This is a genomic window from Paraburkholderia sp. BR13444, assembly GCF_040948755.1.
Taxonomy (GTDB): Bacteria; Pseudomonadota; Gammaproteobacteria; order Burkholderiales; family Burkholderiaceae; genus Paraburkholderia; species Paraburkholderia youngii.
Window position 1 is genome coordinate 55817 of sequence record NZ_JBFPKM010000015.1, and the last position, 55540, is coordinate 111356.

Annotated in this window: 57 protein-coding genes and 1 riboswitch (2 of these 58 cut by a window edge); of the genes, 10 read left to right on the forward strand and 47 right to left on the reverse strand. The window is 64.9% G+C overall.

What is annotated here, in order from left to right; genetic code table 11:
* The 4 genes from AB3X95_RS30840 to AB3X95_RS30855 all read right to left on the reverse strand — a co-directional run.
* Positions 1–35: the 5' portion of a cytochrome c1 gene (locus tag AB3X95_RS30840; protein ID WP_176367445.1), read on the reverse strand. The gene continues 721 nt to the left of window position 1, outside the view; only the first 35 of its 756 coding nucleotides appear in the window; the start codon lies at positions 33–35; the stop codon falls past the left edge of the window.
* A 23-nt stretch (positions 36–58) separates the two neighbouring features.
* A complete protein-coding gene (locus AB3X95_RS30845) occupies positions 59–1438 on the reverse strand; it encodes a cytochrome bc complex cytochrome b subunit (RefSeq protein WP_176124287.1) in 1380 nt (459 codons plus the stop codon).
* Positions 1438–2058 carry a ubiquinol-cytochrome c reductase iron-sulfur subunit gene (petA, locus tag AB3X95_RS30850; protein WP_026228357.1) on the reverse strand — a complete coding sequence of 207 codons (621 nt, stop codon included), beginning with the start codon at positions 2056–2058 and terminating at the stop codon, positions 1438–1440. Before petA ends, AB3X95_RS30845 begins: the two co-directional genes overlap by 1 nt.
* Positions 2059–2278: 220 nt before the next feature.
* Complete coding sequence (locus AB3X95_RS30855) at positions 2279–3025, reverse strand: Nif3-like dinuclear metal center hexameric protein (RefSeq protein WP_176124286.1); 747 nt, start codon at positions 3023–3025, stop codon at positions 2279–2281.
* A 19-nt stretch (positions 3026–3044) separates the two neighbouring features.
* Between AB3X95_RS30855 and AB3X95_RS30860 the strand changes: the two genes are divergently transcribed.
* Positions 3045–4265 (forward strand): Do family serine endopeptidase, encoded by a 1221-nt coding sequence (locus tag AB3X95_RS30860; protein ID WP_176110151.1) that lies wholly within the window; start codon positions 3045–3047, stop codon positions 4263–4265.
* 88 nt (positions 4266–4353) lie between these two features.
* On the opposite strand, the gene tatC is transcribed toward AB3X95_RS30860, so the two are convergent.
* The 28 genes from tatC to AB3X95_RS31000 form a co-directional block, all read right to left on the reverse strand.
* Positions 4354–5139, reverse strand: coding sequence for a twin-arginine translocase subunit TatC (tatC, locus tag AB3X95_RS30865; protein ID WP_176124285.1), 786 nt, complete (start codon positions 5137–5139; stop codon positions 4354–4356).
* A 34-nt stretch (positions 5140–5173) separates the two neighbouring features.
* Positions 5174–5716 carry a Sec-independent protein translocase protein TatB gene (gene tatB, locus AB3X95_RS30870; protein ID WP_176124284.1) on the reverse strand — a complete coding sequence of 181 codons (543 nt, stop codon included), beginning with the start codon at positions 5714–5716 and terminating at the stop codon, positions 5174–5176.
* A 48-nt stretch (positions 5717–5764) separates the two neighbouring features.
* Entirely contained in the window at positions 5765–6010 is a 246-nt protein-coding gene (gene tatA, locus AB3X95_RS30875; RefSeq protein ID WP_176110148.1) for a Sec-independent protein translocase subunit TatA, read from the reverse strand.
* Between the two features lie 272 nt (positions 6011–6282).
* On the reverse strand, positions 6283–6648 hold the full coding sequence (locus AB3X95_RS30880) for a histidine triad nucleotide-binding protein (protein ID WP_013090689.1): 366 nt from the start codon (positions 6646–6648) through the stop codon (positions 6283–6285).
* Positions 6649–6741: 93 nt separating this feature from the next.
* The gene (locus AB3X95_RS30885) at positions 6742–7137 is read right to left on the reverse strand and encodes a hypothetical protein (RefSeq protein ID WP_152853628.1); all 396 of its coding nucleotides are present in this window, start codon (positions 7135–7137) and stop codon (positions 6742–6744) included.
* 90 nt (positions 7138–7227) lie between these two features.
* Complete coding sequence (locus AB3X95_RS30890) at positions 7228–7623, reverse strand: phosphoribosyl-ATP diphosphatase (RefSeq protein WP_368623321.1); 396 nt, start codon at positions 7621–7623, stop codon at positions 7228–7230.
* Positions 7620–8030: a phosphoribosyl-AMP cyclohydrolase gene (gene hisI / locus AB3X95_RS30895; RefSeq protein WP_090802086.1), complete on the reverse strand. Its 411-nt coding sequence runs from the start codon at positions 8028–8030 to the stop codon at positions 7620–7622. The genes AB3X95_RS30890 and hisI overlap by 4 nt, the downstream gene beginning before the upstream one ends.
* A gap of 1 nt (position 8031) precedes the next feature.
* Entirely contained in the window at positions 8032–8805 is a 774-nt protein-coding gene (gene hisF, locus AB3X95_RS30900; protein WP_176124283.1) for an imidazole glycerol phosphate synthase subunit HisF, read from the reverse strand.
* A 247-nt stretch (positions 8806–9052) separates the two neighbouring features.
* Entirely contained in the window at positions 9053–9805 is a 753-nt protein-coding gene (hisA, locus tag AB3X95_RS30905) for a 1-(5-phosphoribosyl)-5-[(5-phosphoribosylamino)methylideneamino]imidazole-4-carboxamide isomerase (RefSeq protein ID WP_169500003.1), read from the reverse strand.
* A 181-nt stretch (positions 9806–9986) separates the two neighbouring features.
* On the reverse strand, positions 9987–10628 hold the full coding sequence (hisH, locus tag AB3X95_RS30910; RefSeq protein ID WP_368623322.1) for an imidazole glycerol phosphate synthase subunit HisH: 642 nt from the start codon (positions 10626–10628) through the stop codon (positions 9987–9989).
* 161 nt (positions 10629–10789) lie between these two features.
* The gene (gene hisB, locus AB3X95_RS30915) at positions 10790–11377 is read right to left on the reverse strand and encodes an imidazoleglycerol-phosphate dehydratase HisB (protein ID WP_176110143.1); all 588 of its coding nucleotides are present in this window, start codon (positions 11375–11377) and stop codon (positions 10790–10792) included.
* A 114-nt stretch (positions 11378–11491) separates the two neighbouring features.
* Positions 11492–12562, reverse strand: a complete 1071-nt coding sequence (gene hisC, locus AB3X95_RS30920; RefSeq protein ID WP_368623323.1) for a histidinol-phosphate transaminase — start codon at positions 12560–12562, stop codon at positions 11492–11494.
* Positions 12563–12707: 145 nt separating this feature from the next.
* On the reverse strand, positions 12708–14042 hold the full coding sequence (gene hisD, locus AB3X95_RS30925; RefSeq protein WP_368623324.1) for a histidinol dehydrogenase: 1335 nt from the start codon (positions 14040–14042) through the stop codon (positions 12708–12710).
* Positions 14043–14101: 59 nt separating this feature from the next.
* Positions 14102–14803, reverse strand: coding sequence for an ATP phosphoribosyltransferase (gene hisG, locus AB3X95_RS30930; RefSeq protein WP_176124279.1), 702 nt, complete (start codon positions 14801–14803; stop codon positions 14102–14104).
* Positions 14800–16062 (reverse strand): UDP-N-acetylglucosamine 1-carboxyvinyltransferase, encoded by a 1263-nt coding sequence (gene murA / locus AB3X95_RS30935; RefSeq protein WP_368623325.1) that lies wholly within the window; start codon positions 16060–16062, stop codon positions 14800–14802. Before murA ends, hisG begins: the two co-directional genes overlap by 4 nt.
* Positions 16063–16173: 111 nt before the next feature.
* Entirely contained in the window at positions 16174–16413 is a 240-nt protein-coding gene (locus AB3X95_RS30940; protein WP_013090701.1) for a BolA family protein, read from the reverse strand.
* Between the two features lie 15 nt (positions 16414–16428).
* Positions 16429–17193: an ABC transporter permease gene (locus AB3X95_RS30945; RefSeq protein ID WP_368623326.1), complete on the reverse strand. Its 765-nt coding sequence runs from the start codon at positions 17191–17193 to the stop codon at positions 16429–16431.
* Entirely contained in the window at positions 17190–18122 is a 933-nt protein-coding gene (locus tag AB3X95_RS30950; RefSeq protein ID WP_013090703.1) for an ABC transporter ATP-binding protein, read from the reverse strand. Before AB3X95_RS30950 ends, AB3X95_RS30945 begins: the two co-directional genes overlap by 4 nt.
* Before the next feature lie 190 nt (positions 18123–18312).
* Positions 18313–18633, reverse strand: a complete 321-nt coding sequence (locus AB3X95_RS30955; protein ID WP_176124275.1) for an STAS domain-containing protein — start codon at positions 18631–18633, stop codon at positions 18313–18315.
* Positions 18630–19262, reverse strand: a complete 633-nt coding sequence (locus AB3X95_RS30960; protein WP_368623327.1) for a phospholipid-binding protein MlaC — start codon at positions 19260–19262, stop codon at positions 18630–18632. The genes AB3X95_RS30955 and AB3X95_RS30960 overlap by 4 nt, the downstream gene beginning before the upstream one ends.
* 113 nt (positions 19263–19375) lie before the next feature.
* Entirely contained in the window at positions 19376–20458 is a 1083-nt protein-coding gene (locus AB3X95_RS30965; RefSeq protein WP_368623328.1) for a VacJ family lipoprotein, read from the reverse strand.
* An 11-nt stretch (positions 20459–20469) separates the two neighbouring features.
* Positions 20470–21009, reverse strand: a complete 540-nt coding sequence (gene mlaD / locus AB3X95_RS30970; protein ID WP_176110134.1) for an outer membrane lipid asymmetry maintenance protein MlaD — start codon at positions 21007–21009, stop codon at positions 20470–20472.
* Between the two features lie 91 nt (positions 21010–21100).
* Complete coding sequence (mlaE, locus tag AB3X95_RS30975; RefSeq protein ID WP_176124271.1) at positions 21101–21868, reverse strand: lipid asymmetry maintenance ABC transporter permease subunit MlaE; 768 nt, start codon at positions 21866–21868, stop codon at positions 21101–21103.
* On the reverse strand, positions 21865–22686 hold the full coding sequence (locus tag AB3X95_RS30980; RefSeq protein ID WP_176110133.1) for an ABC transporter ATP-binding protein: 822 nt from the start codon (positions 22684–22686) through the stop codon (positions 21865–21867). The genes mlaE and AB3X95_RS30980 overlap by 4 nt, the downstream gene beginning before the upstream one ends.
* A 94-nt stretch (positions 22687–22780) precedes the next feature.
* Positions 22781–23884 (reverse strand): thiamine phosphate synthase, encoded by a 1104-nt coding sequence (gene thiE / locus AB3X95_RS30985; RefSeq protein WP_368623329.1) that lies wholly within the window; start codon positions 23882–23884, stop codon positions 22781–22783.
* Positions 23881–24696, reverse strand: a complete 816-nt coding sequence (locus AB3X95_RS30990; protein WP_176124269.1) for a thiazole synthase — start codon at positions 24694–24696, stop codon at positions 23881–23883. Before AB3X95_RS30990 ends, thiE begins: the two co-directional genes overlap by 4 nt.
* 107 nt (positions 24697–24803) lie before the next feature.
* Positions 24804–25001, reverse strand: coding sequence for a sulfur carrier protein ThiS (thiS, locus tag AB3X95_RS30995; protein ID WP_026225709.1), 198 nt, complete (start codon positions 24999–25001; stop codon positions 24804–24806).
* A 65-nt stretch (positions 25002–25066) separates the two neighbouring features.
* Positions 25067–26197 carry an FAD-dependent oxidoreductase gene (locus AB3X95_RS31000; protein ID WP_368623330.1) on the reverse strand — a complete coding sequence of 377 codons (1131 nt, stop codon included), beginning with the start codon at positions 26195–26197 and terminating at the stop codon, positions 25067–25069.
* A 221-nt stretch (positions 26198–26418) separates the two neighbouring features.
* Positions 26419–26542: riboswitch (TPP riboswitch) on the reverse strand.
* Between the two features lie 433 nt (positions 26543–26975).
* On the opposite strand from AB3X95_RS31000, the gene AB3X95_RS31005 reads away from it, so the two are divergent.
* The 4 genes from AB3X95_RS31005 (at position 26976) to AB3X95_RS31020 (ending at position 31013) form a co-directional block, all read left to right on the forward strand.
* On the forward strand, positions 26976–28727 hold the full coding sequence (locus AB3X95_RS31005; protein ID WP_176124267.1) for an ABC transporter ATP-binding protein/permease: 1752 nt from the start codon (positions 26976–26978) through the stop codon (positions 28725–28727).
* Between the two features lie 234 nt (positions 28728–28961).
* Positions 28962–29435 carry a hypothetical protein gene (locus tag AB3X95_RS31010; protein WP_368623331.1) on the forward strand — a complete coding sequence of 158 codons (474 nt, stop codon included), beginning with the start codon at positions 28962–28964 and terminating at the stop codon, positions 29433–29435.
* Positions 29436–29499: 64 nt separating this feature from the next.
* On the forward strand, positions 29500–30168 hold the full coding sequence (locus tag AB3X95_RS31015) for a hypothetical protein (protein ID WP_176381117.1): 669 nt from the start codon (positions 29500–29502) through the stop codon (positions 30166–30168).
* Between the two features lie 101 nt (positions 30169–30269).
* The gene (locus AB3X95_RS31020) at positions 30270–31013 is read left to right on the forward strand and encodes a response regulator (RefSeq protein ID WP_176124264.1); all 744 of its coding nucleotides are present in this window, start codon (positions 30270–30272) and stop codon (positions 31011–31013) included.
* A gap of 89 nt (positions 31014–31102) precedes the next feature.
* Here the strand turns inward: AB3X95_RS31020 and AB3X95_RS31025 are convergent, their stop codons facing one another.
* The 4 genes from AB3X95_RS31025 to AB3X95_RS31040 all read right to left on the reverse strand — a co-directional run bounded on the left by AB3X95_RS31025 (position 31103) and on the right by AB3X95_RS31040 (position 33009).
* Positions 31103–31774 carry a flagellar basal body L-ring protein FlgH gene (locus AB3X95_RS31025; RefSeq protein ID WP_176124263.1) on the reverse strand — a complete coding sequence of 224 codons (672 nt, stop codon included), beginning with the start codon at positions 31772–31774 and terminating at the stop codon, positions 31103–31105.
* 113 nt (positions 31775–31887) lie between these two features.
* Complete coding sequence (locus AB3X95_RS31030; protein ID WP_368623332.1) at positions 31888–32601, reverse strand: hypothetical protein; 714 nt, start codon at positions 32599–32601, stop codon at positions 31888–31890.
* A gap of 3 nt (positions 32602–32604) precedes the next feature.
* Positions 32605–32763, reverse strand: coding sequence for a DUF6726 family protein (locus tag AB3X95_RS31035; protein WP_041734448.1), 159 nt, complete (start codon positions 32761–32763; stop codon positions 32605–32607).
* A gap of 54 nt (positions 32764–32817) precedes the next feature.
* Positions 32818–33009 carry a hypothetical protein gene (locus tag AB3X95_RS31040; RefSeq protein ID WP_176367455.1) on the reverse strand — a complete coding sequence of 64 codons (192 nt, stop codon included), beginning with the start codon at positions 33007–33009 and terminating at the stop codon, positions 32818–32820.
* 391 nt (positions 33010–33400) lie between these two features.
* On the opposite strand from AB3X95_RS31040, the gene AB3X95_RS31045 reads away from it, so the two are divergent.
* On the forward strand, positions 33401–34141 hold the full coding sequence (locus AB3X95_RS31045) for a response regulator (protein WP_176124259.1): 741 nt from the start codon (positions 33401–33403) through the stop codon (positions 34139–34141).
* The gene (locus AB3X95_RS31050; protein ID WP_368623333.1) at positions 34138–35445 is read left to right on the forward strand and encodes an ATP-binding protein; all 1308 of its coding nucleotides are present in this window, start codon (positions 34138–34140) and stop codon (positions 35443–35445) included. Before AB3X95_RS31045 ends, AB3X95_RS31050 begins: the two co-directional genes overlap by 4 nt.
* Before the next feature lie 173 nt (positions 35446–35618).
* Here the strand turns inward: AB3X95_RS31050 and AB3X95_RS31055 are convergent, their stop codons facing one another.
* From AB3X95_RS31055 to AB3X95_RS31070, 4 genes are all read right to left on the reverse strand, one after another.
* Entirely contained in the window at positions 35619–36494 is an 876-nt protein-coding gene (locus AB3X95_RS31055) for a tyrosine-protein phosphatase (protein WP_368623334.1), read from the reverse strand.
* A 388-nt stretch (positions 36495–36882) separates the two neighbouring features.
* Positions 36883–38352: a glutamate synthase subunit beta gene (locus AB3X95_RS31060; protein ID WP_176110119.1), complete on the reverse strand. Its 1470-nt coding sequence runs from the start codon at positions 38350–38352 to the stop codon at positions 36883–36885.
* 104 nt (positions 38353–38456) lie between these two features.
* A complete protein-coding gene (locus tag AB3X95_RS31065) occupies positions 38457–43160 on the reverse strand; it encodes a glutamate synthase-related protein (protein WP_176124256.1) in 4704 nt (1567 codons plus the stop codon).
* A 351-nt stretch (positions 43161–43511) separates the two neighbouring features.
* Entirely contained in the window at positions 43512–44219 is a 708-nt protein-coding gene (locus AB3X95_RS31070) for a transposase (RefSeq protein ID WP_013090727.1), read from the reverse strand.
* Between the two features lie 187 nt (positions 44220–44406).
* On the opposite strand from AB3X95_RS31070, the gene AB3X95_RS31075 reads away from it, so the two are divergent.
* Together AB3X95_RS31075 and AB3X95_RS31080 are read left to right on the forward strand one after the other, a co-directional pair.
* Positions 44407–45132: an OmpW family protein gene (locus AB3X95_RS31075; protein WP_176124255.1), complete on the forward strand. Its 726-nt coding sequence runs from the start codon at positions 44407–44409 to the stop codon at positions 45130–45132.
* Positions 45133–45496: 364 nt separating this feature from the next.
* Entirely contained in the window at positions 45497–45877 is a 381-nt protein-coding gene (locus AB3X95_RS31080; RefSeq protein WP_013090729.1) for a YqjD family protein, read from the forward strand.
* A gap of 102 nt (positions 45878–45979) precedes the next feature.
* Here the strand turns inward: AB3X95_RS31080 and AB3X95_RS31085 are convergent, their stop codons facing one another.
* The 7 genes from AB3X95_RS31085 to pilM all read right to left on the reverse strand — a co-directional run bounded on the left by AB3X95_RS31085 (position 45980) and on the right by pilM (position 53406).
* Positions 45980–47167: a deoxyguanosinetriphosphate triphosphohydrolase gene (locus AB3X95_RS31085; protein ID WP_309235075.1), complete on the reverse strand. Its 1188-nt coding sequence runs from the start codon at positions 47165–47167 to the stop codon at positions 45980–45982.
* A gap of 159 nt (positions 47168–47326) precedes the next feature.
* Entirely contained in the window at positions 47327–48412 is a 1086-nt protein-coding gene (gene aroB, locus AB3X95_RS31090) for a 3-dehydroquinate synthase (protein ID WP_176124254.1), read from the reverse strand.
* Positions 48412–48963, reverse strand: coding sequence for a shikimate kinase (locus AB3X95_RS31095; protein WP_026228368.1), 552 nt, complete (start codon positions 48961–48963; stop codon positions 48412–48414). Before AB3X95_RS31095 ends, aroB begins: the two co-directional genes overlap by 1 nt.
* A gap of 114 nt (positions 48964–49077) precedes the next feature.
* Positions 49078–50796, reverse strand: a complete 1719-nt coding sequence (locus AB3X95_RS31100; RefSeq protein WP_368623335.1) for a type IV pilus secretin PilQ — start codon at positions 50794–50796, stop codon at positions 49078–49080.
* Positions 50793–51728: a hypothetical protein gene (locus tag AB3X95_RS31105; RefSeq protein ID WP_368623336.1), complete on the reverse strand. Its 936-nt coding sequence runs from the start codon at positions 51726–51728 to the stop codon at positions 50793–50795. The genes AB3X95_RS31100 and AB3X95_RS31105 overlap by 4 nt, the downstream gene beginning before the upstream one ends.
* Complete coding sequence (locus AB3X95_RS31110; RefSeq protein WP_368623337.1) at positions 51725–52420, reverse strand: fimbrial assembly protein; 696 nt, start codon at positions 52418–52420, stop codon at positions 51725–51727. The genes AB3X95_RS31105 and AB3X95_RS31110 overlap by 4 nt, the downstream gene beginning before the upstream one ends.
* On the reverse strand, positions 52417–53406 hold the full coding sequence (gene pilM / locus AB3X95_RS31115) for a pilus assembly protein PilM (protein ID WP_176124250.1): 990 nt from the start codon (positions 53404–53406) through the stop codon (positions 52417–52419). The genes AB3X95_RS31110 and pilM overlap by 4 nt, the downstream gene beginning before the upstream one ends.
* A gap of 249 nt (positions 53407–53655) precedes the next feature.
* Between pilM and AB3X95_RS31120 the strand changes: the two genes are divergently transcribed.
* Positions 53656–55540, forward strand: the 5' portion of a protein-coding gene (locus tag AB3X95_RS31120; protein WP_368623338.1) for a penicillin-binding protein 1A. 512 nt of this gene lie beyond the right edge of the window; 1885 of the gene's 2397 nt are visible here — the first part of the coding sequence; it begins with the start codon at positions 53656–53658; the stop codon falls past the right edge of the window.

Here is a 55540-nt window from a genome sequence, read left to right on the forward strand (position 1 = left end):
CCGACCAGCACGCACATCGAAAGGAGTTTTTTCATCTTCGTGTTCTCCTGGCTCGCGATTAGTGGGGCTTGAACCGCACCCGTTCCGGCGGCTGCTTGAACTTGCCAAGCCGCGTCCAGAAGGGCATGCCGAGGAAAAACGCGAAGTACACCAGCGCGCAGATCTGGGCGATCAGCGTTGCGGCGGGCGATGGCGGCCGCGTGCCGAGGAAGCCGAGCGTCAGGAACGCGATCACGAAGATCCCGAAGAAAACCTTGTGGAAAAACGGCCGGTAGCGAATCGACCTGACCGGCGAGCGGTCCAGCCACGGCAGGAAGAACAGCGAAATAACCGCGCTGCCCATCACGACGACGCCCCAGAATTTCGATTCGGTGAACACCATCGCGACGATCACCAGCACCGCGAGCACTGGCAACCCGATCTTCCACTTGCCGCGCGCGCGCACGAGCGCGAGCAGCCCCAGTAGCGCAATGACGATCATCAGGACGATTTTGAATGGATCGGTGGTGGCGCGCAGCATCGCATAAAAAGCGGTAAAGTACCAAACTGGCGCAATTTCCGGCGGCGTCTGCAGCGGATTCGCCGGAACGAAGTTGTTGGCTTCAAGGAAGTACCCGCCCATTTCCGGCCCGAAGAAGATGATGGCCGCGAAAATCAGCAGGAAGATCGCCACGCCCATGAAGTCGTGCACCGAGTAGTACGGGTGGAACGGAATGCCGTCGAGCGGCACGCCATCCGGCCCCTTCTTCGCCTTGATTTCGATGCCGTCCGGGTTGTTCGAGCCGACTTCGTGCAGCGCGACGAGGTGCGCGATCACGAGGCCGACCAGGACCAGCGGAATCGCGATCACGTGGAACGCGAAAAAGCGGTTCAGCGTGACGTCGGAAACGACATAGTCGCCGCGAATCCACAGCGACAGATCCGGCCCGATGAACGGAATCGCCGAGAACAGGTTCACGATCACCTGCGCGCCCCAGAACGACATCTGGCCCCACGGCAGCAGATAGCCGAAGAACGCTTCGGCCATCAGGCTCAGGAAAATCAGGCAGCCGAAAATCCATACGAGCTCGCGCGGCTTGCGGTACGAGCCGTACAAAAGCCCGCGAAACATGTGCAGATACACAACGACGAAGAACATCGACGCCCCCGTCGAGTGCATGTAGCGGATCAGCCAACCCCACGGCACCTCGCGCATGATGTACTCGACCGACGCGAACGCCAGCGTCGCATCGGGCTTGTAGTTCATCGTCAGCCAAATGCCGGTGACGATCTGGTTGACGAGCACCAGCAATGCAAGCGAACCGAAGAAGTACCAGAAGTTGAAGTTCTTCGGCGCGTAGTACTCGGAAACGTGCTTCTTCCACGTGGCAGTCATCGGGAAGCGCTGGTCGATCCAACCAGCCAGCCCGGTCGTCTCTACTTCGTGTTCGCTCGCCATTACGCTTCTCCTTTTTCGTCCTTCCCGATCACAAGGGCCGTCGCCGACGTGAACATGAAGCGCGGGATGTCAAGGTTCTGCGGGGCGGGTTTGTTCTTGAAGACGCGGCCGGCCATGTCGTAGGTCGAGCCGTGGCACGGGCACAGGAAGCCGCCGGGCCAGTCGTCGGGCAGATTGGGCTGCGGGCCTTCCTGGAAGCGCGGCGTCGGCGTGCAGCCCAGATGCGTGCAAACGGCGACGGCAACCAGCAGATGCTTGTTCTCGGCGCGTGAACGGAATTCGTTGTTGCAGTAGTCCGGCAGCGGCATCGAGAAGGGATTCTGCGTGTGGGGGTCCGCTACCTGGCTATCGGCTTTTTGAACATCGGCGAGCATGCGGTCCGTGCGGTTGATGATCCACACCGGCTTGCCACGCCAGGCGACCGTCATCATGTCGCCGGGTTTCAGACCACTGATATCGACTTCGACCGGGGCACCTGCAGCCTTGGCCTTTTCGGATGGTGCAAACGAACTAACAAAGGGTACGACAACGGCAACACCTCCTATGCCGCCTGCTACGGTCGTCGCTACCAGCCAGTTACGGCGGCTGCCATCGACGCGTTCCTCTTCTTTGTCTCGCATCACACGCCCCACTTCTGAGTTGGATTTTTCCTTCACGTCGCTTCTACCGCCGCTAGTTTGCTCGAATGGAGTCGCCATTTACAAGGGCCGATTGCCAAAAACCGTGCGAAGCCCTTGATAAATCAGGGTTTATCCGTACCGATCGCAAACTTTTTTGCACCTCCTTTTAAGCGCCTTCTACGGTATTCGCGCCTTTTTCTTCGTTAATGCAATTCGCAATTCAAACGGGATTCGGAATGTCGATAAACAGGTGTTCGATATCGAACGATTCGGACAAATGCTTGCCCACCGCCTGCACGCCGAAACGTTCTGTCGCGTGGTGGCCGGCCGCAAGAAAGGCGACGCCGCTTTCGGCCGCCGTATGCATCACCGACTCCGATACTTCGCCGGTCACGTAGACGTCGACGCCCGCGTTGATCGCCGCGTCGAACATCCCTTGCGCGGCGCCCGTGCACCAGCCGACGCGGCGCAGCTGCATATCGGGATCGCCGAACACGAGCGGCGTGCGGCCCAGCGTTTGCTCGATTTCCGCGCTCAGGTGCGAAAGCGAGATCGGCATTGGCAACGTGGCGAGCCAGCCGAGGTCGTTGTCGCCGAAACGCGCGTCGCTGATCCAGCCCATCTTCTCGCCGATCTGCGCGTTGTTACCGAATTCGGGATGATCGTCGAGCGGCAGGTGGTAGGCAAACAGGTTCAGGTCGTTGGCGAGCAGCAGCTTCAGTCGAGCATGCTTGCGGCCGGTGATCTGCGGCGCCTCGTTGCGCCAGAAGTAGCCGTGATGGACCAGCACGGCGTCCGCGCCCCAGTCGAGCGCGGCCTCCAGGAAGGCCACCGACGCGGTCACACCGGTCGCGAGTTTGTTGATCCGGCGGCGCCCTTCGACCTGCAGTCCGTTCGGGCAATAGTCCTTGAAGCGCGCGGTTTCAAGGAGATTGTTCAAGTACAATTCAAGTTCAATCCGATCCATATAGACCTCTTGTCTTCAGATGCTTAGACGCTTTTGGCTGTTATTTGCCCAAGCGGTGACGGTGCTGTTGGCGCTGATGTTCATCATTGCGACCCTCAAACCGCAGTGGCTGCAGCGTCAAGGACAATTCGGCAGACAACTCGCCGAACCAATCGTGGCGCTGCGGGAAGTGGCGCCGGGCATCAGCAAAGGGCATGCCGAAACGTCCTATGCCGAAGCGGCGCAAAAGGCCATGCCCGCGGTCGTCAACGTGTTCTCCAGCAAGGATGGCTCGCTGCCGCCCGACCCGCGCGCCAAAGATCCGCTGTTCCGCTACTTCTTCGGCGACAGGAACAATCGCAAGCAGCAGGAGCAGCCTGCCTCGAATCTCGGCTCAGGCGTGATAGTGAGTTCGGAAGGTTACATTCTAACGAACCAGCACGTCGTCGACGGCGCCGATCAGATCGAAGTCGCGCTCGCCGACGGCCGCACCGCCAGCGCGAAGGTCATCGGCATCGACCCCGAGACCGATCTGGCGGTGCTCAAGGTCAACATGAGCAATCTGCCCACCATCACGCTCGGCCGGATGGACCAGACCCGCGTCGGCGACGTCGTGCTCGCGATCGGCAATCCGTTCGGCGTCGGGCAGACCGTGACGATGGGCATCGTCAGCGCACTGGGCCGCAACCACCTTGGCATCAATACGTTCGAAAACTTCATCCAGACCGACGCCCCGATCAACCCCGGCAACTCGGGCGGTGCGCTCGTCGACGTGAACGGCAATCTGCTCGGCATCAACACCGCGATCTACTCGCGCTCGGGCGGCTCGCTCGGCATCGGCTTCGCGATTCCGGTGTCGACCGCGCGCAGCGTGCTCGAGAGCATCATCACGACCGGTACAGTCACGCGCGGTTGGATCGGTGTCGAACCGCAGGACGTGACGCCGGAAATCGCCGAGTCGTTCGGGCTCGATCAGAAGTCAGGCGCGATCGTCGCCGGCGTGCTGAAGAGCGGACCGGCCGACCGCGCGGGCATCAAGCCCGGCGACATCCTGACGAGCGTGAACGGCCAGGTGATCACCGATACGACGCGCCTGTTGAACGTGATCGCGCAGATCAAGCCGGGCACGGCGGCAAAAGTGCATCTGGTACGCAAAGGCCATCAGATCGATCTCGACGTGATGATCGGCAAACGCCCGCCGCCGCCCAAACAGCCGGAAGACGAAAACGGCGGCGATCAGCCGGACGACGAAGGTGGTTGACGTCAAGGCCGCGACTAACGCAACGAAAAAGGGCAGTCCGTGATGGACTGCCCTTTTCATGTGACGCCGGGCACCGACTCCCGGCACCTCAATTAGACGGCGGCGGACTCGCATCCTCGACGACCACCGGCTGCTTGCCGACGATCAACCGCGCCGCGACGATGCCGGCTTCGTACAGCAGAATCAGCGGAACCGCGAGGATCAGCTGCGAAAACACGTCCGGCGGCGTCACGACGGCCGACACCACGAAAGCGCCGACGATCACATACGGCCGGATCTCCTTCAGCTTCTTCAGGGTCACCACGTTCATCCGCACCAACAGGACGACGACGATCGGCACCTCGAACGTGACACCGAACGCGATGAACATCGTGAGCACGAAGCTCAGGTAATTGTCGATATCGGTTGTCATTTCCGCACCGAGCGGCGCGTTGTAGTGCGCCATCACGCGGAAGATGGTCGGGAACACGACGAAATACGCGAACGCCATGCCGCACAGGAACAGCGTATAGCTGCTCGCCACCAGCGGTGCGACGAGCTTCTTCTCGTGCTGATAGAGTCCCGGCGCGACGAACGCCCAGATCTGGTAAAGAACGACCGGCAGCGCGATCACGAAAGCGACCAGCATCGTCACCTTCATCGGCACGAAGAACGAGCCGGTGACGTCGGTGACGATCATCTTGCCGTCCTTAGGCAGATTCATCATCAGCGGACGCGCGAGCAGTTTGAAGATGTCCGGCGCCCAGTACACGAGCCCGATAAACACGACGATGACGGCGAGCCCCGCACGGATGATGCGGTCACGCAGTTCGACGAGGTGGGAAATGAAGGTCTCTTCGGCGCCTTCGTTCTGGGATTGCTGGGGGTCGCTCACACCGGCCCTCGGTTAGGGATTGTCGCTCTGAACATCAGAAAAACCGCGTCGGACGACGCAGGTTGGCAGGTGTGTGCCGCGCAACGCGCGCGGCGCCCGACTGCACGCGCGTGCGGCGCAGGCTCGCTCGCTTGTACCAGGTGGGGGTGGCGCTTTGCTGGACGCGCCAGTTCTTGCGTTTGGGCGCGGCGGCCGGTGTACTGACCGGCCACGAGGTGGCACCGGTGCTGCCGCTGACGCCGCTGCCGGCGTCTTCGAGCGCGCCGCCGGCGATACTCGGCGACACCGACGTACCGCTCTTCCATGCCTCGTTCAGTTCATTCTCGTGCTTGCGCAGATTGTCCTGAACCGCCGTTTCGACGTTGCTCGCGGCCTTCTCGAACTCGGTCTTCATGCGCCGCAATTCGTCGAGCTCGATTTCGCGCGTGACTTCGGCCTTCACGTCGTTGACGTACCGCTGTGCGCGGCCGAACAGCGCGCCGGCCGTGCGGGCGACACGCGGCAGGCGCTCAGGCCCGAGGACGACCAGCGCGACGACGCCGATCAGCGCCATCTTGGTTAGACCGAGGTCCAGCATGAGGTGAAATGTCCGTCAGAAACGCGGGAACGGCGCAAACGCCGCGGCTTAGCGGTAATCGCCCGATTGCTGCGTCTTTTCTTTCGCTTCGACGTCCACCGCACCGTTGCGCGGCAACTCGCGCTGCTGCTGTTGCGCGTCGGCCGACGGCGATTCGGCTTCCTTCATGCCTTCCTTGAAGCCCTTCACCGCGCCGCCCAGATCGCTGCCGATGTTGCGCAGCTTCTTCGTGCCGAACACGAGCGCGACGATCAACAGAACGATCAACCAATGCCAAATACTCAACGAACCCATGACTACTCTCCTTAACCCCGACACCGCATCTCGATGCGGCAAATTTGCCTAACCTGAAGCGCGTACGCTTCGTCTGCCTCTATCTCTACGTTACCGCAGCTCGCACCACCTCGCTCGCAAAGTGCGCCGCAGTCTGAACCGCCGTCATTGTGGTCAGGCCATCGCGTCGACGGTATTACACAGCGGTAAAAATAACGGCGACGCTATTGTCCTCGACCAAAACTCGCGGCGGTGTGCTCTCGCCCCGCGGCGCGCATGACCCATGCGCCCGCTCAGCCCATGCGATGCCAGGGGCGCGGTCCCGCGAGAATGTGCGCGTGCAGGTGATACACCTCCTGACCACCGCCCGGACCGGTATTGATTACCGTGCGAAAGCCCGTTTCGCCGCCGCTGTACGCGACCCCCAATTGCTCCGCCAGTCGAGCGGCCAAGACAAGCATTCTACCAAGCAGAGGCGCATCGCTTTCCGTGCAGTTCGACAGAGTTGCAATGTGCTTGCGAGGAATCACCAGCACATGCGTTTCGGCCGCCGGACGGATGTCGCGGAAGGCGACGAACTCGTCGTCTTCGTGGACTCTGGTCGAGGGGATTTCGCCAGCGGCGATCTTGCAGAAAAGACAGTTCGGATCGTGACTCATCGTGTTCCTGACGCGGTATGACTTAGGCGAGCGAAGCCGCACGCGACGAGGTTCGACCCGAATGCCGGTCCGCGCGTGCGGGCCGGCTAGCGTTCAGACCCAGCCGGCCGGATTCGCGAATGGCTTGTTATCGTACAGATACAGCCAGCCTTTGATAATACGGTACAACATCCATATGCTGACCGCCCACAGCACCGGGATGCCGATCACGACGACCAACAGCAACGCGCCGATCGCATAACCGACGAGCCCCATCCAGAACGTGCGAATCTGCCATTCGAAGTGCGCTTCGTACGGCGTGCCGGCCACGTCGGCCCGTTTCACGTAGTTGATGATGATCGCGACCAGAATGGTGAGCCCACCGGTCAGCCAATGAACCGCATACAGCGCGTACAGCACGTGCGTGAGCGTGCGCAGGCTGCGCTCCCGCTCAGGTTCCATCGCGTGGCGGTAGACCGGCGGCGGATAGCTTCCTTGCGGCTGTTCCATGCTTGCGTCCTCACGAAGGTGCGGTTACCGCTATATAGGTGCCAGCGCGCGCGACTTCAAGCGGAAATGCCAGATTTCCGCTCCGGCTGCTCAGTCACCGTTTTCCTCACGCTCGCGGCTCTTGCGCAGCGCTTTTTCCTCGATGCCCGACAGGCCTTCGCGACGCTCGAGTTCGGCGATCACGTCGGCGGGGCTCAGATTGAAATGCGACAACATCACGAGGCAGTGGAACCACAGGTCCGCGACCTCGCCGACCAGCGCCTTCGGCACGCCGCCGTGGCGCGCGTCCTTTGCGGCCAGCACGACTTCGGTGGCTTCTTCGCCGATCTTCTTCAGAATCGCGTCGTCGCCCTTGTGGAACAGACGCGAGACGTACGAGGTGTCTGGATCGCCGCCCTTGCGGCCATCGATCACCGCCGCGAGGCGCAGCAGCGTGTCGAGCGTTGAAGCCTCGGCGGGCGACGGGTTTTGCATGGATTGCGTCATTTGTAGATGTGTTCGGGGTCTTTCAGCACGGGATCGACGGCCTGCCAGTCGCCGTCGTCCACCGAGCCTTCGAATTTCTGGAAAAAGCACGAGTGGCGGCCGGTGTGGCATGCGATGCCCGACACCTGCTCGACTTTCAGCAGCACGACGTCTTCGTCGCAATCGAGCCGCACTTCATGCACGTGCTGCACGTGGCCCGATTCCTCGCCCTTGAACCACAGGCGCTGGCGCGAACGCGAGAAATACACCGCGCGGCCGGTCTCGACGGTCTTCGCGAGGGCCTCGCGGTTCATCCACGCGAACATCAGCACGTCGTTCGTCGACGCTTCCTGCGCGATCACCGGCACGAGGCCGTTCGCGTCCCACTTGACCTTGTCGAGCCAGTTCACTGCCGAAGGATTCGTCACGTCACAACCTCACCGAAATGCCCTGGTCGGCCATGAAGCGCTTGGCCTCGCCGACCGTGTGTTCGCCATAGTGGAAGATGCTCGCGGCGAGTACCGCATCCGCGTGACCGCTTTTGATGCCGTCGGCGAGATGCTGCAGATTGCCGACGCCGCCCGAGGCGATCACCGGAACCGGCACCGCGTCCGACACCGCGCGCGTCAGCGCAAGGTCGAAGCCGCTCTTGGTGCCGTCGCGATCCATGCTGGTCAGCAGGATTTCGCCCGCGCCGAGCTCGGCCATCTTGCGCGCCCATTCGACCGCATCGAGACCGGTGGCCTTGCGCCCGCCGTGCGTGAACACTTCCCAGCGCGGCGTTTCGCCGTCGGCAGAGACGCGCTTCGCGTCGATCGCGACGACGATGCACTGCGAGCCGTATTTGTCGGTCGCGTCCTTCACGAGCTGCGGATTCGCGACCGCCGACGAATTCATGCTGATCTTGTCCGCGCCCGCGTTCAGCAGGCGCCGCACGTCTTCGACCGCGCGCACGCCGCCGCCGACCGTCAGCGGAATGAACACCTGCGAGGCGACTGCCTCGATGATCGGCAGGATCAGGTCGCGCTGATCCGAGGTCGCGGTGATGTCGAGGAACGTCAGTTCGTCGGCGCCCTGATCGTCGTAACGGCGCGCGATTTCGACCGGGTCGCCGGCGTCGCGCAGTTCGACGAAGTTGACGCCCTTGACCACGCGGCCCGCGGTGACGTCGAGACAAGGGATGATGCGTTTAGCTAGAGCCATGATCGTGCAATTCTGCCAATACCGCTGATGAGGCCGCTCGCTTGCGGGCAAGCGGCACGGTGCCGGCGCGAGCGGTTGCGTCGCGCCGCGAGTGAAGTGCTGGCCGCAGGCCGCCGAGGTTCCGGTTGCGTGATCGTGCGAAGCGCGCTACCCGGCAAGCCGTCGGTCGAGCGAGTACCGCAAGCCGAGGTGAGTGCCACGCCGGCACACGGCGCAAGCTTCCCGGCAAGCGCGGCCGACGCCGCGCTTAGGCGTCGTCCGCTTCGCGCAGCTTGTCCGCGAGCGTCTGCGCGGCCGCGAAGTCGAGGTCGCCCGAATAGATCGCGCGGCCGCAGATCACGCCTTCGATGCCCTCGCCTTCGACTTCGCACAGCGATTCGATGTCCGCTAGGTTCGACAGACCGCCGCTCGCGATCACCGGAATCTTGACCGCGCGCGCAAGGCGCACCGTCGCTTCGATGTTGATGCCCTGCAGCATGCCGTCGCGGCCGATGTCGGTGTAGATGATCGACTCGCAGCCGTAGTCCTCGAACTTGCGCGCGAGGTCGGCCACTTCGTGACCGGTCAGCTTGCTCCAGCCGTCGGTGGCGACCTTGCCGTCTTTCGCGTCGAGGCCGACGATGATGTGGCCGCCGAACGCGGTGCACGCGTCCTGCAGGAAGCCGGGGTTCTTCACCGCCGCGGTGCCGATGATTACGTACGACAAACCGTCGTCCAGATAGCGCTCGATCGTGTTCAGGTCGCGGATGCCACCGCCGAGCTGAACCGGAATTTCACCGCCCACTTCATCGATGATCGCGCGGATTGCATCGCCGTTCTTGGGCTTGCCGGCGAACGCGCCATTCAGATCGACGAGATGCAGACGACGCGCGCCGCGGTCGACCCAATGTCGGGCCATTGCCGCCGGTTCCTCGGAGAAAATCGTCGCCTGGTCCATATCGCCCTGTTTGAGGCGTACACACTGACCATCTTTCAGGTCGATGGCGGGAATCAGCAGCATAGCAATCGGGTGTTATCTGGGAGTGGATTGAAGGTCGGCGGCAGCGGCTGGCGGATCAGCCCGCCGCAATACCGTCTCGCTAGTTTAGTACAACTCTTTCGGCGCTCCAGTGGGGCGCCGGTCGGATGCGGGACCGCGGCACCGCGCGACGCACGCGCGGCAACGGGATAAAGAAAGGCGTTCACGGGTTCCAGTGCACGAAGTTGCGATACACGCGCAAACCCGCCTCGGCGCTCTTTTCGGGGTGAAACTGGGTGGCGAAAATGTTATCCCGCGCTACAGCCGAGGTAAAGGGCACGCCGTAGACCGTCTCGCCCGACGTGTGCGTCGGGTTGTCCGGCACCACGTAGTAGCTGTGCACGAAGTAGAAGAATGCGTGGTCGGCGACGCCGTCCCACAGCGGATGCGGCTGCGCCTGACGCACGCGGTTCCAGCCCATCTGCGGGACCTTGAAGCGCGAGCCGTCGTCCTGCAGGCGGCCTTCGAGCTCGAAGCGCACCACCTTGCCGGGCAACAGACCCAGCCCCGGCGTGTCGCCCTCGGCGCTCCAGTCGAACAGCATCTGCTCGCCGACGCACACGCCCATCAGCGGCTTGCTGCGCGACGCCTCGACGACCGCTTCCTGCAAACCGGACGCGCCGAGACTGCGCATGCAGTCGGGCATCGCGCCCTGGCCGGGCAGCACCACGCGGTCGGCCGCACGGATCGCTTCCGGACGATCGACGATCGCCACGTCCGCTTCCGGCGCCGCTTTGCGCAGTGCCTGGGCAACCGAGCGCAGATTGCCCATTCCGTAATCCACAATCGCTATCGAAGTTTTCATTTCAAGTTGGGCCGCTCTGTCCTCGATCCATCGATGCCGCCGCGCGGCGTCGAACGACGTGCCGGAAATGCGGTCCTGCCCGATGAGTCGCGTGAAGGTGAGTGGCCTGAAGACGTTGGGGGCGGTGAAACCCTGTGTTAAAGCCTGCTACGGCCGTTCGGTCAGAGACTGCCCTTGGTCGACGGAATCTGTCCGGCCGCACGCTCGTCGAGTTCGACGGCCATGCGCAGCGCGCGCCCGAACGCCTTGAACACCGTTTCGAGCTGGTGGTGAGCGTTGATGCCGCGCAGATTGTCGACATGCAGCGTCACGCCGGCATGGTTCACGAAGCCGCGGAAGAATTCGATCGACAGGTCGACGTCGAACGTGCCGATGCGCGCGCGCGTGAACGGCACGTGGAATTCGAGGCCCGGACGGCCGGAAAAATCGATCACGACGCGCGACAGCGCTTCGTCGAGCGGCACATAGGAATGGCCGTAGCGGCGGATGCCCTTGCGATCGCCGATCGCCTTTGCGACGGCCTGGCCGAGCGTGATACCGGTGTCCTCGACCGTGTGGTGGTCGTCGATATGCAGGTCGCCATGCGCTTCGATCTCGAGGTCGAACAGCCCGTGGCGGGCGATCTGGTCGAGCATGTGGTCCAGGAACGGCACACCGGTGGCCAGCTTCTGCTGGCCGGTGCCGTCCAGGTTGATCTTCACACGGATCTGCGTTTCGCTGGTGTTGCGAACGACTTCCGCAAGGCGCATGGCAATTCCTCGAATCTGGCTTAAAAGCGCTAGTAATGTGGAGTGGACTAATGGCGGGCTGCTCAGTGCAGCCGTTCAATGCAGCGGCTCGGTGCCGCCGCTCGATGCGGCGGATTACCGCAACACGAGTTTCAGGCCGGCTAGCAACTGGGCGTTCTCGTTCGGCGAACCGACGGTCAAACGCACGCAGTTGTCCAGCAATGGGTGCATTTTACTCACGTTTTTGATCAGAATACGCGCCGTTAGCAGGGTTTCGAACAATACCGACGCATCGGGCACCCGCACGAGCAGGAAATTGCCTGCGCTGGCGAACACTTCGGCGCCCGGCAGCGCGGCCACCGCCTGCGCGAGCTTCTCGCGTTCGTCGCGCAATTGCGCGGCCTGGGCGTCGAGCACGCCGATGTGGTCGAGCAGGAAATCGGCGGCGGCCTGCGTCAGCACGTTGGTGTTGTACGGCGGGCGCACCTTGTCGAATTCGGTGAGCCACGCGGGCTTGCCGACCAGATAACCGAGGCGGATCCCGGCGAGGCCCAGCTTCGACACCGTGCGCATCACGACGACGTTGTCGAACTGGTCGGCGCGCGGCAGCCAGCTCTTCTGCGCGAACGGCTGATACGCCTCGTCGATCACGACGAGGCTCTTGCCCGCCGCGGCGATGATGCGCTCGATTGCGGCGTCATCGAACAGCGTGCCGGTCGGGTTGTTCGGATACGCGAGATAGATCAGCGCCGGTTCGTGCTCGGCGATCGCCGCGAGCATCGCGTCGGTATCGAGCGTGAAATCGGCTTTCAGCGGCACGCCGACGAATTCGAGATGCGCCAGCTTGGCCGACATCTGATACATGACGAAGCCCGGCACCGGCGCGAGCACCTTCGCGCCCGGCTTCGCGCACGCGACCGACATAATGCTGATGATTTCATCCGAGCCATTGCCAAGCAGCACGTCGCAGCCCGCCGGCACGCCCATCACGTGACGGATGCGCTCGATCAGTTGCTCGGGACGCGGCGCCGGATACCGGTTCAGCGCGACGCCGGCCAGACGCTCGCCGAGATGGGCGGCAAGTTCCGGCGGCAGCGGGAACGGGTTTTCCATCGCGTCGAGCTTGATGAAGCCGGTGGCGTCCGGAACCGGATAGCTCGTCATTGCGAGCACGTCGCTGCGGATGATGTCTTGAAGTGTCGTCATAGCTTCGGGGCCGGGCCGGGCGAAGACTGCCATGTCGGCGTCGTCGGTGCAGGGCGTTCGGGTTGGTCTCTGTCGTCGTTATTTGACCGGGGCGGGTGCTCGATGCGTCGCTCGCGCGGCAGTCTCCGCCTTCGCCGCTTCCGTCTCAGCCGCGTTCGTTGTTGTTCTGCCGCATCCGGAATTCGGCGCTACGTGCGTGCGCTTGCAGACCTTCGCCATATGCAAGTTCGGCGGCGATCTCGCCGAGCGTCTGCGCGCCCTCCGCGCTGACCTCGATCAGGCTCGAGCGCTTGAAGAAATCATAAACGCCGAGAGGCGACGAGAACCGTGCGGTACGCGACGTCGGCAGCACGTGGTTCGGGCCCGCGCAGTAGTCGCCGAGGCTCTCGCTGGTGTAGCGGCCAAGGAAGATCGCACCCGCGTGGCGGATTTGCTGCGCCCACTGATGCGGCTCCAGCGCCGAAATTTCGAGGTGCTCCGGCGCAATGTCGTTGGCGATCGCGCAGGCCTCGGCCATGTCGCGCACCTTGATCAGCGCGCCGCGGTTTTCGAGCGACGTGCGGATTACCTCGCGGCGCGGCATCGTGGGTAGCAGTTCGTCGATCGCTTCCTGCACACGCGCGATAAACGTGTCGTCCGGGCACAGCAGGATCGACTGCGCGAGCTCGTCGTGCTCGGCCTGCGAGAACAGGTCCATCGCGACCCAGCGCGGATCGGTCGTGCCGTCGCACAGCACGAGAATTTCCGACGGCCCGGCGATCATGTCGATACCGACCGTCCCGAACACGCGACGCTTCGCCGACGCGACATACGCGTTGCCGGGGCCGCAGATCTTGTCGACCGCGGGCACGGTCTGCGTACCGTACGCGAGCGCGCCCACCGCCTGCGCGCCGCCGATCGTGAACACGCGATCGACACCGCCCAACAGTGCCGCCGCGAGCACGAGCGGATTCTTCACACCGTCCGGCGTCGGCACGACCATCACGATTTCGCGCACGCCGGCCACCCGCGCCGGAATCGCGTTCATCAGCACCGACGACGGATACGCCGCCTTGCCGCCCGGCACGTAGATGCCCGCGCGATCGAGCGGCGTGACCTTCTGGCCGAGCACGGTGCCGTCGGCTTCTGTGTACTGCCAGCTATGGCTGCCGCACTCGATCTTCTGCTTCTCGTGGTAGCCGCGCACGCGCGCCGCCGCCGCTTCCAGCGACGCACGCTGCTTCGGCTCGAGACTTTCGAGCGCCGCTTCGAGCTCCGCCATCGGCAGTTCGAGCTCGGCCACGCTTTTCGCATCGATGCGATCGAAGCGCTTCGTGTACTCGAGCACTGCGTCGTCGCCGCGCGCCTTCACGTCGTTCAGAATCTGCGCGACCGAGCGCTCGATGGCCTCGTCTTCGCTCGCCTCGAACGCGAGCACCGCATGCAGCGACTTGTTGAAGTCGCGAGCGGTGGAATCGAGTTTGCGAATCTTGGTAGACATACAGGTATCCGTTTCGGTAAGGCGCTGAGTCGCAGCGTGATCAGAGTGCCATCGTTCAGTCAGGCCGCCGGGGCGCCGGTTTTCGACGACGCATTGGCAAACGCGTCGAGAATCGGCCGCAACGCGGCGCGTTTCAACTTCAGCGCCGCCTGGTTCACCACGAGGCGCGACGAAATCTGCATGATCTCCTCCACCTCGACGAGATTGTTCGCGCGCAGCGTATTGCCCGAGCTGACCAGGTCGACGATCGCGTCGGCGAGGCCGACCAGCGGCGCCAGTTCCATTGAACCGTACAACTTGATCAGATCGACGTGAACGCCCTTGGCGGCAAAATGCTCACGTGCGGTTTCAACGTACTTGGTCGCGACACGCAGACGCGCGCCCTGGCGCACCGCGTTCGCATAATCGAAACCCGCCGCGACCGCGACCGACATCCGGCAACGCGCGATGTCCAGGTCGACCGGCTGATACAGACCGCTACCGCCATGCTCGAGCAGCACGTCCTTGCCGGCCACGCCGAAGTCGGCCGCGCCGTACTCGACGTAGGTCGGCACGTCGGTCGCGCGCACGATGATCACGCGCAGGTTCGGGTCGGTGGTCGGCAGGATCAGCTTGCGCGAACTCTCGGGATCTTCGGCGACTTCGATGCCGGCCGCCGCGAGCAGCGGCAGCGTTTCCTCGAAGATACGCCCTTTCGACAACGCGAGCGTGAGCGGCGCGCTCACCGCCGGCGACGACGACGTTTGCGGCATCGAACTCATGCCTGGCTCCCGGATACGCGGCGCACCTTCGCACCGATCGCGTTGAGCTTCGCTTCCATGCGGTCGTAGCCGCGATCGAGGTGATAGATACGGTCGATCAGCGTCTCGCCCTCGGCACGCAGCGCGGCGATCACGAGACTCGCGGACGCGCGCAGATCGGTGGCCATCACCTTCGCGCCGGACAGTTTCTCGACACCGGTCACGAGCGCGGTGTTGCCGTCGATCGTGATGCTCGCACCGAGGCGGTTCAGCTCCTGCACGTGCATGAAGCGATTTTCGAAGATCGTCTCGACGACCTGCGACGTACCGTCGGCGATCGTGTTGAGCGCCATGAACTGCGCCTGCATGTCGGTCGGGAACGCCGGGTATTCGGAGGTGCGGAACGTGACCGCGCTCGGGCGCTTGTCCATGCGCACGCGCATCCAGTCGCCGCCTTCCTCGACCGTCACGCCCGCTTCGCGCAGCTTTTCGGTGACGGCTTCGAGCAGCAGCGGACGCATCTTGCGCAGCGTGACGTCGCCTCCTGCCGCCGCGACCGCGCACAGGAAGGTGCCCGCTTCGATGCGGTCCGGAATGACCGTGTGCTTCGCACCGTGCAGCTTGTCGACGCCCTGGATCACGAGGCGATCCGTGCCGATGCCTTCGATCTTCGCGCCCATCGCGACGAGCAGATGCGCGAGGTCGACCACTTCGGGTTCACGCGCGGCGTTCTCGATGATGGTTTCGCCTTCCGCGAGCACCGCCGCCATCAACAGGTTCTCGGTACCGGTCACGGTGATCATGTCGGTGACGATGCGCGCGCCCTTCAGACGCTTCGCACGCGCTTCGATGAAGCCGTGCTCGATCGTGATCTCGGCGCCCATCGCCTGCAAACCCTTGATGTGCTGATCGACCGGACGCGCGCCGATCGCGCAGCCCCCGGGCAGCGACACGCGCGCATGACCGAAGCGCGCGACGAGCGGACCGAGCACGAGGATCGACGCGCGCATCGTCTTCACCATCTCGTACGGCGCGACGAGGTTGTCGACCTTCGACGCGTCGAGCGCGACGCGCCCTTCACCTGCCTCGATACGCACGCCCATCTGGCCGAGCAGCTTGAGCATCGTGCGCACGTCCTGCAGATCGGGCACGTTCTCCAGATGCACCGGATCGGCGGTCAACAGACCCGCGCACAGGATCGGCAATGCCGCGTTCTTCGCACCCGAGACGACAACTTCACCGGAGAGCGGGTAGCCACCTTCAATGATGAGTTTATCCATGCCTGTCGGTTCCTGATCGGCCCGGTTCGCGCCCGGACCTGCTTTGTCTGTGTTCGGCGCGCCGCTAGCTGCGTCGCGCCCTTCGTGAGTAACTCGCACTAAATTTCCAGATTACGCGTTCTGCCATTCGGCGGGCGTCAGCGTCTTCATGCTGAGCGCGTGGATTTCTTCGCGCATGCGCTCGCCGAGCGCCGCATACACGAGTTGGTGACGTTGGATCAGGCGCTTGCCTTCGAAGCTCGGCGAGACGATCGTCGCAAAGAAATGCTGACCGTCGCCTTCGACTTCGAGATGCTCGCACGCGAGTCCAGCTGCAATGTACTGTTTGACCTGTTCGGGAGTCGGCAACATGAGAGAAGCTCCTCGTCAGTGGCGCAGCTTGTAGCCGGTGGCGAGCATGCGCATCGCCACGACAGCCAGCACCACGAAGAAACCGGCGACGATCGCGAGGCTCACCAGCGGGTCGATATCCGACACGCCGAAAAAGCCATAGCGAAAGCCGTCGATCATGTAGAAAAACGGATTGAGCCGCGATACTTCGCGCCACCCGGGCGGCAGCGTGTGCGTCGAGTAGAACACGCCCGACAGAAAAGTGAGCGGCATGATCAGAAAGTTCTGGAACGCGGCGAGCTGGTCGAACTTCTCGGCCCAGATGCCGGCAATCAGCCCCAGCGTGCCGAGAATCGCCGCGCCGAACATCGCGAACACGATGATGTAGAGCGGCGCGGTGAACGCGAGCGGCACGAACCAGATTGTCACGATGAACACACCGAAACCGACGCACAGCCCGCGCGCCACGGCCGCGAGCACGTAGGCCGCGAACATCTCGTAGTGCGACAGCGGCGGCAGCAGCACGAACACGAGGTTGCCGGTGATCTTCGATTGGATCAGCGAGGAAGAACTGTTCGCGAACGCGTTCTGCAGCACGCTCATCATCACAAGACCCGGAATCAGGAAGCTCGTGTATTCGACGCCCGGATAGACCTCGACGTGGCCGCGCAGCGCGTGGCCGAAGATGGTCAGATAAAGGAGCGCGGTGATGACCGGCGCGAGCACGGTCTGGAACGATACCTTCCAGAAACGCAGCAGTTCTTTGTAAAACAGCGTGCCAAATCCACTGTAGCCGCTCATGCGAGCCCCTCGATCACTTCTGGACCGTTCATCACCTGAACGAATACGTCTTCGAGGTCGGCCTTGCGGACCTCGATTTCTTCGAATGTACAACCGGCCGCGCGGCATTGCGCGAGGATGCGCTCGACGTCGTCGTAGCTCGTCAGCCGCAGCAGGTGCTGGCGGCCATTGCCGTTGCCCGCGCCGCTTTCCGCCTCGAGCGGACGAAGATCGGCAGGCAGCACGCCGTGCGCGAAGCGCACGAACAGCTGCATGCCGGCGAAGCGCTGCAGCAGCGTGCTGGTGCGATCGAGCGCAACGACCTCGCCTCGGCGCAGCATCGCGATGCGGTCGCACAGCGATTCGGCTTCTTCCAGGTAGTGCGTGGTCAGCACGATCGTATGGCCTTCGCGATTCAGGCGCGAGATGAACTTCCACAGCGTCTGGCGCAGTTCGACGTCGACGCCCGCGGTCGGCTCGTCGAGCACGATCACCGGCGGACGGTGCACGAGCGCCTGCGCGACCAGCACGCGGCGCTTCATGCCGCCCGACAGCGCGCGCATGTTGGCATCGGCTTTTTCGGTGAGATCGAGATTGGCCATGATCTCGTCGATCCACGCGTCGTTGTTGCGCAGACCGTAGTAGCCCGACTGGATGCGCAAGGTTTCGCGCACCGTGAAGAACGGATCGAACACGAGCTCCTGCGGCACCACGCCGAGCGCGCGGCGCGCATTGCGGAAATCGTCGACGACGTCGTGACCGCGCACCGCGATGCTGCCTTCGTCGGCGCGCGCGAGACCCGCGAGTATGCTGATGAGCGTCGTCTTGCCCGCGCCGTTCGGACCAAGCAGTCCGAAGAACTCGCCTTCTTCGACCGTGAGGCTGACGCCCTTGAGCGCCTGCAAGTCCTTGTAGCGCTTCTTGACGTTACGAATTTCTATGGCTGACATGACTATGGGCCGCGCGCGTCGCGGCGCCTGAAGTAGCCCCGATGGAGCTTGGGGACGTGCAAATGCTGGAAGAAACGGAACCGGGGCCGATTAGGGGGCCAGTTCAACGCCCCAAAAAAACGTTTGATTATAGGGCAAAAACTGACACCCCCGGCCTGGCCGGAAGGGGGGAGACAACGCTAGAGGAGCGTCAATGTCGCGCTGACGCAACCATGCTGGAGGCGACAGGAGAGAGAAGCGTATCGACGCCGTAGGCCTGCGCGAGACTGGCGAGACCGGCCGGCAGATTGATGATTTCGAACTTGTCGCCGCGCGCCGCCGCGGCCCGCACCCACGCGAGCAGGACCGCGAGCGCCGACGAATCGAATTGCGTGAGCGGCGCGCAATCGACGCCGCGCGCGCCCGCCGCAATACGTTGCAGACCCGCCGCGAGCGCGGCCTTCGCGCTCTCGTGGGTCAGCGTCGCGCCGCTGTCGAAGCGGTTCGCGACCTGGTTCAGCACGTCGCTCACGACTGCTTGCCCGCGGCGAGTTGCTGATTGCGCTGCGTGAGGAACTGGATCAGTCCGTCCACGCCCTTCTGCTGGATCTGCTCGTTGAACTGCTGCTGATACGCCTGGATCAGCCACGCGCCGAGCACGTTGAGGTCATACACGCGCCAGCCTTGCGCCGTCTTGTACAGGCGATAGTCGAGTTCGATCGGCTGGCCATTGTTCATCACGACCGAGCGCACCACCGTGTCGGTGTCGTCCGGGTTCATGCGGAACGGCTTGAACTGGATCTGCTGGTCGCGCACCTGCGCGAGCGCGCCCGAGTACGTGCGGATCAGCAGCATCTTGAACTGCTCGACCACCTGGTTCTGCTGCTCGGGCGTCGCGGTGCGCCAGTTGCGGCCCATCGCGAGCTGGGTGGTGCGGCGGAAGTCCGTGTACGGCAGGATCTTTTCGTTGACGAGCGCCGTGATGTGGGTGATGTCGCCCTGCTGGATCGACTTGTCGCCGCGAATCGCGTCCATCACCTGCTGGGTGACGGTTTTGATCAGCGCCTCGGGGGAGTTGGTGTCGACGGTTTGCGCCGATGCGCCCGCGCTGACGAATGAAAACAACACGGCAAACAACGGAATCAGGAAGAATTTTTTCATATCGAGCTTTGCCTCAAAAATAGTGCAACGGTGTGAGCGACCTTATCACGCGAGTTTGACGGCAATCCATGCGCAAACTGCGAGAGTCGTATCGATCTGTTACGGCTGCACGTTCAATGCAATCTGAACGACGGGAAGTTGAAGCGCGTGGGCGGCACCAGCTGACCGGCCGGAATCTGCGTTTCAGGGCCGCCTTTCAGGTCGAGCGGCGGGGTTTCGGTGCCCGACGCGGCCTCCGGCGCCGACGCACCTTGCGGTGCCGACGCGCCCTGCGGTGCCGATGCGCCTTGCGGTGTTGCCACGGCCGCGCCGGATGCGGGAGCCGCCTTTGCCGCAGCACCCTGCGTGCCCGCTGCGGCGCCCGCCGCGCCGGTTGCAGCGCCTGCCGGCGCACCTGCCGCCCCCGCGGCCGCGCCCGTCTCGCCTTCGTCGTACTTCGGCAGCGGCGCTTCCTCCTCATAGCTCGGCAGGTCCTGCGGACGCCGGCGGTTATCCGACAGCAGATACTGGCGGCGCTGCAGATACGCATTGCGCACGAACGAGTATTTGTCGAGCGCCGCGCCTTCCAGCAGGTTGCTCGCGCCGAGCAGGTTCGCGCGCGTATTGACGATGTTCAAGCCCCACAAGCCCCAGCTCAGGCCCGGCGGATCGATGTAGCTGATCGGGTTCACGTAGTAGTTGCCGAGCGAGCCGAACGCGTCGCGCACCGTGCTCGGCCCGAACAGCGGCAGCACGAGGTAAGGGCCCGCCGGCACGCCGTAGTGGCCGAGCGTCAGGCCGAGGTCGTTGTCGTGCTTGGGCAGCTTCGCGAGCGTCGCGACGTCGAACAGGCCGCCGACGCCGAACAACGTGTTGATCACGATCCGCATGATGTCCGACACGCCGTCCGCGATCCGCAACTGCAGCAGATTGTTCGCCGCGATATAGATGTCGCCGATGTTCGAGAAGAAGTTCGTCACGCTGTCGCGCACCGGCTGCGGCGTGACAAACACGTAGCCCTGCGCGACCGGCTTGATCGCGTACTGGTCGACCTTGTCGTTGATGGTGAAGATCGTGCGGTTCAGCCCTTCGAACGGGTCGCCCTTGGTCGGCGTCTGCACGGTCGTGCAACCGGCGAGCAGCGCAGCCGCCACGGCGACCTTGCCGAACTGTAGGACGCGCGCGCCGCTGCGCGGGGTCTGCAGTTTCGTCTGCATCGTTGTTCTCCTTATTGGCCTGACTGGCCGGCAGCGCCGGAGGCCGGCGCGCCCGGCGCCGGTGCGGGGGCGGATGCAGCGGGCTTCGCCGCGCCGGAATCCGCGGCCTTGCTATACAGGAACTGGCCGATCAGGTTTTCCAGCACGATCGCCGATTGCGTCATCGCGATGGTATCGCCCGCCTTAAGCATTTCCGAGTCGCCGCCCGGCTCGAGCCCGATGTATTGTTCGCCGAGCAGACCCGAGGTCAGGATCTTCGCCGAAGTGTCTCTCGGAAACTCGAATTGCTTGTCGATATCGATCGTGACGAGCGCCTGGTAGGTGTTGCTATCGAAGCCTATCGACGCGACCCGGCCGACCGTCACGCCGGCGCTCTTTACAGGCGCGCGCGGCTTCAGCCCGCCGATGTTGTCGAACTTGAGCTTGACCGGGTAGGTTGCCTGGAACGACAGCGAGCTCATATTGCCGGCCTTCAGCGCAAGAAACAGCAACGCCACGAAACCCAGCACCACGAACAGGCCGACCCAGAAGTCGAGAACATTCTTTTTCATCGTCATCCCAAAGTGAATCCGCCGCGCCGCCGCCGCTTCCTGCCGTGCGCGGCGCATCGTACGCCGCCGGCAGCCGGCACGCTGCGCGGCCTTAGCTGAACATCAGTGCGGTCAACAGGAAGTCGAGCCCGAGCACCGCGAGCGACGCGTACACGACCGTGCGGGTCGTCGCGCGCGACACGCCTTCCGGCGTCGGCTTTGCCTCGTAGCCCTGAAACAGCGCGACGAAGGTCACCGCGAGACCGAACACCACGCTCTTGACGACCCCGGCGCCGACATCGCGCCACACGTCGACGCCACTTTGCATCTGCGACCAGAACGCGCCGGCATCGACGCCGATCAGCAGCACGCCCACCACGTAACCGCCCAGCACGCCGACCGCGCTGAAGATCGCCGCGAGGATCGGCATCGAGATGATGCCCGCCCACAGGCGCGGCGCGATCACGACTTTGACCGGATCGACGGCCATCATTTCCATCGCGGTGAGCTGCTCGCCGGCCTTCATCAGGCCAATTTCGGCGGTCAGCGACGTGCCCGCGCGCCCGGCGAACAGCAGCGCGGTCACGACCGGCCCGAGCTCGCGCACCAGCGACAGCGCGACGAGCAACCCGAGCGCTTGCTCGGAGCCATAACGGTTCAGCGTGTAATAGCCCTGCAGCCCGAGCACGAAGCCGACGAACAGCCCCGACACCGCGATGATCACGAGCGAATAATTACCGACGAAGTGGATCTGCTTCGTGACAAGACGCGGACGGCGCAGCAGCGGGAAAATTTCGAGCACGAGCCGCAGGAAGAAGCGCGTCGCGTAGCCGGCGGTGCCGAGCCCGGTGAGGACCGAGCGACCGATCGTACCGATCATGACTGGCCTCCGCCGATGCCGAAGTCCGCCGCGAGCGGCGTCTGAGCCGGATAGTGGAATCTGAACGGGCCGTCCGGCGCGCCGTCGATGAACTGCCGCACGGTCGGGTCGGTCGACGCGCGCAGCTCGTCCGGCGTGCCTTCGGCGAGCACCCCGCCGCTGGACAGGAAGTACACGTAATCGGCGATCGCGAACGATTCCGGCACATCGTGCGTGACGAGAATCGACGTCGCGCCGAGCGCCTGGTTCAGCGTGCGGATCAGATTTGCGGTGATGCCGAGCGAGATCGGGTCGAGGCCGGCGAACGGTTCGTCGTACATCATCAGTTCGGGATCGAGTGCGATCGCGCGCGCGAGCGCCACGCGCCGCGCCATGCCGCCCGAAATTTCCGACGGCAGCAAATCGCGGGCGCCGCGCAGGCCGACCGCGTTGAGCTTCATCAGCACGAGGTCGCGCAGCAGTTCTTCGGGGAGATCGGTGTGCTCGCGTAGCGAAAAGGCGACGTTCTCGAACACCGACATGTCGGTGAACAGCGCGCCGAACTGGAACAGCATGCCCATCTTGCGGCGCAGCGCGTAAAGGCCTTCGCGCGTCTGCCCGCCGATGTCCTGGCCATGGAACAGCACCTGGCCGCGTTGCGCGCGCACGAGGCCGCCGATCAACCGCAGCACCGTGGTCTTGCCGCAACCCGAGCCGCCCATGACCGCGACGACCTGACCGCGGCGAAAGCGCAGATTCAGATTCGACAGGACGAGCCGGTCGCCGTAGCCGAAGTCGACGTCGCGCAGCTCGAGTATGGTCTCGGGGGAGGAAGGCACCAAACTGACAATCCTTTTACACGGAAGGCCGAATTATAGGGCCATCATGCAAAAGCTGCGTTGAGGTGCCCCGTTCCTTGACTATGCCTGACGATTATTGCGTAAACGTGTGTTGCAGCGCAGAAACGGCGGCGGCCGGGTCGGCGGCTTCGGTGACCGCGCGCACCACCGCCGCGCAGCCGACGCCGGTCGCGAGCACCTCCGGCAGCACCTGCAGATCGATCCCGCCGATCGCGACGAGCGGCACCACACCGTCGAGCAGCCGCACATAGCATGCGAGGCGCCGCAAGCCCTGCGGCGCGGTCGGCATGATCTTGGTCGTGGTCGGGAACACCGCGCCCAATGCAATGTAACTCGGACGAAAATGCAGCGCCTTCAGCATCTCGTAGAAGCCGTGCGTGGACAGGCCCAGACGGATGCCCGCGTCGGCCAGCGCGGACAGATCCGCAGTATGAACGTCTTCCTGGCCGAGGTGCACGCCGTACGCGCCCGCCTCGAGCGCCGCCTGCCAGTGATCGTTGATGAACACCTGCGCGTCGTGCGCGCGGCCGGCCGCCACACAGCGGGCGATCTCGCGCTTCAGTTCGTCGGCGGGCTCGGCCGACTTGCGGCGCAACTGCACCGTCTTCACGCCGAACCCCACCACCCGCTCGACCCAGTCCGCGGTCGGCAGCACTGGATACAGGCCGAGCTTTTCCGGGCAGCGCGGGAACGCCCTGGCGGGTGCCGGCGGCAGCTCGGTAAGGCGCGGAAAGCGGCCGAGGTCGGACGGGAAAGCGTCGTCGGCGCGGGTCTCGTCGCCGTCGCGCCACGCGAGCGCGAGCACCAGCGCGTCGTGCGGATCGAAACCGCAGTCGAGGAACGCGGCCAGCGCGGGAATCCAGTCTTCCGCCAGATGGCCTTCGAGGCCGTATTTCTCACCGCCTAGATGCAGCGTCGCGCGGTTTTCCGCAGCGACGATCACGCCCGCGCCCCGCGTCAGCCAGCGCGCGACCTGCTCGCCGTGCTGCTGCGCGTCGGCGACCACGATCAGGTCGCCACCGTTCGGTTCGTCCGGCGCGGTGAGGCAGATGCGCCACGGCGCGTGGGTCGGCGGCCAGTCGCCAAGCCGCGCGCGGATGCGCTCGGCGGCTTCGATGAGTTCGTCGGCCGTCGGCCAGAACAGATCGCGGTCCTTCAGCGTCAACGACTGCGTCATACCGCACCTCCATCCTGATGCCAGAACGGCATGCCGACCACCGGCGTGCTCGCGTGCGCACTCTCGCGCTCGGCCATCGGGCCCGCGAGATACGCCTGCCGGCCCGCCTCGACGCCCAGCGCGAACGCGCGCGCCATCGCGTCGGGGTGCGTCGCCTGCGACACCGCCGTATTCAGCAGCACGCCGTCGAAGCCCCACTCCATCACCTGGGCCGCATGCGATGGCACGCCGAGCCCGGCATCGACGATCAGCGGCACGTCCGGCAACCGCTCGCGCAATACGCGCAGCCCGTACGGATTGACCACGCCCTTGCCGGTGCCGATCGGCGCGCCCCACGGCATCAGCGCCTCGCAGCCGGCGTCGAGCAGACGGCGGCCGATCACCAGATCTTCGGTGCAGTACGGCAGCACCTTGAAGCCATCCTTGACGAGCCGCGCGGCGGCCTCGATCAGCCCGACCGGGTCGGGCTGCAACGTGTAGTCGTCGCCGATCAGTTCGAGCTTGATCCACTCGGTCTCGAAGATTTCGCGCGCCATGTGCGCGGTCGTCACCGCTTCACCGACGCTCAGGCAGCCCGCCGTATTCGGCAGCAGCGGCACGCCGTGGCGCTTGAGCAGATCGAAGAAGCCGGCTTCCGCGTTGCCCTCGTTCATCTGACGGCGCAGCGCGACGGTGACCATGCCGGGGCGCGCGGCGTCGATCGAATCGGACAGCGATTGCAGCGACGGGTAGCGCGACGTGCCGAGCAGCACGCGGCTTGCGAAAGTTTGACCGTATAGGGTCAGCGCGTCGGCGCTCTCGTGAGAAGTCATTTGCATCATCCTGGTTTGCCGTCGCGGCTAGAACCGACCGCGTGACGGCAATGGGTTTTCGGCGACGGTTGTTGCGTTCGGTAAGCAGCAGGCCGGCGCGAGCGCGCTCAGCCGCCCGCGACCGGCTGCACGACGTCGAGCCGATCGCCCGTTTGCAGCGCGCGCGCCGCATGCTGCGCACGCGCGACGAAATCGCCGTTGAGCGCGACCGCGAACGGCGGACGCGCGCCAAAGGCGGCAAGCGCATCGGCGACAGTCGCGCCCTCGGGCAGCGACAACGGCTTCTGATTGATATGAATGTCCATGGTGTTCGAATACGATTCAATCGATGGCGCAAGCGGCATCGCGTGCGGCACGTTTGCCGCTACGCTCAGGCCGGCTCACGCGCGAAGTGCTGTTGGAACAGCTCGCTCCAGCGTGCGTCGCGCCGCCAGCCGGCGAATGCGTCGGCGTCCCGGACGCGGCCGTCGAGCAGCGCGCTCGCGAAGCGTACGGCTTCGTCGGCGACTTCCGGCGCGATCATAAAGCCGTGCCGATACAGGCCGTTCACGCGCAACGTGCGCGCGCCGTCCCACAGCAGCGCGGGACGGTGATCGGGCAAGGTCGGCCGGCACTGCGAATTCAGCTCGAGGATGCGCGCCTCGCCGAAGCCCGGATGCACCGAGAACGCCGCGCTCAGCAACTCGAGTGCCGAACGCACGCTGACGGGCGACATGTCCTCGCCCTCCACCTCGGTCGCGCCGATCACGTAGAGGCCGTTCTGCTTCGGCGCGATATACAGCGGGTAGCGCGGATGCAGCAGCCGCACCGGGCGAGTCAGCTGCAGGTGAGGTGCATGCACGCGCGCAACTTCACCGCGGATGCCGCGCAGCGTCGGCAGCACAGGCTTTGCGCCGAGCCCGCGGCAATCGATCGTGATACCGGCGTCGGGCAGCGACGCGTCGTCGATCGGCGTGTTCCAGTGCGTGTCGACGCCGCGCTCGGCAAGCCCCGCGGCGAGCGCGGACAGCACCTGGCGGTTGTCGAGCTGGCCCTCGCGCGGCAGTAGCCAGCCCTGATTGAAGCGGCCGGCCAACGCGGGTTCGGCGGCGCCGAGCTGCGCGCCCGAAAGCGCGACGAAGCCGCCCTCGAGCAACTCGGCCGGCGCGTTCGCGCGCACGCGGCGCTCGAACAGCGGCGCCTCCGTGCGATCCGCGTGATGCCAGACGACGAGCGTGCCGTTGCGCTGGAAAAACACCGGCTCCGGCAGTTCGGCGAGCACGCGCGGCCAGCTTTCGAGCGAACTCGCACCGAGCCGTGTGATCAGCAGCTCGGCGCTGGCGGCTTCTGCCAGCGGCGCGAGCATCGCCGCGGCGACCCACGCGGCAGCCTGCGAGCCGGTGGCATCGCCGCGCTCATAGAGCGCCACGCGATGTCCGTCGCCCGCGAGGTGCCACGCGACCAGCCGGCCGCACAAACCGCCGCCGAGCACGGCGAAATCAGGTCGAGCGGAATGGCTCATCGCACCCGCTCCGTTTGACAGCGGCGGGCGAAACCAAAGCGGCACGGCACGCCGGAGCCGGCGTGACGAAGAGAAAGATGCATGTCTGAAGAATAGGCGGTCATCGAGTCCTTTCCGTACGGCCAAAAACGCACGTACCCAGGACGAAACCGGCGGGTGAAGCCGGCCGGTCACGGCGTGTGCATGTGAGCTGCGCTCGCCGCCCGGCGGGGAATGGAAGACGGTTGCTTCCGGAAACTTCCCGCGCCGGTATTACCCGGATCGGGTGCAAAGGGTCTCTCTCAGCCTCGCCGCCCCGGCATGAAAATCATGCCGCCTGTGGGCGAAGCACCCCTGTTTCGTCGCAGGTCATTAGACCATAAAAGGCGCGGCGCCCGCAAACCAGCGGTCCACCGTCGCTGCCGCGATTTTGATCTGGCACCGTCTAGCGAGATGCCGATGCGAAGCGGCCCGGCGCTCTGGCACAATGCGGTGACCGGTGCCGAAAAAACGCGGCGCGCGCGGCACTCGTGGCCGCATGCGTGGCGGCGGCATCCCGGCGGACGCCGGCCCCGAAAAATTAATTTTCGCTTAAGGGCGTCACGCCAGAATCGGGCGCCCGTCCGGACTCGCGTTCATCGAGCGCGAGGGCGCGATGCCCGGCCAGGTATCGCAGACCCGCCTCAGCCACGGCCTCGCAAAGGGCCGGCTGTCAGCGGGATCGCCCGACATGGGTCAACCAGATCGGACCCGTACGCCGCCGGAATGCACTTCGGGTCAGCACTTCATCAGGACGCTCATGACACCACATACTTCCGCCAGCCCCGCGCTGCCGTCCGACGAAAAGGTCTCCGCCTGGAGCCTGATCAAGCCTTACTGGGTTTCCGAGGAACGAGGCATCGCATGGGGGCTGCTCATTACGATCATCGTGATGAACCTGCTCGTCGTCTGGATCAACGTGCGCCTGAATAGCTGGAGCAGGGACTTCTACAACGCGCTGCAGGAAAAGAACGTCCACGACTTCCCGCATCTGCTGATGATTTTTACCGGACTCGCGTTCGGCTTCATCATCCTCGCCGTGTATGGACGCTATCTGCGTCAGATGCTCGGCTTCCGCTGGCGCCAGTGGCTGACCACCCGCTACCTGAACGAGTGGCTCAACGACAGCGCGTTCTACCGCATCGAGCGCGACCGTCTCGCCGACAACCCCGACCAGCGGATCAGCGACGACCTGCAGTCGTTCGCGACCACCACGCTGTCGCTGACGCTCGATCTGCTATCGACCGTCGTCACGCTGGTGTCGTTCATCACGATCCTGTGGACGCTCGCGGGCGCGCTGAGTATTTCGCTCGGCGGCATGCCGCTGCATATCCCCGGCTATATGGTTTGGGCCGCCGCGCTGTACGCGGTGGTCGGTTCGCTCGTTATGCAGAAGGTCGGCCATCCGCTCGTGTCGATCAACTATCAGGCGCAGAAAGTCGAGGCGGATTTCCGTTTCGGTCTGATCCGCCTGCGTGAGAACGCCGAGCAGATCGCGTTCTACAACGGCATGGAAACCGAGAAGACGAACGCGCGCACGTTGTTCGGCCGCATCCGCGACAACTGGTGGCAGGTGATGAAGTACACGAAGCGCCTGACCTTCGTGCTGAGCTTCTACGGCCAGATCGCGATCATTTTCCCGATCGTCGTCGCCGCGCCGCGCTACTTCGCGGGCGCGTTCACGTTCGGCGTGCTGATGCAGATTTCGAGCGCGTTCGGCACCGTCAGCGATTCGTTCTCGTGGTTCATCAACAGTTATACGAGCCTCGTCGAATGGCGCGCGACCGTGAACCGGTTGCGCGAATTCAAGCGCGTCGTGCATTCGCCGCGTCTGAAGGAATCGGTGTCGCCGGCCACGGAACACGGTGGCATCAATCTGCATTTCGTCGACAGCAACTCGCTTTCCACCGACAGCCTCACGCTCGCGCTGCCCAATGGCAACCCGCTGTCGCGCATCCGCGATATCGCGATCCGGCCGGGCTCGCGCTGGCTCGTGCGCGGTCCGTCGGGCGCCGGCAAGAGCACGCTGATGCGCGCGCTCGCGGGCCTGTGGCCGTTCGGAGACGGCTCGATCGACGCGCCGGTCAACGCGCGCATGATGTTCATTCCACAGGTCAGCTACATGCCGATCGGCACGCTGAAGGCGGCGCTCGCGTATCCGTCGGCGGCGGACACCTATGGCGACGACGAATGCCGCGACGCGCTCATCACCTGCCATCTGTCGGAATACGCGGACCGTCTGCAGGAAACGGGGCACTGGACCCGCGTGCTGTCGCCGGGTGAGCAGCAGCGCTTCGCCGCCGCGCGCGTGCTGCTGCACAAGCCGGACTACCTGTTCCTCGACGAAGCGACCAGCGCGCTCGACGCGGAAAACGAGGCGCGGCTCTATCGACTGTTCACCGAGAGGCTGCCGAAGGCGGCGATCGTCAGCGTCGCGCATCGCGAATCGCTTGCTGCGTTCCATGACGAAACGCTCGACGTCGAGCGTTCGGCCGAAGCGATAGCGGCGTGAGCGACGCGCACAGCGCTCACTTCAATTAAGCGCACGACGCCGCCCCCGCGCGTCGTGCGCAACATCCGGAAAGACACGAGAAGAGTTCGGAAGCATTTACGAAGCGCGCAAGCTGTTCCGCGCTTTGAAAATGCCCGCGAGCAGCGACGATAGTCGTACGGGCCGCGCCATGCGTCGGCCTTCGTTGACGTCAGTCACGACTTTGATCGCAACCGCTCTCCGGACTTCTCGCCCATGTCATTCGCTCGCCGTGTTTCACCTCTGTTCCCGACCTTGCTCCCGCGCCTCGCGCTCGCCTGCGGCGCGGCGCTGCTCTTCACGAACGCCGTCGACGCCGCGCAAACCGCCGAGCCGAACCAGCCTGCGGATATCTGCGCGGCGCTCACGCACATCGTCGATGCGAGCGATTTCCGGCAACTGCCGAACGAGACCGCCGCGCAACTGCCGGGCGTCTCCCATTCCGACGATTGCCGCGCTACCGCGCACGCGTACGACTGCCACTGGCGCGCGCACTGGCAAGCCGACGGCGTCATCAACGATCCGCTCGAAGAACTCGGCGCCGACATCGCCGCCTGCTTTCCGCGCGTCGTGCACGACGTCAACACCCCGGTGCGCCAGCATTTCGTCGTGACCACCGACGCGCGCCGCCTGAACGTCACCGCGAGCGTGCAAGGCCAGAACGAACTGCGACTGCGCGTGACGCGCTGAGCGCGCGGCCGTCGCTCCTTTCGATGACCCAGCGAATCTCGTGACCGGGATCGGGCGCTGCCTCATGACCTCGCCGCCAACCGTGCGCGCGCCAGCCGCAACCAAGCCTTCGCGCCTGGGTCCGATCGCCTCGCTGATATCCCGGCGTCGCTGCGCCCTCGCCGCCTTCGCCGCGACGCTGACGCTCACGCTCGACGGCTGCGCATGGACGCTGATCCAGGCCGCCGACGCCACCGGTTCCGTGATCCAGGCCGGCTACGCGATCGCGTCGAACTACTCGTCGCCGACCTTCGTCAACGGCCGGCCCGCCGATGTGCAGCACGTGTGCATCGAAGTGAATCCGACGGTGTCGGTCGGCGATTTCGTGCCGGCGCTGCAGCTCGCGCTCGAGCGGCGCGGCATTCGTTCGGACGTCTACAATCCGGGGACCTCGCCGGCCGGCTGCGAAGCGCGGCTCGTCTACAACGCCGCGATCGACTATGGGCGCCGCTCGTTCAGCGACGAATCCATCCAGTACCTGTCGATCATCGATCTGACACTGATCCAGAGCGGCCGCATTCTGGTCACCGCGCGCTATCAGACCGGCGGCCTGAACACCGACCGCTTCTCGTCGGCCTCGGTGAAGCTCGGCGGGTTGATCGAGCGGATGGTCGTCGATCGGACCGATTTCGCGCGCCAGGAGCATCAACAGCAGACCCTGCAAACCTCGCAGGCCTTCCCGCCGACCCGCTGAAGACCCGCGGCTGTGCGTTCGCTTGCAGCGCCTTACACGGGAAAGGATTGGAAAGCGGTATGCGCTTTGCGCGGCCCGTGCGCATCACTAAGATGACCTGAATGAACCAGACCATCCTGATCGTCGATGACGATCCCGTCGTACGCGAGCTCGTCAGCGAATATCTGCACGGGCGCGGCTTCAACGTCTCCACGCTCGAAAATGGCTTGGCGTTGCAGCGCAGATTGCAGCAGGAGCGTCCCGCGCTCGTCGTGCTCGACATCATGATGCCGGAGCTCGATGGCATCAGCGCGCTGCGCGCGTTGCGCGTCGCCGGCGATGACATTCCCGTGATTCTGCTGACCGCGCGCGCCGATCCGATCGATCGCGTGATCGGCCTCGAACTCGGCGCCGACGATTATCTCGGCAAGCCGTTCGAACCGAGCGAGCTGGTCGCGCGGATTCGCACGGTGTTGCGGCGTCGCGGCTCGATCGCGCCGGGCGCGCCCGAGCAACGCGCGCCCTATCATTTCGGCCGCTTCGAAGTGAACTTCCCCGCGCGCGAACTGCGCCGCGACGGCGAACGCATCACGCTGCGTTCGAGCGAATTCGCGATGCTGAAGGTGTTCGTCACGCACGCGATGACCGTGCTCACACGTGCGCAGTTGCTCGAGAAACTGCACGGCAATAGCGAAGCGCACCGCAATCGCAGTCTCGACGTATCGATCTGGCGCTTGCGTCGGCTGATCGAAGTGGACCCATCGGAACCGCGCTACGTGCAGACGGTGTGGGGACGCGGCTATGTGTTCGTGCCGGATGGCGAGTTCGGCGCGGCCGAACGCGGGCTCGCGCCGCCGCTCGGCTAGCGGCGCGAGTCGATCTGATCCGAGCCAGTCGATGCGATCTGCGCGTCGCGCACAACGCGCAGCGCGCAGCGCGCTGACGCGGCTGACGGTCAAAACGTCAGCACACTCAGAAACATCCGCTGCAGCCAGCCCATCGTCGTCGCGTCGTTGACCATGCCGAGGCCCGCCTGTTCGATACGCGCGTTCGCGACCTTGCTCGACGCAACGTAATTGCCTGCTTCGATGTCCTTGGGATTGACGATGCCCGACAACCGAAGACGGTCGCGGGTACCGCTCATCGCGATCACCTTCTCGCCCGACACGACGAGATTGCCGCCCGACACCGTGCCGATCACGGTCACGGCGAGCGTGCCCGTCATATCGCTGATGTCGCGCAGATTGCCTTGCCCCTTGTAGTCGGTGCTGGCGGAGCCGATATTGAACAGTTTCGCGAGCCGCGCGGCGGCGTTCGTCGATTGGTCCGCGGCGGTCGCGGTGATGCTGCTCGCGCGGTTCGCCGATGCGCTCGCGCTGTTGTTGCCGCTATACGATTCGGACAGCCGGATCGTCAGCACGTCGCCGATATGCTGCGCGCGCGGCGTCTCATACAGCAGCAGCGGCGCGCCGGCCTGATAGATCGCGCCTTGCGCGTTGACGTTCAACGGCGCGGACGCGAGCGGCGGCGCCATCGGCGTTTCGACGATCGACCTGGTCTGCGTATTCGAACAGGCCGCGAGACAGCTCGCGGCGCCGAGCACCAGGATGAGTCGTAGTGCGGTCATGCTGACTCCGTGGCGAGAAAGATGAAAAGGAGTTAAAGCGTGGCGGCGCTAGCCAGACGCCATCCGCTTTCGGCGTTGGGTTCGCACCGATAATCAGGCTTGCCTGGCAATCATCAGCCCGCGTCGGCGCCGCTCGCCTGCCACTGCCGCACGACCGCTTTCATCCACGCATCCGAGCCCTTCAGCAGATACGTGAGCGTGCCGTTGCGGCTGCCCGGCAGAAAGCACAGCGTGATCGAACTGACCGCGTTCTCCCATACGTACATCGGCATCGCGCCCGGCGCCGCCGCGTTGCGCGTCGCGAGACGCGGCGGCCCATAACGATCTTCGAGCGCGTCGCGCAGATCCTCCGCGGTCAGCTCGTCGATCACGAACGACATCTCGTAGAGACGCAATGCGCCTTGCCCGTCGATGCGCGTGAAGCGCATCACGTGTTCGAGCGCCGGCGCGCCATCGACCACCGCCTGCGAGACCGCCCAGCGCTGATCGTCGCGATGCGCCCAGCGGCACGCGACGCTCAGGCTATCGTGCGACTTCAGCCGCATGCCGAGCGCTCCCGCCTGCACGTCGGTCTCGCAGATCGGTACGCTGCCGACCGGCGTCGCGCGCACGGCGGAGCCCGCACGGAATTCGTCGATCGTGATGCCGAGCGCGACGCCGCGAAACGAAAACGGCGCGTCCGGCGAGCGCCGCCGCGTGTCGGCGACGACGCTGTTCGATGCCGCGCTGGCCGCCTTCGGACCGCGCGCGACAGGCTGCGCATGCGCGACGCACGACAGCACACCGCCGAGCAGCATCAGTGCGCCAACCATCCGGGTGAGCGTCATGATTCAATCGATCGCGGAAGCGCACATGTCGAAAGGCGTCGCCGCCGCATGGCCGACGACCGGCAGCACTTTCAGGGTCGCCGCCGTGACCCGGCACGGCAGCGCCGCGGCGCCGCAGCCGCCGAGCGGCAACAGCAGCGCGCCGGCAACGAGCCACGCCACGACGCGACGCCGATGCTCAGTAGTTCTGGATAACGGCACGCGGACCTCGCCGGTTCACGCGGTCGTGTTGACCAGATGGCCGATGAGCCCCGTCCCCGGCGCAGGCAGTGCAGGCTGCGCGAGCGCGCTGCTTTGCTGCGATTTCGCCGCTGCACCGGTGGGGCTCGAACTGGTGGACTTCTCCGTGGCTGGCGTCTTCGCCAGCGTGGAGAAAGGCGTGGAACTGAGCGTGTTGTGGATCGTCATGATGGACCTCGCGAAGGCGCGCATTGCGCGCGGGTGTCGGTTGAGCGCCGTAGCCGTCATCCGAGGCAGCTGGCCTCGTTCGGCGTGCGGCGCGACTTGCTGCGGAACGAATCATCGCGCCGCGCAGGCGCCGACGATGGGCGAAGCAAAGCATGCTTTCGCGCGGTTGTTACGACCCGTTCCGTGGGCTTGCGAGTGCTTTCGAGTGCTTGCCAGGCGTTGTCATCGCGTGGCGGTCGTTGCGGAGAGCAGGATCAGGCAGTGCTAAAGTAGGCGCGGAACCTTCGCTGATCCGCCCCGGCGCAAGCCCGCCAGCGCTACGTGGCGCACAGTAAGCGTTGGTAAGGAAATGCGCGGTCGCGCGTCGGGCGCGCCAGTCTAGAATTTCGCCATGAATCCACAGGTCCTTATCGTCGACGACGATCCGGTCGTACGCGATCTGCTTTGCAAGTTTCTGCAGTCGAACGGCTTCGATGCGTCCGTGCTGCATGACGGCACTCATTTGCAGCGTCGTCTCGAGCGCGAGCGGCCGTCAGTCGTCGTGCTCGACATCATGATGCCGAACACCGACGGCCTGCGCGCGCTCACCGCGTTGCGCGCCGCCGGCGACGACATCCCGGTGATCTTCGTGACTGCGCGCGGCACGGTGGCCGATCGCATCGTCGGTCTATCGCTCGGCGCGGACGACTATCTGACCAAGCCATTCGATCCGCGCGAACTGCTGGTGCGCATCCAGACCGTGCTGCGCCGGCGCGGGCCATCCACCACGAGCGCGCCGGAAGCACGCAAGCGCTATCGCTTCGGTCCGTTCGAACTGGACTTCGCGACGCGCTCGCTTACCCGCGACGACGCCAAGCTGCCGCTGCGCGACAGCGAATTCGCGCTGCTGAAGATCTTCGTCAACAATCCGTACAAGGTGCTGTCGCGCGTGCTGATTCACGATCTCGTGCATCGCGACGACCTCGCGTTCCGCGACCGCAGCCTCGACGTGCCGATCTGGCGCCTGCGCCGCGTGATCGAGGACGACCCGTCGAACCCGTGCTATGTGCAAACGGTGCGCGGCAAGGGCTATGTGTTCGTGCCCGACGCCAATGGCACCCCCTTCGAGGACGGGGCCGCCCCGAGCGCATGAGAAATCCGCTGAACACGCTGTTCGGCAGAATGGCGTTGCTGTCGGCGGCGGTGCTGTTCGCGATTCAGGCGAGCTGGTTCGTGCTGGTGACGATGCAGCCGCCGCGCCATGAAATCGACGGCTTCGCGCGCGGCATTCTGCTGGTGCTGCAGGCGATCAACGGCGAGCCGATCAAGGGCGCCGCGCTCGCGCCGGCGATGCGCGTGCATCTGGTACCCACCTGGAACATGCCGACCAGCGTGCATCTGCGCGAGCCGCACGAGCATGTGCTGGTCGAGTTGAGCCGGCATCTGCGCGAGAACCTGCCGGCCGGCACGCAGATCGCCGTCGACGATCTGCGTCCGCCGCAACTGTGGGTGCTGGTTCCGGGCAAGTCGAACTGGGTCGTCGTGCCGGTCGATGTCCCGCCGCCGCCGCGCTTTCTGATCGAATCGGTCTCGATGCTGGCCGCCGGGTTGATCCTGTCGTTGTTCGCGGTTTGGCAGATGCAACGGCCGTTGCTGCGCGTCGCCGATGCGTCGCGCGCATTCGGCTCGGGGGGCCGGCCTGAACCCGTGCCGGTGCAGGGCCCGCGCGAACTGCGCGATCTGATCGGCTCGTTCAACGACATGATGCGCCGCCTGAACGAAGCCGGCGACGACCAGGCGGTGATGCTCGCCGGCGTCGCGCATGATCTGAAGGCGCCGCTCACGCGCCTGAAGCTGCGCGCGAGCGTGCTGGTCGACGAAAACGAGCGTGCCGGCCTGATCCGCGACGTCGATTCGCTGACCAACATCGTCCAGCAGTTCCTCGAATTCGCGGGCCAATCGGCGGATGCCGGACCGCCGGTCGAAGTCGACGAGTTCTTGCGCGAGCAGTTTTCCTCGGGCGATTACGCGGAGGCCGCTGAACCCGCCGAAGCGGCGGACCCCGCCGAAACCCAGCTTTTCGCACTCGACTTGCGCGCTGGCCCCTCGTTCACGCTGCCGCGCACGCTGCTCGACCGGCTCGTGACGAACCTCGTCGACAACGCGCTCGAACACGGCATGCCGCCGGTGGAAATCTTAACCGCGTGCAACGACGGTCATTGGATCATCAGCGTGCGCGACCACGGCCCCGGCATTCCCGACGACCGCATCGCCGCGGCGATGAAGCCGTTCGTGCGGCTCGACGCCGCGCGCGGCGGCGAAGGCCATTGCGGGCTCGGTCTCGCGATCGTCGCGCGGCTCGCGCACCATCGCGGCGGACGCTGCCTCGTGCGCAATCATGCGCGGGGCGGGCTCGACGTACGGATCGAATTGCCGGTGGACCTGGCGCTGACGTGAGGATGCTCGCAGGTAAGGGGACGCGGACCGGGGCACTTACCTGCCCTTACCGCATCGGCCGTCGCGCGGGTCGCGGCCTTATAGTCGCCCCCGGCAACCTCGATGCCGCCCTTCTCCGTCCGCCCGCTCCTCTGGGGCGGACTTTTTTTTCGCTATCGGACGGCCGAAGCACGTCAATGCACGAGCCGATTGCGCAGCGCGTCGACCGTCGCCGTGGAAAGGCCGAGGCCTTGCGTTAAATAGCTCGCCATCGTGCCGTAGCTCGCCTGCACTTGGTCGAAGCCCGCCTGCAGATAATTCTCGTCGACGTCGAACAACGGCGCTCTCGCCGCGGCGATGGCCGCGCCTTCCTGCGCGCGCAGCGCGGTGGTTTGGGCAGCGATCGATGGCGCGAGATAGACGTTGCTCAGCAGGTAGTCCTGCATGATCACGTCGAGCGGAACGTTGGCGATGCTGAGCAGCAGCGCCGCGACCCAGCCCGCGCGGTCCTTTCCCGCACTCGAATGGAATAGCTGCGCGCCCGTGCCGTTGGCGAGCGCGCCGAGCAACGCGCCATAGGCGGCTCGCTGCGGGCCGCCCGTCACATACGCGCGCGCCTGAGCCTGCATGAACGCGACGGCGTCGACGGGCGAATCGACCGGGGGCGTAACGAAGTCGTTCGTGCCGAGCACATTCAGCGCTGAGGATGTCGCGCCGCTCGGCAGCACGTCGGCGGTGCGCGCGATTTCGGCGGGTGTGCGCAGGTCATAGACCGACACGATGCCTAGCTTGGCTAGCGTCGCCGCGTCCGTGCCGCTCAGCGTCAGCGCATTCGCGCGAAAGAACACGCCGCGCCGCATCTGCTTGCCGTCGACGGTCAGATAGCCGGCACCCGCGCCGCCGACATCGCGGAAATTGCTGACCGACACGAGTCGCGGCGTAGCAGGCTGCTCGGCTTCGAGACTGCCGCCGCACGCGGATAGCAGCGTGCTGCCGAAACCCGCGGCCAGCATCGCACCGGCCGAGCCCCTCAGAAAGCGTCGCCGCGCCGCCGACGTTTCGCCCAGCATGCCGCGCTCCACGGGCACGGTCGTGCTCGTAAGGGTGCGGAAAGGCGAACGGTTTTTCGCGGTGACGGGCATCGGAGGCGACGGGTTATAGGAGGATCGAGTGGGCAGCCGGGCTGCAGACGCAGTTTAACGTTGACCAATAAGTTTTGCGTTACATCGAAGGGGTTAGTAAGAAAAAAGAGGGCCGGGTGCGCGCCAATAAATGCCGCGTGACGCTCGCGCGCTGTCGCAAATGAGGCGGACATAACGCACCGCGACGAGGCAAAAGAAAACCGGGCTCCCCCTTTCAGGCGAGCCCGGTTTCTTTCTTACTGCATCGCTTTACCGCTACAGGTGTCCTTCATGGGGCACCTTGTCGTCTCCACGTCTTCCTGCAAATTGAAGACGCTTAACGCGGCAGTTCCGAATGCCCCATCAGGAACGCATCGACCGAACGTGCGCACTGACGGCCTTCGCGGATCGCCCATACCACGAGCGACTGGCCGCGACGCATGTCGCCCGCCGTGAACACCTTGTTCACCGACGTGTAGTACGCCTTGTCGCCCTCGGTCGTGGCGCGCACGTTGCCGCGCGCATCCTTGTCGACGCCGAATGCTTCGAGCACCGGCGAGACCGGCTGCGTGAAGCCCATCGCGAGCAGCACGAGGTCGGCCTTCATTTCGAATTCGGAGTTCGGCACTTCGACCATCTTGCCGTCCTTCCATTCGACGCGCGCGGCGATCAGCTTCTCGACCTTGCCGTTCTTGCCTTCGAGGCGCTTGGTCGCAACCGCCCAATCGCGCTCGCAGCCTTCCTCGTGCGACGACGACGTGCGCAGCTTGATCGGCCAGTACGGCCACACGAGCGGCTTGTTCTCTTCTTCCGGCGGCTGCGGCAGGAGTTCGAACTGCGTGACGCTCTTCGCGCCATGACGGTTCGACGTACCCACGCAGTCCGAACCGGTATCGCCACCGCCGATCACGACGACGTGCTTGCCCTTCGCGATCAGCTGGTTCGGCACCTTGTCACCGGCGTTGACCTTGTTCTGCTGCGGCAGGAATTCCATCGCGTAGTACACGCCTTCGAGCTCGCGACCCGGCACTGGCAGATCGCGCGGCGTTTCCGAACCACCGGCGATCACGACCGCGTCGAACTGCTCGTTCAGCTCGGCCGGCGTGATGGTTTCCTTCGCGGTGTTGCCGATGTGCGCCGGCAACGAGTCCGGTTTGCCGATGAACACGTTGGTGCGGAACGTCACGCCTTCGGCTTCCATCTGGCGCATGCGGCGATCGATCTGCCACTTCTCCAGCTTGAAGTCGGGGATGCCATAGCGCAGCAGGCCGCCGATCCGGTCGTTCTTCTCGAACACGGTCACGTCATGACCGGCGCGCGCGAGCTGCTGAGCAGCCGCGAGACCCGCGGGGCCCGAGCCGACCACGGCGACCTTCTTGCCGGTCTTGTGCTTCGGCGTTTGCGGCGCGACCCAGCCTTCGGCCCAGGCCTTGTCGATGATCGCGTGCTCGATCGACTTGATGCCGACCGGGTCGTCGTTGATGCCGAGCGTGCACGCCGCTTCGCACGGCGCCGGGCAGATGCGGCCCGTGAACTCGGGGAAGTTGTTGGTCGAATGCAGCACTTCGATCGCGTTCTTCCAGTCCTGACGGAACACCAGGTCGTTGAAGTCCGGGATGATGTTGTTGACCGGGCAGCCGTTGTTGCAGAACGGAATGCCGCAGTCCATGCAACGCGCGCCTTGAATCTTCGCTTCGTCGTCGGTCAGTGCCGCGACGAATTCCTTGTAGTGCTTCACACGCGTGAGCGGAGCCTCGTACGTCTCGTGGCGACGTTCGAACTCGAGAAAACCGGTTGCCTTGCCCATGTGGTTCTCTTCTCTATCTGTATCTAGGGGTAATCTGGACCCGCCGCGCGTCGATCGATCGGAACGCGGCGGGTACGTCTAAATGTGACTTCCGTGACGGCAGCTCAGGCGGCGAGCACTTCGCTGTTCGCCTTCTTCGCGGCGAGTTCGCCGAGAGCGCGCTTGTATTCGGTCGGGAACACCTTCACGAACTGACGGCGTGCCGCGTCCCAGTTTTCGAGCAGCGCCTTCGCGCGCGGGGAGCCCGTGAACTGGAAGTGACGCTCGATGAGCCCCTTGAGCAGCGCTTCGTCGGTCGTGTCGCGGTGCCATACGCCCTTGTCGACCGTGCGCTCCTGTTCGGCCTGTTGCAGCACCGGGTCGAGCGAAACCATCGACTTGTTGCACTTGCTCGCGAACGTGCCGTCCGGATCGAACACGTACGCGATACCGCCCGACATGCCGGCCGCGAAGTTACGGCCCGTCTCGCCGAGCACGACCACCGTGCCGCCCGTCATGTATTCGCAGCCGTGGTCGCCCGTGCCTTCGACGACCGCCGTCGCGCCCGAATTACGCACGCAGAAACGCTCGCCCGCGACGCCGCGGAAGAAGGCTTCACCTTCGATCGCGCCGTACATCACCGTGTTGCCGCAGATGATGTTCTCTTCCGACTTGCCGCGGAAATCGTTGGTCGGACGGATGATGATGCGGCCGCCCGACAGGCCCTTGCCCACGTAGTCGTTGCCGTCGCCGACCAGATCCAGCGTGATGCCCTTCGCGAGGAACGCGCCGAAGCTCTGGCCCGCGGTGCCTTTCAGCTGGATGTGGATCGCGTCGTCCGCGAGACCTTCGTGACCGTACTTCTTCGCGATCGTGCCCGACAGCATCGCGCCGACCGTGCGGTTCACGTTGCGCACCGGCTGGATGAACGACACGTGCTCGCCCTTCTCGATCGCGGCCTTCGCCTTCTCGATCAGCGTGTGGTCGAGTGCGCGGTCGAGGCCGTGATCCTGCACGTCGACGTGCTTACGCGCGACTTCGGCCGGCACTTGCGGCTGATAGAACACGCGCGAGAAGTCGAGGCCCTTCGCCTTCCAGTGCTCGATGCCCTTCTTCGTGTCGAGCAGTTCCGCGCGGCCGATCAGGTCGTCGAACTTGCGGATACCGAGTTGCGCCATGATTTCGCGCGCTTCTTCCGCAACGAAGAAGAAGAAGTTCACGACGTGTTCCGGCTGGCCCTGGAACTTCGCACGCAGTACCGGATCTTGCGTCGCGACGCCGACCGGGCACGTGTTCAGATGGCACTTGCGCATCATGATGCAGCCTTCGACGACGAGCGGCGCCGTCGCGAAGCCGAATTCGTCCGCGCCGAGCAGCGCGCCGATCACGACGTCGCGGCCAGTCTTCATCTGACCGTCGGCCTGCACGCGGATACGGCCGCGCAGCTGGTTCAGCACCAGCGTCTGCTGCGTTTCTGCGAGACCCAGTTCCCACGGCGTGCCCGCATGCTTGATCGACGACAGCGGCGACGCACCCGTGCCACCGTCATGACCGGCGATCACGACGTGATCGGCCTTCGCCTTGGCGACACCGGCGGCAACCGTACCGACACCCGACTCCGACACGAGCTTCACCGAGATGCTCGACGACGCGTTGACGTTCTTCAGATCGTGAATCAGCTGTGCCAGGTCTTCGATCGAGTAGATGTCGTGGTGCGGCGGCGGCGAAATGAGGCCGACGCCCGGCACCGAGTAACGCAGCTTGCCAATGTAGTCCGACACCTTGTGGCCCGGCAGCTGACCGCCTTCGCCCGGCTTCGCGCCCTGCGCCATCTTGATCTGGATCTGATCGGCCGACGCGAGGTACTCCGCCGTCACGCCGAAGCGGCCCGACGCGACCTGCTTGATGCGCGAGCGCAGCGAATCGCCTTCCTTGAGCGGAATGTCGACGACCACTTCGTCGCCGATCACGGACTTCATCGTGTCGCCGTTCCTGATCGGAATGCCGCGCAGCTCGTTGCGATAACGGTTCGCGTCTTCGCCACCTTCACCGGTGTTCGACTTGCCGCCGATGCGGTTCATCGCGACGGCGAGCGTAGCGTGCGCTTCGGTGCTGATCGAGCCCATCGACATTGCGCCGGTCGCGAAACGCTTGACGATTTCCTTCGCCGGTTCGACTTCGTCTAGGGGGATTGCCTTGGTCGGATCGAACTTGAACTCGAACAGGCCGCGGAAGGTCATGTGACGCTTGGTCTGATCGTTGATCAGATGCGCGTATTCCTTGTACGTCTGGTACGAGTTGCTGCGCGCCGAGTGCTGCAGCTTGGCGATCGCATCCGGCGTCCACATGTGTTCCTCGCCGCGCACGCGGTATGCGTACTCGCCGCCCGCGTCGAGCATGTTCGCGAGAACCGGGTTGTCGCCGAAGGCTTCGCGATGCAGACGGATCGCTTCTTCCGCGACGTCGAATAGACCAATGCCGCCGACCTTCGACGACGTGCCGTGGAAGTACTTTGCCACCAGATCCGACGCAAGACCGACCGCTTCGAAAATCTGCGCGCCGGTGTAGGACATATAGGTCGAAATGCCCATCTTCGACATGACCTTCTGCAGGCCCTTGCCGACCGCCTTCGTGAAGTTGTAGACCGCCTTCTCCGCCGACAGGTCGCCCTTCAGGCCGGCCGCGAGCTGGCTCAGCGTTTCCATCGCGAGGTACGGGTGCACGGCTTCCGCGCCATAGCCCGCCAGCAGCGCGAAGTGGTGCGTTTCACGCGCCGAACCGGTTTCGACGACGAGACCCGTGCTCGTGCGCAGACCTTGCTGCACGAGGTGCGTGTGGATCGCGGCGGTGGCGAGCAGCGCCGGAATCGCGACGTTGTCGCGGTCGGTCTTGCGGTCCGACACGATCAGCATGTTGTAGCCGGACTTGACCGCATCGACTGCTTCCGCGCACAGCGACGCGAGACGCGCTTCGATGCCTTCCTTGCCCCAGGCGACCGGATAGCAGATGTTCAGTTCGTAGGAGCTGAACTTGCCGCCGGTGTACTGATCGATCGCGCGGATCTTCGCGATGTCCTTGAAGTCGAGCACCGGCTGCGACACTTCAAGACGCATCGGCGGGTTGATGTTGTTCGTGTCGAGCAGGTTCGGCTTCGGGCCGATGAACGACACGAGCGACATCACCATGTTTTCACGGATCGGGTCGATCGGCGGGTTCGTGACCTGCGCGAATAGCTGCTTGAAGTAGTGGTAGAGCGTCTTGTTCTTGTTGGACATGACCGCGAGCGGCGAGTCGTTGCCCATCGAGCCGACGGCTTCCTCACCCGCTTGCGCCATCGGCGCCATCAGGAACTTCAGGTCTTCCTGGGTGTAGCCGAACGCCTGCTGGCGATCCAGCAGCGCAGCAGCTTCGCGGCGCTCCGTGACGACGTCTTCGGCCTTCGCCTCGATCTCGTCGAGCTTGATGCGCACGGCGTCGATCCAGCTCTTGTACGGCTTGGCGTTGGCGAGGTTGTCCTTCAGTTCCTTGTCGTCGATGATGCGGCCGTGCTCCATGTCGATCAGGAACATCTTGCCCGGCTGCAGACGCCACTTCTTGACGATCTTCGATTCGGGAATAGGCAGCGTGCCGGCTTCCGACGCCATGATGACGAGGTCGTCGTCGGTGACGATGTAGCGCGCCGGACGCAGACCGTTACGGTCGAGCGTCGCGCCGATCTGGCGGCCGTCGGTGAACGCGATCGCGGCGGGGCCGTCCCACGGCTCCATCATCGCGGCGTGGTATTCGTAGAACGCCTTGCGGTTTTCGTCCATCAGCGTGTGCTGTTCCCAGGCTTCCGGGATCATCATCATCATCGCGTGGACGAGCGGATAGCCGGCCATCACCAGCAGTTCGAGACAGTTGTCGAACGATGCGGTGTCCGATTGGCCCGGATAGATCAGCGGCCACAGCTTCGGCAGATCGTCGCCGAGCACGTGCGAGGCGATCGCGCCGGTGCGCGCGTTCAGCCAGTTGACGTTGCCCTTCACCGTGTTGATTTCGCCGTTGTGGGCGATCATGCGGTACGGGTGTGCCAGTTCCCACGCCGGGAACGTGTTGGTCGAGAAGCGCTGGTGCACAAGGGCGAGCGCCGACACGACACGCTCGTCCTGCAGGTCGCGGTAGTAGACGCCGACCTGACCCGCGAGCAGCAGACCCTTGTAGACGACCGTGCGCGCCGAGCACGACGGCACGAAGTATTCCTTGCCGTGCTTGAGCTTCAGCGCCTGGATGCGGTGGCTCGCAGTCTTGCGGATGATGTACAGCTTCCGCTCGAGCGCGTCGGTCACCATGATGTCCTTGCCGCGACCGATGAAGATCTGGCGGATCAGCGGCTCGCTCGCCTTCACGGTCGGCGAGATCGGCATCGCGTGGTCGACCGGCACGTCGCGCCAGCCGAGCACGACCTGACCTTCGGCCTTCACCGTGCGCTCGAGCTCCTGCTCGCAGGCGATGCGCGACGCATGCTCCTTCGGCAGGAAGATCATGCCGACGCCGTATTCGCCAGCCGGCGGCAGCGTCACGCCCTGGCGGGCCATCTCTTCGCGATAGAAGCCGTCCGGAATCTGGATCAGGATGCCCGCGCCGTCGCCCATCAGCGGATCGGCGCCGACGGCGCCCCGGTGGTCGAGGTTCTCGAGAATCTTCAAGCCCTGCTGGATGATTTCGTGACTCTTGTGGCCCTTGATATGGGCGACGAAGCCGACGCCGCAAGCGTCGTGCTCGTTTTGCGGGTCGTACAGACCTTGGGCGGCGGGAACCGGGTGAATCGGTTGCTGGTGGTCGTTCATGGGGACACCGTCTGTGAGGAGGCCGGACAGGCCGTTAAACCATTGTTTTTTTGCCGCAGTGCGCTTCGCAACCACGACGGCGCTCTTCTCGCAGCCAGACTGCGCGGGACGAAAAGCGTCGGAAATCGGAATATACGCGACGAATCAAGGAAATAGCAAATAAAACATAGTGATCCGCCCCCGATTATCAAATTGGTGCGTTGCGGCTATTTTTTATTGGTGTCACATCAATTCGGCGCAAAAGAAAACGGCATACGAAATGCCGTCTTCATGCAGTCCTTTGATGCAAAACGCTTTATTCGAATTTAAAGCCACTCTATCGGCGATGCTGGGGTAGCGGGTGTCGCCGCGTCACTGGGTATGCGGCGTCTCGCGCACCTTGCGTGGCCGGCCACGCGGTAGCGGGGACACACGTCGGTTCGCGGCGCGCGCCGCCCATTCGCGGTAAGTGTCGCTGCCGAGTACCCAACCCTTCAACGTGGCTTGCTGGAGCTGACTTGCTTCGCGCTCGTCGAGCGGCTGCTCGCACAGTTCGCGATAAGCACGCTGCCGCTCGAACGGCGTATTGCCGAGAGACCAGTAGAGAGGGTGATCTGTGATCAGGCTGTCGAGGGTAAGGCCGATGTGGTGACGATAGCTCGACCAACGATAATCCTCCGCCGCGTTGACCAGCTGCAAGCGCACCGGACACATCTCGACCACCCTGCTCGCCAGCAGGAAGTAGCGCTCGCCTTCGATCACCGTGGCCCGGTAACGGCCCTCCCACAAGGTGCCGCGACGCGCATAGCGCCGGTTGAAGTGCGCGACGTAGCGCCGCCCGACAGCCTGCATCGCCTTGGGCAGACTCGACTCCTCGGTGGGCGTGACGAGCAGTTGCACGGCGCCCGGCATCAAGGCATAAGCGTGGATGGAAAGGTGATGGTCCCGGGAAGCCGCCTTCAGACAGTCGATGAAAAGCTCGTAGTCCTGGTCGTCGACGAAGGCGGGCTGCTGATCGAGCCCGCGGAGGATGACGTGCTGCGGCTGGTCGGGGACATAAAGACGTGCAAGCCGTGCCATGCTGGAGTGTCCAATAGTCGCGTTGGTATATACCCGAAGGTCCGAAGATCCGCATGCGCGCAAGGTTCGGCGCCATGCGGCCAAGCCAGAAACCATGCGGTGCTTAGGGAGAAAACTCTAACCGCCGCGTATGGTTTGTTTCAAACGTTGTAGTCATAATGAGCGGGCCTTTTTTGGAGGAGCACATATGAAATTAAAACAGGCCGTAACGGGGATGGCAGTGCTTGCCTGCATGAGCACGGCGGCGCACGCACAATCGGCCGGCAGCTTTTACGTCACGACGGGCTGGTTCCATCTGGCGCCCCAATCGAGCAGCGACCCGCTGACCGTAACCAGCATTGGCGGTAGTCCAACCAACATCACCGAAGCCAACACCGGCGCTTCGCTGAGTTCGGCCGACACCATCGGCTTCACCGCCGGATACTTCGTCACTGACCACATCGCCACCGAATTCGTCATTGGCGTCCCGCCAACTTTCGACCTGTCAGGCACGGGCAGCCTCGCGCAGTTCGGCAAGATCGGGCAGGCCAAACAGTGGAGCCCGACTCTGCTGTTCAAGTACTACTTCAACGCGCCGACCGCTGCGTTCCGGCCGTATCTCGGTGTCGGTGTGAGCCGCATCTGGTTCACCGACGAGCACATCACCAACAGTTCATTCCAAGCCAACGTTCTGCATGGTCCGACCAGTGTCTCGACGGATAGTTCGTGGGAACCCGTGTTTAATGCGGGCTTCCATTACTCCTTCAATCAGCACTGGTTCGCCGGCGTGTCGATCTCGTACCTGCCGCTCAGCACGACCGCAAAGCTCAGTTCGGCGGCCACCACGCCGGTCGGCACGCTGACCGTGCAATCGCAGACCAAGATCAAGCTGAACCCGATCGTCACCTACGTCAACATCGGTTACCGTTTCTAACGCATCGCGACAGCAGGTGGCTTGAATTAGGGTAGTCGAATTTTCGCGCCCTGGGGAACGCCGTCATCGAGCAGATGACGGCGTTTTTGTTTGGCGTCCCGGTCGTATCGGCATGGCAGTGTCATCCGGCATCGGCGTTTGTAAATTTGACGCGAATGCAGCTCACCTGCGTGCAATATCTGGCAACGTTACGGCCACTCGAAGCGTGTCGCGAGCCGCGCGCTGTCACGTTACGGCCGATGCGACGCTTGGCATCGAAGTTGCGTTAGATGGCGTTTCCTACGCTGCGACGTGATAGTGCGTCTGCGCATAGCGTGTCCGCGCGACGATGCGCGGGGCCTTTCAACTCATCGACGGAGCGACCATGACAGCACTTCCAAATACGCGAGACGCCCTCGGCGAATCCTGGACCAGCGCGAGTCGCCGGGCGCGGCGCATCGCTCGCCATAGCCGCCATGCGGCCGAAGATATCGCGGTCGAGTTGCGCACCCTGCTGTCGGAACTCGAATCGACCTTGGCCGACGGCACGCAGGCCGACGCCGTGGCCTTGCGCGGCAGGCTGCGCAAACAGCTCGACGCCGCGCGCGAGCGGCTGAACGACACGCGCGATGCGATGCGCGACCGCGCGGGCGTCGCGATCTCGGACGCCGATCACTATGTGCATGAAAATCCGTGGCAGACGATTGCGATCGTCGGCGGGCTTGCACTGGTGGCGGGGGCGCTGTTCGCGTCGCGTTCGCGATGACGCTGGCTTGCGCGGCTTGAGGGTGCTGGCAAGGAGAAGCGACGGCCGCTTCGATGCGGCAAGATCGAACGTTGCCCCCTTGCCGCGCCTAGCCGCTAACGACTAGTTATCGTCGATCACGAACAGCCGCCGATACTCCTTCAGCGCGTAGCGATCGGTCATCCCCGCGATGTAATGTGCGATCAGACGCGGCTGGCGCGTCGCATCGCTCGATTGATAGTCAGGCGGCAGCAGCCGCGGATCGTCGGTGAACGCGTCGAACAGGCCGACCACGACGCGGCGTGCCTTGTTGGCCATGCGCATCACACGATAGTGGCGGTACATGTTTCTGAACAGAAAACGTTTGAGCGCCGCGGCCTGAGCCGCGATCGCATCGCTGTGCGCGACGAGCGGGGGCGACGCGCGCACGTCGTCGAGTGACGCCGGTGCGTAGCGAGCGAGGTTGGCCCGCGTGGTCTCGATCAGATCGACGATCAGCGTATTGATCACGCGCCGCACCGTCTCGTGAATCAGACGACGTCCTTCGATCTGCGGGTAGTCGCCGCGCGCCGCCTCACAATGCGTCTGCCAGAGCTCCACTTCGGCGAGCTGCTCGAGCGACAGCAGACCGGAGCGCAAGCCGTCGTCGACGTCGTGATTGTTGTACGCGATTTCATCGGCGACGTTGGCGATCTGCGCTTCGAGTGACGGCTGCCGCCCTTCGAGAAAGCGCTCGCCCAATTCACCGAGCCGGCGCGCGTTGTCGCGCGAGCAATGCTTGAGGATGCCCTCGCGCGTCTCAAAGCACAGGTTCAGACCGTTGAATGCTCCGTAGTGCTCCTCGAGTTCGTCGACGACCGCGAGACTCTGCAGGTTGTGCTCGAAGCCGCCGTGCTCGCGCATGCATTCGTTCAATGCGTCCTGGCCGGCATGGCCGAACGGTGTATGGCCGAGATCGTGAGCCAGCGAAATCGCTTCGACCAGATCTTCATTGACGCGCAAATTCCGCGCAACCGAGCGCGCGATCTGCGCAACTTCGAGGCTATGGGTGAGGCGCGTGCGAAACAGGTCGCCCTCGTGATTGACGAATACCTGAGTCTTGTATTCGAGCCGCCGGAACGCGGTGGAGTGGACGATGCGGTCGCGGTCGCGCTGAAACTCGGTGCGCGCGCTCGGCGCGGTTTCCGCATAGCGGCGCCCGCGCGACTGGCTCGAATGCGCCGCGTACGGCGCGAGGTGCGCTTCGAGCGCCTGCTGGGTCGGCGCGGGGACGGCGGGTGCAGCGATCGCGGCAGCGGCATCCGCAACGATGGCCGTGGCGCCGATCGCGCCGTTCCCGGCGCCTGCGCGCGCACTTGTCGAGTCATGCTGGATATCGTCGCTGCGCCTGTCAGTCACCGGGTTCTCCGAAACATGGGCGGCGCCTCGTGACGCGAGTGCATGAAGCGTGGCTGCAGGGCCGTGCTGAATCTAGACGGCGGCGGCCAGCGTCGCATGCACTTCGGCGTCGGGCGCGCGGGTAATCAGCGTCTCACCGAAACGCTTCAGCAGAATGAACTTGATCGCGCCGCCTTCCGCTTTCTTGTCGATCTGCATCAGCTCGACGTAGCGATCCGTGCCGAGAGCGGGAGCACGCGTGGGCAGATGCGCGGCAAGCACCACGTCGACGAGTCGCTTGCGCGACGCTTCGTCCAGATGGCCGAGGCGCACGGACAAATCGGCCGCCATCACCATTCCGCAGCCGACCGCCTCGCCGTGCAGCCACTCGCCATAACCGAGCCCGGCTTCGATCGCGTGGCCGAACGTATGGCCGAAGTTCAGGATCGCGCGTAGACCGCCTTCGCGCTCGTCCTGCGCCACCACCGACGCCTTGATCTCGCAGGAACGTTTGACCGCCTCGGTCAACGCAGCCGGTTCGCAGCGGTTCAAAGCCTCGATATTGGCCTCGATCCAGGTGAAGAAACCGGCATCGGCGATCGCGCCGGTCTTGATGACTTCGGCGATGCCCGCCGCGAGTTCGCGCTCGGGCAGCGACCGCAATACCCCGATGTCGGCGATCACCGCCTGCGGCTGGTAGAACGCGCCAATCATGTTCTTGCCGAGCGGATGATTGATGCCGGTCTTGCCACCCACCGACGAATCGACCTGCGAGAGCAAGGTGGTCGGCACCTGGATGAACGGCACGCCGCGCATGTAGCAGGCAGCGGCAAATCCGGTCATATCGCCGATCACGCCGCCGCCGAGCGCGATCAGCGTGGTCTTGCGGTCGGCACGCGAGCCGAGCAGCGCATCGAAGATCAGGTTCAGCGTCTGGAGATTCTTGTGCGCTTCGCCATCCGGCAAGACGACCGTGGACACCTGCTTGTTCAGCGGCGCGAGCGCCGCGCGCAGCTTGTCGCCGTAAAGCGGATCGACGGTGCTGTTGGTGACGATCGTGACTGAGTTGCCGGCGATATGCGGCTCGAACAGCTCGGTCCGGCCGATCAGGTCGGCACCGATATGGATGGGGTAGGCGCGCTCGCCCAGTTCGACGTTGACGGTAATCATACGGTCCATTATGACGCAGGATGTTTGGCGACGCCGGCCATCTCGAGCTGCATCAGAACCATGTTGACGAGTCCGTTGACCGAGGGCCGGCCGGTTTCGATCACGAAGTGCGCGCATTCGCGGTACAGCGGGTCGCGCACTTCATAGAGCGCTTCGAGGCGAGCCTTGGGGTCTTCCGTTTGCAGCAGCGGACGATTCTTGTCGCGCCGCGTGCGCAGCCACAGGTCATGCGGATTGGCGCGCAGATAGATCACGAGGCCGCGGCTTTTCAGCGCTTCGCGGTTTTCCGGCCGCAGCACCGCGCCGCCGCCGGTCGCGAGCACGATATTGTCGCGCGCGGTCAGCTCCGAGATCACGCTGGCTTCGCGATCGCGAAAGCCCGCTTCGCCCTCGAGCTCGAAGATCACGGGAATGCGCGCGCCCGTGCGCGCCTCGATTTCATGGTCGGAATCGAAGAACGGGCGCTCGAGACGGCGCGCAACCGCCCGACCCACAGTGGTCTTTCCTGCCCCCATGAGCCCTACGAAAAAAACATTGGCGTGTGCGTCCCGCGCTTGCAACGGTGTCCTCTGGCTAATCCGGTGTAGTTCGTGCCGCAGCTTACTGGCAAAGCGGCTGCCTTGTCGAGCCTGCGCGCCGCCGACGGACGGCGGCGCAAGCGTGCCCTATATGCCCTAATTTTCCCGCACCACGCGCGGCGTGATGAAAACCGCCAGTTCACTGCGCGTGTCGCGATGAGTCCGATGGCGGAACAACGCGCCCAGAACCGGTATTTTGCCAAGGATGGGCACCCGCTCGACGTCGTCGCGGTCGTCGGTCTCGTAAATTCCGCCGATCGACACCGTACCACCATCCTCGACCTCGACGCGCGTTTGCACGTGCTTGGTGTTGATCGCGGGCCCGGCGTCGGTCTGCTCGCCGACGCTGTCCTTCGCGACGTCTAGATCGAGCACCACGCGGCCATCCGGCATGATCTGCGGCTCGACCTCCAGTTTGAGCGTCGCGCGGCGAAACTGCACGCCAGATACGCCCTGGCCGACCTTCGCCTGATATGGCAGCTCGGTGCCCTGCTCGACGATCGCCTTCATCCGGTCCGCCGTCACGACCCGCGGGCTCGACACGATTTTCCCATGTCCCTCTGATTCGAGCGCCGAGAGTTCGATATTGAGCAGCCGTGTAGCGTGCGCCGCGAATAGCGTGAGGCCGGCGGTCGCGGCATCGAATCCGGAAATCGGACGGGCCGACAGATCGTACACGGTGCCGTCCGCTCCTCCCGTCAGCCCCCTCGACGTACCATCCGCGCTCGTGCCGGCCAGCGACAGCCGCACCCCGAGATTGCGCGAAAAGCCCTGGTCGCCCTCGACGATCTGCGCCTCGATCAGCACCTGGCGAGTCGGCCGGTCGACGGAGGCGATCAGCGCCGCGATCTGTTCGAGCCGCCCAGCGAGATCGGTGACGAACAGCAGGTTGGTGCGTGGATCGGCGGTGACGGCGCCGCGTTTGGACAGCACGCGCTGGGTGCCGGAACCGGTCAGCAGGCGCCGCACGTCCTCGGCGTGCGCGTAGTGCAGCTCGAACGTGCGGCTCGCGAGCGGTTCGAGGTCCGCGGCGCGCGCGTGAGCTTCGAAGCGCTGACGTTCGCGCGCGGCGAGTTCGGCGGCGGGCGCGACCCAGATGACGTTGCCATGGCGCTCCATCGCCAGATTGTTGACGTCGAGCAGCGTGTCGAACGCGGTGCGCCACGGCACCTGATCGAGCCGTATCGACACGGCGCCGCGCACTTTGTCGCTGGCGACGATGTTCAGGCCGGTGAACTCGGCGAACGCTTTCAGGACTGCGCCGAGTTGCGCTTGCTGGAAGTTCAGCGAAATCGGCTTGTTGCCCGCGGGAAGGCCCGAGTCGGCACCGGCCGCTGCGTCGGCGAGGCGCGGCCGCGGCGGCAGCGGAACCGGCGGGCCCTCGAGACTGGGCGTGCCGGCGCCGTCGTCGTGGGCGGTAACGGCGGGTTGTTTTGGCGACGGTGGCAGGATCTGGCCGTTGCCGGCGTCGTCCGGGGAAGCGTCGGCCGCTATCGCGGCACGCGAGGCCGGCTCGAGGGTGTCCGGGTCCGGGGCCGCGCCTGGCGCAGAAACATAGCCGAACGGATTCGCCGCCTGGCCGATGCCGCCGCTCGGCAGCGGCGCTGTCTCGTGGGCGGTATTGGCCGATACGGCTGGATCGTCGAGCGCGGCGTAAGTCGGCAACGGCGGTAGCAACGGTGGCGTCGCTGCCTGTGCGACCCCACCGCCCAGCGTCGCAGCGACGTAGAGCCCGAAACACAGCCCGCAGACGACACGGACCTCGCGTTCGCCCCGCAACATCGCCACTCTCAATCGCTTGAGTGTGCGCATCATGACGCCTCCGTCTGCATCAGCGTCAGCGTGCGCGTCGCGCCGCCGTTCGCGAGCGTAATGCCTAGCGCGTCGAGCTGCGTGACCCGCTCGACACCCAGTTGCTGGCCGGCCGCGACAGTCGTCGTGCCGTCTGGCGTGTCGAGCAGGGCAAGCCCGCGGGTACGATCGCGCAGCAAACCGATAAGCCGCAACTCGGAAACATCGCCCGGCTCGCCGCTCGCAGAGATCTGCGGCTTCGCGAACGGATCGAAAAATACGAGGCCTTCGTCGTCGGCGGCGGCCTCGTCGGCGTCAGCGCTTACGCCGGCGCTCGCAGCCGGGGTCGCGGACGCCGGCCGCAGCGCGTCGTACACCTGCAGCGTCGCGGCCACCGCGAGACCTTTGCCGTCCTGCTTGACGGTCACATCGACGGGAACGATCAGCACCGGCAGTTGCGCGAGCCCGTGGAAAAATGCCATCAGGTGGACGAAGTCCGTGCGCGCGGTGAGCTGCAGCTCGCGCTTGCGCTCGACGCCCTCGCCGCTCGCCGCGCCCGGTTCGACCGCGAGCAACAGGACGCCGCTCTGCGTGGCCAGCTCGGAGACGATGCGCACGTCGTCGGCGGAATTCCACGGCACGGCGCTCGACACCGTGGCCGGCATCGCCGCGGCTGCACGGCGCAGCGACGGCAGCTGCGCTAGCGCGTGGCGCGCCTGCGCGAGACGCTGCGTGCCGAGCGCGAGCGCCGCGCGGCTCGCTTCCAGTCCGGCGAGATCGGCCGTGTTCCAGCCGTACGCGCCGAAGGCGAACACCAGCGCGGCGATTGCCGTCGCGACGAGCCAGCGACGGTGCGAGCTCCAAGCCTCGAGCGGCATACGCGCCCGCTTGACCCAGCGTGAAACGAACGCGGCGCCGTACGGTGCACCGCCCGGCTCGAAAAATGTCGTGCTCATCGTGCACCTCCCTTTCGTGCGGCCCTCGACGCGTGCGTCGCTTGGAGCGGCGGTTCGCCCCAGCGCAGGCGCGCATCGAATTCCACCGGTCCGCCAATCGCCGGTTCCGTCGATGCGCCGCCCTTCCCAGTCGGCCGACGTAAATCGCGCATCTCCGCGCCCTGCACGCCGTGAATCGCGCCGAGCCGCTTGAGCCACTCAGCCGACGCGAGATGGCCGCTCGAAGTCGCCAGCAATTCGGTCTCGTACTCGCGCTGTCGAAACTGCCGCAACACGATGCGCTCGCCGGGCTCGAAGCTCAGCGCGTCGAGCAGATCGCGCAGATGCGCGAGCGGCCTCGCGAGACTCGCGGCGCGCCCCGCGGCTTCGCGTTGCGCCTGTTCGGCCCGCGACAACTTCGCGTGCTCCGCGAGCGGCGCGGCGAGCGGGGTCAGCGCCTGCTCGATAGCTGCGCGCCGCGCATCCAACCGCGCCGCGGCAAAGCTCTGCCAACCGGCGACGAGCAGCACGCCCGCGGCACCGACGCACGCCGCCACGGCCCAGTCGCGCATGCAGCGGCGCCGTGCGAGTCGCGCGTTGCGTTGGCGGTACGGCAGCAGATTGAAGCCGCCTAGCCACGGCACAGCGGCACGCTGGTCACACCGATGGGGACTCGCGGCCACGCCAGATGAAAACGACAGAGCGCCCCTCATTCCAGCACCCCACGCAACGCGAGCCCAAACGCGACCGCGCCAGCCGGTTCGTGCAGCAACGCGTCGTCGAGCGGCCGCGCATGGCTGCCGAGCAGCGCGCACTCGAACGGCAGCGCCGAGCAGCCGAGCACGTCGCCAATCTCGGCGAGCGAAAAACCGACGCCGTCGAGCAGTTCGATTTCGCCGCCGATCAGCGCGCAGTCGAACTCCGGCCCGTGCGTGAGATCGCGCAACGCGTCGGCGAGATCGGCATGCTCGGGCGCCGGATAGCGCATCTCGCCGACGTTCGCGCCATCGACGACACTCCAGCCGTACACGCCGTCCGTACCGACCCACACCGCCGCGTACGGTTCGTTCGGGTCGAGTTCGCGACTCGCCGCATGGCGCAGTGCGCGCAATGCGGCGTGCGGTTCGCCATCGATAGCGGACAGCGAAATGCCCGCGGTCGCCGCGCATTCGATCCGCGCTTCCAGATGCTGACGCGAGGTCGCGGCGATCTTCACCGAGCGCTGCGGAGACGGCGTCTCGTCGACGTACCAGTCGACCGCGAGTGCATGACGCTCGAGCCCGGCGATGCGCTCGGCTTCGCCCATCACAGCGGGCGCGAGTCCGGCGAGCGCGACGCCGCCGTCCTCCGCCTCGCAGTCGCTCTGCGCGGCGAGCCGCGCGAGCGGCACTGTCGTCGTCAGCGTGGCCGACGCAGGCACGGCCATCGCGCAGCGCAGCGCGTGCGTCGCGCATACGCGCGGCAAGCCGGCGAACGCATCGCGCAATGCCCGCGAAACAGCCTGCCGATCGACGATCTCGGCGCCCGCCATCACGCCGGCCGCGAGCGGCACCGTGCTGATATGTTCGAGATGCAGCGCGCCCCGTGCGCGTTGGCTCACCACCACGAGACGCACGTTTTGCGAGCCGACGTCGATGCCGGCGGCGAAACGCTGCCGGCCCTCCCTCACCGCCTGAAGCCATGAATTTCTGTAAGCCATACCGCCCTCCCTCTGAACGCGAATAACGAGGGATCATTGTCGGCAGACGCGCGTCCTAACGACATTCAGCCGAATGGCTAACGCGGCTGCGAAGCCGCCCCGAGCGGCATCAAAGCGACTACAGTTGGGACTACAGCGAGGTCGTTCCCGCGCCGCCTGGCATGTGCCGATCGCACGCCATTCGTAAGCCTTCCGAAAGCAGAAAAACCCTGGCGGCTATAATCGCGGGACTGTTTTTCCGGTACTCCTATGCAAGCCACGTCTCCTACGTCTCCGCCGCCCGCGCCGGAAAAGCGCAAACGTCCGCTATGGCTGAAGCTGATCCTCGGCTTTGTCGGCTTGATCGTGGCGGGCATCGTGTGCGTGGCGCTGGTGCTCGGCTATGCGCTCGTCGTCGCGACGCCGAACCTGCCGTCACTCGATGCGCTGACCGACTATCAACCCAAGGTGCCGCTACGAATCTATACGGCCGACCACGTGCTGATCGGCGAATTCGGCGAGGAGCGGCGCGACATCGTGCACATCCAGGACGTGCCCGACAGCCTGAAGAAAGCGATCCTCGCGATCGAGGACGCGCGCTTCTACGAACACGGGGGCGTCGACCTGACCGGCATCGCGCGAGCCGGCATCGTCGCGCTGACCAACGGCCATGCGACGCAAGGCGCGAGCACAATCACGATGCAGGTCGCGCGCAACTTCTTTCTGTCCAGCGAGAAAACCTACACGCGCAAGATCTACGAGATGCTGCTCGCGTACAAGATCGAGTCGAAGCTGAGCAAGGATCAGATTCTCGAGGTGTACATGAATCAGATCTATCTCGGTCAGCGCGCGTACGGATTCGCGAGTGCGGCGCGCGTGTACTTCGCCAAGGATCTGAAGGACCTGACGCTCGCCGAATCGGCGATGCTCGCCGGTCTGCCGAAGGCGCCGTCCGCGTATAACCCGGTCGTCAATCCGAAGCGCGCGAAGGTGCGCCAGGAATACATCCTGCAGCGCATGTACGAACTGCATTACATCACCCCGGAACAGTACGACGAGGCGAGCCGCCAGCGGCTCGTCGTGAAGGGCATGGGCAAGGAGTACAGCGTGCACGCGGAATACGTCGCGGAAATGGTGCGGCAGATGATGTACGCGCAGTATCGCGAGGAAGCCTACACCCGCGGCCTGAACGTCGTGACCACGATCGACTCGGCCGATCAGGACGTCGCCTATCACGCGGTGCGCAAAGGCTTGATGGACTACGAGCGCCGTCACGGCTATCGCGGCCCGGAGGCGTTCATCGATCTGCCGGCCGACGCCGACGAGCGCGAGCAGGCCATCGACGATGCGCTGCTCGAGCATCCCGACAACGGCGAAATCATCGCCGCCGTCGTCACGGCGGCGAGCCCGAAGGAGGTGCAGGCGACCTTCATCGACGGCAACGTCGCGACGATTCAGGGCGACGGTCTGCGCTATGCGCAGTTCGCGCTCGGCCCGCGCGCGCAGCCGAATCAGCGCATCCGGCCTGGCGCGATCGTGCGGCTCGTGAAGAATGAAGAGGGCGACTGGTCGATCACGCAATTGCCGCAGGTGGAAGGCGCGTTCATCTCGGTGGTGCCGCAGGACGGGGCGATCCGTTCGCTGGTCGGCGGCTTCGACTTCAACAAGAACAAGTTCAATCACGTGACGCAGGCGTGGCGTCAGCCGGGTTCGAGCTTCAAGCCGTTCATTTATTCGGCGTCGCTCGAAAAAGGCCTCGGGCCCGCGACGATCATCAACGACGCGCCGCTCTTTTTCAGCGCCGCCGAAACCGGCGGCCAGGCGTGGGAGCCGAAGAACTACGGCGGCGGCTTCGACGGTCCGATGACGATGCGCACCGCGCTGCAGAAGTCGAAGAATCTCGTGTCGATCCGCATCCTGAACCAGATCGGCCCGAAGTACGCGCAGCAATACATCACGCGCTTCGGCTTCGACGCGGATCGCCATCCCGCCTATCTGCCGATGGCGCTCGGCGCGGGCCTCGTGACGCCGCTGCAGATGGCGGGCGCGTTCTCGGTGTTCGCCAACGGCGGCTACCGGATCAATCCTTACCTGATCGCGGAAGTCACCGATCAGCGCGGCGGCGTCGTCGCGCAAGCGCAGCCGCTCGTGGCCG

Excerpts from the sequence above, each read along its gene's own strand:
- hisH (WP_368623322.1), bottom strand. The coding sequence starts at position 10,628 with ATGAAAACTTCGATAGCGATTGTGGATTACGGAATGGGCAATCTGCGC.
- thiS (WP_026225709.1), bottom strand. The coding sequence starts at position 25,001 with ATGGACATTCATATCAATCAGAAGCCGTTGTCGCTGCCCGAGGGCGCG.
- hisG (WP_176124279.1), bottom strand. The coding sequence starts at position 14,803 with ATGAGTTCGATGCCGCAAACGTCGTCGTCGCCGGCGGTGAGCGCGCCG.
- AB3X95_RS31005 (WP_176124267.1), top strand. The coding sequence starts at position 26,976 with ATGACACCACATACTTCCGCCAGCCCCGCGCTGCCGTCCGACGAAAAG.
- AB3X95_RS31040 (WP_176367455.1), bottom strand. The coding sequence starts at position 33,009 with ATGACGATCCACAACACGCTCAGTTCCACGCCTTTCTCCACGCTGGCG.
- AB3X95_RS31025 (WP_176124263.1), bottom strand. The coding sequence starts at position 31,774 with ATGACCGCACTACGACTCATCCTGGTGCTCGGCGCCGCGAGCTGTCTC.
- AB3X95_RS31070 (WP_013090727.1), bottom strand. The coding sequence starts at position 44,219 with ATGGCACGGCTTGCACGTCTTTATGTCCCCGACCAGCCGCAGCACGTC.
- AB3X95_RS31055 (WP_368623334.1), bottom strand. The coding sequence starts at position 36,494 with ATGCTGGGCGAAACGTCGGCGGCGCGGCGACGCTTTCTGAGGGGCTCG.
- AB3X95_RS30845 (WP_176124287.1), bottom strand. The coding sequence starts at position 1,438 with ATGGCGAGCGAACACGAAGTAGAGACGACCGGGCTGGCTGGTTGGATC.
- AB3X95_RS30945 (WP_368623326.1), bottom strand. The coding sequence starts at position 17,193 with ATGAGCGGCTACAGTGGATTTGGCACGCTGTTTTACAAAGAACTGCTG.
- tatB (WP_176124284.1), bottom strand. The coding sequence starts at position 5,716 with ATGCTGGACCTCGGTCTAACCAAGATGGCGCTGATCGGCGTCGTCGCG.
- AB3X95_RS31105 (WP_368623336.1), bottom strand. The coding sequence starts at position 51,728 with ATGAGCACGACATTTTTCGAGCCGGGCGGTGCACCGTACGGCGCCGCG.
- AB3X95_RS31080 (WP_013090729.1), top strand. The coding sequence starts at position 45,497 with ATGACAGCACTTCCAAATACGCGAGACGCCCTCGGCGAATCCTGGACC.
- petA (WP_026228357.1), bottom strand. The coding sequence starts at position 2,058 with ATGCGAGACAAAGAAGAGGAACGCGTCGATGGCAGCCGCCGTAACTGG.
- AB3X95_RS30890 (WP_368623321.1), bottom strand. The coding sequence starts at position 7,623 with ATGACGCAATCCATGCAAAACCCGTCGCCCGCCGAGGCTTCAACGCTC.
- AB3X95_RS31045 (WP_176124259.1), top strand. The coding sequence starts at position 33,401 with ATGAATCCACAGGTCCTTATCGTCGACGACGATCCGGTCGTACGCGAT.
- hisC (WP_368623323.1), bottom strand. The coding sequence starts at position 12,562 with ATGACGACACTTCAAGACATCATCCGCAGCGACGTGCTCGCAATGACG.
- hisD (WP_368623324.1), bottom strand. The coding sequence starts at position 14,042 with ATGTCTACCAAGATTCGCAAACTCGATTCCACCGCTCGCGACTTCAAC.
- AB3X95_RS31100 (WP_368623335.1), bottom strand. The coding sequence starts at position 50,796 with ATGATGCGCACACTCAAGCGATTGAGAGTGGCGATGTTGCGGGGCGAA.
- AB3X95_RS31050 (WP_368623333.1), top strand. The coding sequence starts at position 34,138 with ATGAGAAATCCGCTGAACACGCTGTTCGGCAGAATGGCGTTGCTGTCG.
- AB3X95_RS30990 (WP_176124269.1), bottom strand. The coding sequence starts at position 24,696 with ATGACTTCTCACGAGAGCGCCGACGCGCTGACCCTATACGGTCAAACT.
- AB3X95_RS31015 (WP_176381117.1), top strand. The coding sequence starts at position 29,500 with ATGACCTCGCCGCCAACCGTGCGCGCGCCAGCCGCAACCAAGCCTTCG.
- AB3X95_RS30855 (WP_176124286.1), bottom strand. The coding sequence starts at position 3,025 with ATGGATCGGATTGAACTTGAATTGTACTTGAACAATCTCCTTGAAACC.
- AB3X95_RS30950 (WP_013090703.1), bottom strand. The coding sequence starts at position 18,122 with ATGTCAGCCATAGAAATTCGTAACGTCAAGAAGCGCTACAAGGACTTG.
- AB3X95_RS31020 (WP_176124264.1), top strand. The coding sequence starts at position 30,270 with ATGAACCAGACCATCCTGATCGTCGATGACGATCCCGTCGTACGCGAG.
- AB3X95_RS31010 (WP_368623331.1), top strand. The coding sequence starts at position 28,962 with ATGTCATTCGCTCGCCGTGTTTCACCTCTGTTCCCGACCTTGCTCCCG.
- AB3X95_RS30860 (WP_176110151.1), top strand. The coding sequence starts at position 3,045 with ATGCTTAGACGCTTTTGGCTGTTATTTGCCCAAGCGGTGACGGTGCTG.
- murA (WP_368623325.1), bottom strand. The coding sequence starts at position 16,062 with ATGGATAAACTCATCATTGAAGGTGGCTACCCGCTCTCCGGTGAAGTT.
- aroB (WP_176124254.1), bottom strand. The coding sequence starts at position 48,412 with ATGGACCGTATGATTACCGTCAACGTCGAACTGGGCGAGCGCGCCTAC.
- mlaE (WP_176124271.1), bottom strand. The coding sequence starts at position 21,868 with ATGATCGGTACGATCGGTCGCTCGGTCCTCACCGGGCTCGGCACCGCC.
- hisA (WP_169500003.1), bottom strand. The coding sequence starts at position 9,805 with ATGCTGCTGATTCCCGCCATCGACCTGAAAGATGGTCAGTGTGTACGC.
- hisF (WP_176124283.1), bottom strand. The coding sequence starts at position 8,805 with ATGGCTCTAGCTAAACGCATCATCCCTTGTCTCGACGTCACCGCGGGC.
- hisB (WP_176110143.1), bottom strand. The coding sequence starts at position 11,377 with ATGCGCCTTGCGGAAGTCGTTCGCAACACCAGCGAAACGCAGATCCGT.
- AB3X95_RS31030 (WP_368623332.1), bottom strand. The coding sequence starts at position 32,601 with ATGACGCTCACCCGGATGGTTGGCGCACTGATGCTGCTCGGCGGTGTG.
- AB3X95_RS30880 (WP_013090689.1), bottom strand. The coding sequence starts at position 6,648 with ATGAGTCACGATCCGAACTGTCTTTTCTGCAAGATCGCCGCTGGCGAA.
- AB3X95_RS31065 (WP_176124256.1), bottom strand. The coding sequence starts at position 43,160 with ATGAACGACCACCAGCAACCGATTCACCCGGTTCCCGCCGCCCAAGGT.
- pilM (WP_176124250.1), bottom strand. The coding sequence starts at position 53,406 with ATGGCTTACAGAAATTCATGGCTTCAGGCGGTGAGGGAGGGCCGGCAG.
- thiE (WP_368623329.1), bottom strand. The coding sequence starts at position 23,884 with ATGACGCAGTCGTTGACGCTGAAGGACCGCGATCTGTTCTGGCCGACG.
- tatA (WP_176110148.1), bottom strand. The coding sequence starts at position 6,010 with ATGGGTTCGTTGAGTATTTGGCATTGGTTGATCGTTCTGTTGATCGTC.
- mlaD (WP_176110134.1), bottom strand. The coding sequence starts at position 21,009 with ATGAAAAAGAATGTTCTCGACTTCTGGGTCGGCCTGTTCGTGGTGCTG.
- AB3X95_RS31000 (WP_368623330.1), bottom strand. The coding sequence starts at position 26,197 with ATGAGCCATTCCGCTCGACCTGATTTCGCCGTGCTCGGCGGCGGTTTG.
- AB3X95_RS30960 (WP_368623327.1), bottom strand. The coding sequence starts at position 19,262 with ATGAAAAAATTCTTCCTGATTCCGTTGTTTGCCGTGTTGTTTTCATTC.
- AB3X95_RS31075 (WP_176124255.1), top strand. The coding sequence starts at position 44,407 with ATGAAATTAAAACAGGCCGTAACGGGGATGGCAGTGCTTGCCTGCATG.
- AB3X95_RS30885 (WP_152853628.1), bottom strand. The coding sequence starts at position 7,137 with ATGGAACAGCCGCAAGGAAGCTATCCGCCGCCGGTCTACCGCCACGCG.
- AB3X95_RS30940 (WP_013090701.1), bottom strand. The coding sequence starts at position 16,413 with ATGTTGCCGACTCCCGAACAGGTCAAACAGTACATTGCAGCTGGACTC.
- AB3X95_RS31060 (WP_176110119.1), bottom strand. The coding sequence starts at position 38,352 with ATGGGCAAGGCAACCGGTTTTCTCGAGTTCGAACGTCGCCACGAGACG.
- AB3X95_RS31110 (WP_368623337.1), bottom strand. The coding sequence starts at position 52,420 with ATGAGGGGCGCTCTGTCGTTTTCATCTGGCGTGGCCGCGAGTCCCCAT.
- AB3X95_RS30965 (WP_368623328.1), bottom strand. The coding sequence starts at position 20,458 with ATGCAGACGAAACTGCAGACCCCGCGCAGCGGCGCGCGCGTCCTACAG.